This window comes from Halomonas chromatireducens (genome assembly GCF_001545155.1).
GTDB classification, from domain to species: domain Bacteria; phylum Pseudomonadota; class Gammaproteobacteria; order Pseudomonadales; family Halomonadaceae; genus Halomonas; species Halomonas chromatireducens.
The window spans coordinates 1-57025 of the sequence record NZ_CP014226.1 but is presented as its reverse complement, the minus strand read 5'-3'; the positions used below and the strand labels follow the sequence as shown (position 1 = coordinate 57025).

Annotated in this window: 52 protein-coding genes, 3 rRNA genes and 1 pseudogene (1 of these 56 cut by a window edge); 31 read left to right on the top strand and 25 right to left on the bottom strand. The window is 62.8% G+C overall.

Annotation, left to right across the window (positions count from 1 at the left end; genetic code table 11):
* From LOKO_RS00270 to LOKO_RS00255, 4 genes are all read left to right on the top strand, one after another.
* Window positions 1-762, top strand: partial view of a Na/Pi cotransporter family protein gene (locus LOKO_RS00270; protein WP_083517350.1) — the 3' portion only. The gene continues 927 nt to the left of window position 1, outside the view; only the last 762 of its 1689 coding nucleotides appear in the window; the start codon falls outside the window, past its left edge; its stop codon occupies window positions 760-762.
* Between the two features lie 239 nt (window positions 763-1001).
* Window positions 1002-1985 (top strand): TAXI family TRAP transporter solute-binding subunit, encoded by a 984-nt coding sequence (locus tag LOKO_RS00265; protein ID WP_066443490.1) that lies wholly within the window; start codon window positions 1002-1004, stop codon window positions 1983-1985.
* A gap of 91 nt (window positions 1986-2076) precedes the next feature.
* On the top strand, window positions 2077-4236 hold the full coding sequence (locus LOKO_RS00260; protein WP_066443486.1) for a TRAP transporter permease: 2160 nt from the start codon (window positions 2077-2079) through the stop codon (window positions 4234-4236).
* A 111-nt stretch (window positions 4237-4347) separates the two neighbouring features.
* Window positions 4348-5427 (top strand): TAXI family TRAP transporter solute-binding subunit, encoded by a 1080-nt coding sequence (locus LOKO_RS00255; protein WP_066443483.1) that lies wholly within the window; start codon window positions 4348-4350, stop codon window positions 5425-5427.
* Between the two features lie 66 nt (window positions 5428-5493).
* Here LOKO_RS00255 and sodC read toward each other — a convergent pair whose 3' ends face one another.
* Complete coding sequence (sodC, locus tag LOKO_RS00250; protein WP_066443481.1) at window positions 5494-6030, bottom strand: superoxide dismutase family protein; 537 nt, start codon at window positions 6028-6030, stop codon at window positions 5494-5496.
* 75 nt (window positions 6031-6105) lie between these two features.
* Entirely contained in the window at window positions 6106-6945 is an 840-nt protein-coding gene (gene metF, locus LOKO_RS00245; RefSeq protein ID WP_066443473.1) for a methylenetetrahydrofolate reductase [NAD(P)H], read from the bottom strand.
* Window positions 6946-7151: 206 nt separating this feature from the next.
* Between metF and LOKO_RS00240 the strand changes: the two genes are divergently transcribed.
* The 3 genes from LOKO_RS00240 (at window position 7152) to LOKO_RS00230 (ending at window position 9035) form a co-directional block, all read left to right on the top strand.
* Entirely contained in the window at window positions 7152-8117 is a 966-nt protein-coding gene (locus LOKO_RS00240) for an AEC family transporter (protein ID WP_235588904.1), read from the top strand.
* 88 nt (window positions 8118-8205) lie between these two features.
* A complete protein-coding gene (locus tag LOKO_RS00235; RefSeq protein ID WP_066443465.1) occupies window positions 8206-8565 on the top strand; it encodes a DUF6152 family protein in 360 nt (119 codons plus the stop codon).
* Window positions 8566-8570: 5 nt separating this feature from the next.
* Window positions 8571-9035, top strand: a complete 465-nt coding sequence (locus LOKO_RS00230; protein WP_066443460.1) for a hypothetical protein — start codon at window positions 8571-8573, stop codon at window positions 9033-9035.
* A gap of 139 nt (window positions 9036-9174) precedes the next feature.
* Here the strand turns inward: LOKO_RS00230 and ahcY are convergent, their stop codons facing one another.
* Window positions 9175-10584: an adenosylhomocysteinase gene (gene ahcY, locus LOKO_RS00225; RefSeq protein WP_066443458.1), complete on the bottom strand. Its 1410-nt coding sequence runs from the start codon at window positions 10582-10584 to the stop codon at window positions 9175-9177.
* A 169-nt stretch (window positions 10585-10753) separates the two neighbouring features.
* Window positions 10754-11974 (bottom strand): methionine adenosyltransferase, encoded by a 1221-nt coding sequence (gene metK, locus LOKO_RS00220; RefSeq protein ID WP_066443455.1) that lies wholly within the window; start codon window positions 11972-11974, stop codon window positions 10754-10756.
* A gap of 313 nt (window positions 11975-12287) precedes the next feature.
* Between metK and tkt the strand changes: the two genes are divergently transcribed.
* A complete protein-coding gene (tkt, locus tag LOKO_RS00215; RefSeq protein ID WP_066443452.1) occupies window positions 12288-14279 on the top strand; it encodes a transketolase in 1992 nt (663 codons plus the stop codon).
* A 93-nt stretch (window positions 14280-14372) separates the two neighbouring features.
* Here the strand turns inward: tkt and LOKO_RS00210 are convergent, their stop codons facing one another.
* The 3 genes from LOKO_RS00210 to LOKO_RS00200 form a co-directional block, all read right to left on the bottom strand.
* Window positions 14373-15425: a class I fructose-bisphosphate aldolase gene (locus tag LOKO_RS00210; RefSeq protein ID WP_066443449.1), complete on the bottom strand. Its 1053-nt coding sequence runs from the start codon at window positions 15423-15425 to the stop codon at window positions 14373-14375.
* A 126-nt stretch (window positions 15426-15551) separates the two neighbouring features.
* Entirely contained in the window at window positions 15552-15953 is a 402-nt protein-coding gene (locus LOKO_RS00205) for an Hsp20/alpha crystallin family protein (protein WP_066443446.1), read from the bottom strand.
* 22 nt (window positions 15954-15975) lie between these two features.
* Window positions 15976-16443, bottom strand: a complete 468-nt coding sequence (locus LOKO_RS00200; protein WP_066443437.1) for an Hsp20/alpha crystallin family protein — start codon at window positions 16441-16443, stop codon at window positions 15976-15978.
* A 163-nt stretch (window positions 16444-16606) separates the two neighbouring features.
* Between LOKO_RS00200 and LOKO_RS00195 the strand changes: the two genes are divergently transcribed.
* The 7 genes from LOKO_RS00195 to LOKO_RS00165 all read left to right on the top strand — a co-directional run bounded on the left by LOKO_RS00195 (window position 16607) and on the right by LOKO_RS00165 (window position 23261).
* Window positions 16607-16963 carry a CidA/LrgA family protein gene (locus LOKO_RS00195; protein ID WP_066443435.1) on the top strand — a complete coding sequence of 119 codons (357 nt, stop codon included), beginning with the start codon at window positions 16607-16609 and terminating at the stop codon, window positions 16961-16963.
* Window positions 16956-17678: an LrgB family protein gene (locus LOKO_RS00190; RefSeq protein ID WP_066443432.1), complete on the top strand. Its 723-nt coding sequence runs from the start codon at window positions 16956-16958 to the stop codon at window positions 17676-17678. Before LOKO_RS00195 ends, LOKO_RS00190 begins: the two co-directional genes overlap by 8 nt.
* Window positions 17679-17752: 74 nt before the next feature.
* Window positions 17753-18778, top strand: a complete 1026-nt coding sequence (locus LOKO_RS00185; RefSeq protein ID WP_066443428.1) for a type I glyceraldehyde-3-phosphate dehydrogenase — start codon at window positions 17753-17755, stop codon at window positions 18776-18778.
* 63 nt (window positions 18779-18841) lie between these two features.
* The gene (locus LOKO_RS00180; RefSeq protein WP_066443425.1) at window positions 18842-20008 is read left to right on the top strand and encodes a phosphoglycerate kinase; all 1167 of its coding nucleotides are present in this window, start codon (window positions 18842-18844) and stop codon (window positions 20006-20008) included.
* Window positions 20009-20120: 112 nt separating this feature from the next.
* Complete coding sequence (fba, locus tag LOKO_RS00175) at window positions 20121-21185, top strand: class II fructose-bisphosphate aldolase (RefSeq protein WP_066443422.1); 1065 nt, start codon at window positions 20121-20123, stop codon at window positions 21183-21185.
* Window positions 21186-21342: 157 nt separating this feature from the next.
* Complete coding sequence (locus LOKO_RS00170) at window positions 21343-21696, top strand: hypothetical protein (protein WP_066443420.1); 354 nt, start codon at window positions 21343-21345, stop codon at window positions 21694-21696.
* 176 nt (window positions 21697-21872) lie between these two features.
* Window positions 21873-23261, top strand: a complete 1389-nt coding sequence (locus LOKO_RS00165; protein WP_066443416.1) for an SLC13 family permease — start codon at window positions 21873-21875, stop codon at window positions 23259-23261.
* A gap of 47 nt (window positions 23262-23308) precedes the next feature.
* Here LOKO_RS00165 and LOKO_RS00160 read toward each other — a convergent pair whose 3' ends face one another.
* Window positions 23309-23644 (bottom strand): hypothetical protein, encoded by a 336-nt coding sequence (locus tag LOKO_RS00160; RefSeq protein ID WP_066443413.1) that lies wholly within the window; start codon window positions 23642-23644, stop codon window positions 23309-23311.
* A gap of 138 nt (window positions 23645-23782) precedes the next feature.
* A complete protein-coding gene (locus tag LOKO_RS00155) occupies window positions 23783-24178 on the bottom strand; it encodes a hypothetical protein (RefSeq protein WP_066443404.1) in 396 nt (131 codons plus the stop codon).
* A gap of 523 nt (window positions 24179-24701) precedes the next feature.
* Between LOKO_RS00155 and LOKO_RS00150 the strand changes: the two genes are divergently transcribed.
* The 3 genes from LOKO_RS00150 (at window position 24702) to LOKO_RS00140 (ending at window position 26330) form a co-directional block, all read left to right on the top strand.
* Window positions 24702-25400 (top strand): HAD family hydrolase, encoded by a 699-nt coding sequence (locus tag LOKO_RS00150; protein ID WP_066443401.1) that lies wholly within the window; start codon window positions 24702-24704, stop codon window positions 25398-25400.
* Between the two features lie 134 nt (window positions 25401-25534).
* Window positions 25535-25909: a translation initiation factor Sui1 gene (locus tag LOKO_RS00145; protein ID WP_066443399.1), complete on the top strand. Its 375-nt coding sequence runs from the start codon at window positions 25535-25537 to the stop codon at window positions 25907-25909.
* A gap of 13 nt (window positions 25910-25922) precedes the next feature.
* Window positions 25923-26330, top strand: coding sequence for a YbaY family lipoprotein (locus LOKO_RS00140; RefSeq protein ID WP_066443396.1), 408 nt, complete (start codon window positions 25923-25925; stop codon window positions 26328-26330).
* Here the strand turns inward: LOKO_RS00140 and LOKO_RS00135 are convergent.
* On the bottom strand, window positions 26302-27165 hold the full coding sequence (locus LOKO_RS00135; RefSeq protein ID WP_066443393.1) for an NAD-dependent protein deacetylase: 864 nt from the start codon (window positions 27163-27165) through the stop codon (window positions 26302-26304). The genes LOKO_RS00140 and LOKO_RS00135 overlap by 29 nt on opposite strands.
* Before the next feature lie 112 nt (window positions 27166-27277).
* On the opposite strand from LOKO_RS00135, the gene LOKO_RS00130 reads away from it, so the two are divergent.
* Entirely contained in the window at window positions 27278-28192 is a 915-nt protein-coding gene (locus LOKO_RS00130) for a nuclease-related domain-containing protein (RefSeq protein WP_066443390.1), read from the top strand.
* 75 nt (window positions 28193-28267) lie between these two features.
* Here the strand turns inward: LOKO_RS00130 and LOKO_RS00125 are convergent, their stop codons facing one another.
* From LOKO_RS00125 to glnA, 5 genes are all read right to left on the bottom strand, one after another.
* Window positions 28268-29602 (bottom strand): deoxyguanosinetriphosphate triphosphohydrolase, encoded by a 1335-nt coding sequence (locus tag LOKO_RS00125; protein WP_066443387.1) that lies wholly within the window; start codon window positions 29600-29602, stop codon window positions 28268-28270.
* Between the two features lie 72 nt (window positions 29603-29674).
* On the bottom strand, window positions 29675-31087 hold the full coding sequence (ntrC, locus tag LOKO_RS00120; protein ID WP_066443383.1) for a nitrogen regulation protein NR(I): 1413 nt from the start codon (window positions 31085-31087) through the stop codon (window positions 29675-29677).
* Window positions 31080-32153, bottom strand: coding sequence for a nitrogen regulation protein NR(II) (gene glnL / locus LOKO_RS00115; RefSeq protein WP_417935387.1), 1074 nt, complete (start codon window positions 32151-32153; stop codon window positions 31080-31082). The genes ntrC and glnL overlap by 8 nt, the downstream gene beginning before the upstream one ends.
* 251 nt (window positions 32154-32404) lie before the next feature.
* Window positions 32405-32950 (bottom strand): DUF4124 domain-containing protein, encoded by a 546-nt coding sequence (locus LOKO_RS00110; protein WP_066443377.1) that lies wholly within the window; start codon window positions 32948-32950, stop codon window positions 32405-32407.
* A 191-nt stretch (window positions 32951-33141) separates the two neighbouring features.
* Entirely contained in the window at window positions 33142-34548 is a 1407-nt protein-coding gene (glnA, locus tag LOKO_RS00105) for a glutamate--ammonia ligase (RefSeq protein ID WP_066443376.1), read from the bottom strand.
* Window positions 34549-35124: 576 nt separating this feature from the next.
* Here glnA and LOKO_RS00100 point away from each other — a divergent pair.
* Both LOKO_RS00100 and LOKO_RS00095 read left to right on the top strand, forming a co-directional pair.
* Window positions 35125-35583 (top strand): hypothetical protein, encoded by a 459-nt coding sequence (locus tag LOKO_RS00100; RefSeq protein ID WP_066443374.1) that lies wholly within the window; start codon window positions 35125-35127, stop codon window positions 35581-35583.
* Between the two features lies 1 nt (window position 35584).
* Window positions 35585-36937: a tripartite tricarboxylate transporter permease gene (locus LOKO_RS00095; protein ID WP_083517349.1), complete on the top strand. Its 1353-nt coding sequence runs from the start codon at window positions 35585-35587 to the stop codon at window positions 36935-36937.
* A gap of 238 nt (window positions 36938-37175) precedes the next feature.
* On the opposite strand, the gene LOKO_RS00090 is transcribed toward LOKO_RS00095, so the two are convergent.
* The gene (locus LOKO_RS00090) at window positions 37176-38027 is read right to left on the bottom strand and encodes a MurR/RpiR family transcriptional regulator (protein WP_066443373.1); all 852 of its coding nucleotides are present in this window, start codon (window positions 38025-38027) and stop codon (window positions 37176-37178) included.
* A gap of 250 nt (window positions 38028-38277) precedes the next feature.
* Between LOKO_RS00090 and LOKO_RS00085 the strand changes: the two genes are divergently transcribed.
* From LOKO_RS00085 to LOKO_RS00060, 6 genes are all read left to right on the top strand, one after another.
* The gene (locus LOKO_RS00085; protein ID WP_335339193.1) at window positions 38278-38607 is read left to right on the top strand and encodes a hypothetical protein; all 330 of its coding nucleotides are present in this window, start codon (window positions 38278-38280) and stop codon (window positions 38605-38607) included.
* A gap of 175 nt (window positions 38608-38782) precedes the next feature.
* Complete coding sequence (locus LOKO_RS00080) at window positions 38783-40228, top strand: sodium-dependent transporter (RefSeq protein ID WP_066443367.1); 1446 nt, start codon at window positions 38783-38785, stop codon at window positions 40226-40228.
* 138 nt (window positions 40229-40366) lie between these two features.
* On the top strand, window positions 40367-41137 hold the full coding sequence (locus LOKO_RS00075) for an ABC transporter ATP-binding protein (RefSeq protein WP_066443365.1): 771 nt from the start codon (window positions 40367-40369) through the stop codon (window positions 41135-41137).
* A gap of 135 nt (window positions 41138-41272) precedes the next feature.
* A complete protein-coding gene (locus LOKO_RS00070) occupies window positions 41273-41977 on the top strand; it encodes an ABC transporter ATP-binding protein (RefSeq protein WP_066443363.1) in 705 nt (234 codons plus the stop codon).
* A gap of 25 nt (window positions 41978-42002) precedes the next feature.
* Window positions 42003-43007, top strand: coding sequence for a branched-chain amino acid ABC transporter permease (locus LOKO_RS00065; protein WP_066443361.1), 1005 nt, complete (start codon window positions 42003-42005; stop codon window positions 43005-43007).
* Entirely contained in the window at window positions 43007-44314 is a 1308-nt protein-coding gene (locus LOKO_RS00060) for a branched-chain amino acid ABC transporter permease (RefSeq protein ID WP_066443359.1), read from the top strand. The genes LOKO_RS00065 and LOKO_RS00060 overlap by 1 nt, the downstream gene beginning before the upstream one ends.
* 71 nt (window positions 44315-44385) lie before the next feature.
* On the opposite strand, the gene LOKO_RS00055 is transcribed toward LOKO_RS00060, so the two are convergent.
* Window positions 44386-45591 carry an ABC transporter substrate-binding protein gene (locus LOKO_RS00055; protein ID WP_066443356.1) on the bottom strand — a complete coding sequence of 402 codons (1206 nt, stop codon included), beginning with the start codon at window positions 45589-45591 and terminating at the stop codon, window positions 44386-44388.
* A 319-nt stretch (window positions 45592-45910) separates the two neighbouring features.
* On the opposite strand from LOKO_RS00055, the gene LOKO_RS00050 reads away from it, so the two are divergent.
* Window positions 45911-46975 (top strand): C45 family autoproteolytic acyltransferase/hydolase, encoded by a 1065-nt coding sequence (locus LOKO_RS00050; RefSeq protein WP_066443348.1) that lies wholly within the window; start codon window positions 45911-45913, stop codon window positions 46973-46975.
* 21 nt (window positions 46976-46996) lie between these two features.
* On the opposite strand, the gene LOKO_RS00045 is transcribed toward LOKO_RS00050, so the two are convergent.
* Window positions 46997-47254: a hypothetical protein gene (locus LOKO_RS00045; protein ID WP_066443346.1), complete on the bottom strand. Its 258-nt coding sequence runs from the start codon at window positions 47252-47254 to the stop codon at window positions 46997-46999.
* Window positions 47255-47456: 202 nt separating this feature from the next.
* Window positions 47457-48047: a DUF4202 domain-containing protein gene (locus tag LOKO_RS00040; protein ID WP_066443344.1), complete on the bottom strand. Its 591-nt coding sequence runs from the start codon at window positions 48045-48047 to the stop codon at window positions 47457-47459.
* Window positions 48048-48905: 858 nt separating this feature from the next.
* Here LOKO_RS00040 and LOKO_RS00035 point away from each other — a divergent pair.
* Window positions 48906-49919, top strand: coding sequence for an aldo/keto reductase (locus LOKO_RS00035; protein ID WP_066443342.1), 1014 nt, complete (start codon window positions 48906-48908; stop codon window positions 49917-49919).
* A gap of 79 nt (window positions 49920-49998) precedes the next feature.
* On the opposite strand, the gene LOKO_RS00030 is transcribed toward LOKO_RS00035, so the two are convergent.
* From LOKO_RS00030 to LOKO_RS00020, 5 genes and pseudogenes are all read right to left on the bottom strand, one after another.
* Window positions 49999-52858 (bottom strand): 23S ribosomal RNA (locus tag LOKO_RS00030).
* Between the two features lie 106 nt (window positions 52859-52964).
* Window positions 52965-53132, bottom strand: coding sequence for a transposase (locus LOKO_RS18460; protein WP_083517348.1), 168 nt, complete (start codon window positions 53130-53132; stop codon window positions 52965-52967).
* A gap of 157 nt (window positions 53133-53289) precedes the next feature.
* Window positions 53290-53405: ribosomal RNA gene (rrf, locus tag LOKO_RS00025) — 5S ribosomal RNA — on the bottom strand.
* A 1-nt stretch (window position 53406) separates the two neighbouring features.
* Window positions 53407-53985 (bottom strand): annotated as a pseudogene (gene rlmM / locus LOKO_RS18455) (23S rRNA (cytidine(2498)-2'-O)-methyltransferase RlmM); the annotation flags it as partial.
* A gap of 44 nt (window positions 53986-54029) precedes the next feature.
* Complete coding sequence (locus LOKO_RS00020; protein ID WP_066443339.1) at window positions 54030-54473, bottom strand: DUF2721 domain-containing protein; 444 nt, start codon at window positions 54471-54473, stop codon at window positions 54030-54032.
* A 252-nt stretch (window positions 54474-54725) separates the two neighbouring features.
* Between LOKO_RS00020 and gdhA the strand changes: the two genes are divergently transcribed.
* Entirely contained in the window at window positions 54726-56078 is a 1353-nt protein-coding gene (gdhA, locus tag LOKO_RS00015) for an NADP-specific glutamate dehydrogenase (RefSeq protein ID WP_066443337.1), read from the top strand.
* A gap of 377 nt (window positions 56079-56455) precedes the next feature.
* Window positions 56456-56737, top strand: a complete 282-nt coding sequence (locus LOKO_RS00010) for a hypothetical protein (protein ID WP_066443334.1) — start codon at window positions 56456-56458, stop codon at window positions 56735-56737.
* Between the two features lie 184 nt (window positions 56738-56921).
* Here the strand turns inward: LOKO_RS00010 and rrf (LOKO_RS00005) are convergent.
* Window positions 56922-57025: ribosomal RNA gene (gene rrf, locus LOKO_RS00005) — 5S ribosomal RNA — on the bottom strand.

Sequence of the window (57025 nt, the reverse complement as noted above, 5' to 3'; positions counted from 1 at the left end):
ACGCTTTTCAATCTGCTGGGTATCGCGGTGATGCTGCCGCTGATTCCCCGCCTGGCGAGTACGCTGGAGCGTAGCTTTCCGGAGCCGACTCGCCTGCCCCCCGCCCAGGCCCGCTATCTCGACAAGGCCGCACTGGAGCACGCCGATACCGCCACAGCCGCCATGGAGCAGGAGTGTCAGCGCCTCAATCGTCGCGCCTATCATCTCCTCTGCACCGCCATCCTGATGCCCAGCGCCGATGTCATCGGCCACCCACCGCAGCGTGAAGCCGTCGAGGCACGTATCGACCCCGACACCTGGCCTGCAGTCAATGCCCGCTACCAGGAGCGGATCAAGCCGCTTCTGGCCGAAATACTCGCCTTTCATTCACAAATCGATACGCCCCTTACCGACAAGCAGCAGACACATCTGGACAACCTTCGGGACCAGGCACTGCGTATGGTGGAGGCAGTACGCTTCGGCGAAGTGTTGCAGAGAAGTCTGCTGCGCCATTCGGCGAGTACCAGTCCCCTTCGAGAAGCCCATGACGAGCTCCGCCTCGCCCTTGCCCTTGGCCTGAACAGGCTGGCCGAAGCGCCCGAGGCTTCAGATATCGGCGACCCGGTACAGGCCGTTCGCTACCGCTGGCAGCATGAGCTGGCCGAGCGACTCCGCCAGCAACGGCTGGATCCATGGCTTGCCTCGACGCTGATGAACGACCTGCACCAAGCAAGCCGGCTGATTGCCGCACTGATCCACTCGCCCCCCGATCCGGCAAGGTAGTGTGTGCGAATATCCGCACACCTCCCTGCCCTACTCGTGCGGTTTTCCAGCCAAAGCGACTGGCACCACTTTCGACCTTAGTCGACAAGACTTTTCACAAGCTCTTGAGCGAATGGCATTTTCCTTCTCAAGGCATGCCGATTGCCTATACTGGGTGTTGTACGCCAGATTTCTCGAGCGTTCGTTCTCTTCACGAATGCGTAACGCTCTCATAACGACAACTCGATTGGAGTGACACCATGCGAAACGCAGCATCCAAGCTGATCGTAACCTCCTGCTTGAGCGCCGCTCTGGTAGCAACCGGCGTCCAGGCCGATGACCGCGAAGACTGGCCCCGCAGCCTGACCGTGGGTACCGCCAGCCAGGGCGGCACCTACTACATTTACGGGTCAGGCTGGGCCAACATGGTTGGTGACGCCATCGGCGTCTCCTTCGGCGCGGAAGTGACCGGCGGCCCGGTGCAGAATGCCACTCTGGTCCAGATGGGTGAGCACGACTTCGGCATGGTCACCATGGGCCCGGCCTACCAGGCCTGGATCGGTGAGAGCGAGCTGGCGCCGGGCGTCGATCACACCGACATCCGTGCCGTCTTCCCGATGTACCAGACCACCCTGCAGATCATCACCCTGCAAGGCTCCGACATCACTTCCGTCTCAGACCTGGACGGCAAGACCGTGGGCGTAGGCCCGGCCGGCGGCACGTCGGACATGTACTACCCGCAGCTGTTCGACAAGCTCGGCCTCGACGTCGACACCCGTAACGGTGGCGCCTCCGACCAGGCAGGCCAGCTTCAGGATGGCCTGATCGATGCCTTTGCCTTCGCTGCCGGCGTGCCGATCTCCGCCTTCAGCCAGCTCGAAGCCCAGGCCAACGTCAACATCTTCTCCTTCTCCGAAGACGAGATGGGACAGTTCCTGGACGACTATCCCGAGCTGTCGCCTGCGGCGATTCCAGCATCCGTCTACAACAGCCTGGAAGAGGACCTGCCGGCCGTCTCGATCTGGAACTTCGCCATCACTCATAAGGACATGCCGGAGTCGCTGGTCTATGAAGTGACCAAGACCGTGATGGAGAACCAGGAGCGCATGCAGCAGATCCACGGTGCCGCGCGTGAGACCGTGCCCGAGAACTTCGAGCACAACACCTTCCTGCCCTGGCATCCGGGTGCTGTGCGCTGGTTCGAAGAGAACGGCTACGACATCCCGGAAGACCTGCGCGGCTGAGTTCACTCAACGCACCAACGACGCCGGCCTTAGGGCCGGCGTCAACGCCTCGCCCCTAGGCAGGCCTCCGTAACCTTCTAGGCACTCCGGCATGACTCACGAAACCCAACCCAACGAAGCCGCCACCAAGATTGGCACAGATGGGGTCGCTGACATTCCCATCGCACATAATGAGCGGGTACTCTCCGGCCTCGTCGGCCAGACGGTCTTCGCTGCCTGTGTGCTGTTCACGGCCATGCACCTCTATGCGCTCAATGTCTCTCCCATCGAGACCTGGACATTTCGCATCATTCACGTGGCAGGCGGCCTCGCCGTCGGCTTCGCCATCACCGCGGCCATGACCCTGGATCGCAGCCCCGAACAGGTACGCATCAATCGCCTCGAGTGGTTTGCCCTGATTCCCGCGGCGGCTGCCATTACTTATGCCACCTTCACGATTCTCTATGCCTGGTATATGCGTGAAACCGGCACACCGCCCGCCAACTGGCTGGTCGTACACCTGAGCTGGTCGCTGGTATTCGCCACCACCATTGCCCTGGTCAGCAGTTGGGTCTGGAGGAGCTCCAGCCGCTCCATCCACTGGGCCGATGCCATTTTGATCGTCGCTTCGATCCTCGTTGCCGCCTATCTGGTTCTCGTGCTCAATCGCTGGCGCATGGCCGCTGGCACCCCGTTTGCCGGCCAGACCGAATTCATGATCGCCGCTGTGGGCGTGGCCCTGATCATGGAACTGACCCGTCGCGTGGCAGGCCTCGCTCTGATCATCATAACCGGTGTCTTCCTGATCTATGCCTTTGCCGGACCCTACCTGCCGGGCCTTCTCGAGCATCGCGGCTACTCGGCGTCACGCTTCTTCACCTATCTCTACACCGACAACGGCATCCTCGGCCCAACCACGGCCGTATCGTCGACGTACATTATTCTCTTCATCACCTTTGCCGCCTTTTTGCAGGCCTCCAAGGTGGGTGACTATTTCATCAACTTTGCCTTCGCCGCTGCCGGCCGCGCCCGGGGTGGCCCGGCCAAGGTGGCAGTCTTCGCTTCCGGCCTGATGGGCATGATCAACGGCACCTCCGCCGGTAACGTCGTAGCCACCGGTTCGCTGACAATCCCGCTGATGAAGAAGGTGGGCTACCATCCGCGCAGTGCCGGCGGTATCGAGGCGGCCGCCTCCACCGGTGGGCAGATCGTGCCGCCGATCATGGGCGCCGGCGCCTTCATCATGGCCGAGATCACCGGCATCCCCTATACCGAGATTGCCGTTGCCGCGCTGATTCCCGCCGCGCTCTACTTCCTCTCCATCTACCTGATGGTCGACCTGGAAGCACGCCGCGACGGCATGGAGGGCATGAGCAAGGACGAGATCCCGCAGTTCCGCAAACTGGTCAAGCAGGTCTATCTCTTCCTGCCCATCATCATCCTGATCGGTACCCTGTTCATGGGCTACTCGGTGATTCGCGCCGGTACCCTGGCCATGGTCAGCGCCGCCGTCGTCTCCTGGTTCACCCCGCACTGGATGGGGCCCAAGGCACTGCTCAACGCCCTGTCGCTGGGCGCCCGCATGGCCATACCGCTGATCGCCGTCTGTGCCTGTGCCGGCATCATCGTCGGTGTCATCTCGCTGACCGGGGTCGGCGCCCGCTTCGCCTCCATGCTGCTTGGCATCGCCGATGCCAGCCACCTGCTGGCGCTGTTCTTCGCCATGTGTATCTCGATCCTGCTGGGCATGGGCATGCCCACCACCGCGGCCTACGCCGTCGCGGCCTCGGTGGTCGCCCCCGGCCTGCAGCAGATCGGCATTCCACCGCTGGTCGCCCACTTCTTCGTGTTCTACTACGCGGTGCTATCGGCGATAACGCCACCCGTGGCACTGGCGGGCTATGCCGCCGCGGCCATCGCCAACACGGATCCGCTGAAAACGGCCATGACCTCCTTCAAGTTCGGCCTGGCCGCCTTCATCGTGCCCTTCATGTTCTTCTACAGCCCGGCGCTGCTGATGGACGGAACCTGGATGCAGATCCTGCGCGTTGCCATCACTGCCGCAATCGGCATCTACCTGCTGGCCGCCGCCGTTCAGGGCTGGTTCCTCAACGGCGTGGCCAACCTCGTTCAGCGCGTCCTGCTGCTCGCGGCGGCGCTGTCGATGATTGCCGGCGGCTGGATGACCGACCTGGTCGGCCTGGGCATCGGGGGGCTGGTCTTCCTGTGGCAAGCCGCCGCCCTCAAGGCCAAGCCCGGCGTCTCGAACTGAGTCCTCGACTCGACTGAGCCCTCAGCTCGAACGCCAGCAAGCCCGGCGGGGGCGGCATCCGCCGCTCCGGCCGTTTTGTCAGCAAGACCGCACAAACACAGGAGGCAAGCCATGGCTAGCTTACGGTGTAAGATCCTCCCCCTCCTTGCCGCTGGCAGCCTGTTGGCCAGCACTCTGCTGGCCGGCAACGCCCTCTCCGACGAGCACGGCGACTGGCCCGAGCGAGTCCACCTGGGTACCGCCTCCCTCGGCGGCACCTATCAGGTCGTTGGCGACGGCCTGGTGACCCACATCAGCGACAAGCTGGACGTACTTGCCTTGTCCCAGGCCACCGGCGGGCCCTACCACAACATGACACTGGTCCATACGGGAGAAGCGGAGCTGGGCCTGGTTACCCTGGGTCCGGCCCGGGAGCTGTGGGACGGAGAGGGCGTCGCCGCTCCCGGCGAAGAGATGCGCAACGTTCGCGCCCTCTTTCCCATGTACCAGACACCCTTCCATGTGGTGACGATGGCCGACTCGGGGATCGAGAGCATCGAGGACCTGAGCGGCAAGCGGGTCGGCGTGGGTCCCATGGGCGGCACCTGTGCCGCCTACTGGCCACAGTTTCTGGACGCACTGGGCATCGAGGACGTCCACCTGCAGTACGCCGGGGCCAATCACCTGGCGGACTACCTGCCGTCGCGGCTCAGCGATGCCTTTGCCTTCTGTGCCGGCCTGCCGATCCACGCCTTCCAGCGCCTCGAGCGCAACCATGATGTGCACATGTTCGGGCTGACCGAGGACGAGCAGGCCACGCTGATGGAGACCTTCCCGGTCGCCTCGTTCGAGATCCCCGCCGATACCTACGCGTCCATGGATGCTCCCCATGCGTCAGTGGCCTTCTGGAACTTCGCCATCGGCCACAAGGACCTCCCCGAGAGCTTTGTCTATGCGTTGATGAAGCTGGTACTGGATGACAGCGAAACCATGGAGGCGATCCACCCTGCGATGGCTGAAGCCAGGGCGGAACACCTAGACAAGAACGACGTGCTCTGGTTCCACCCCGGAGCGGTGCGCTATTACGAGGAGCAAGGCCTCGAGGTACCGACTGCCATGCTGCCGCCGGAGATGCGCCCGGAGGAGGAATCGGCAGACATCGCCGACGCTGACGCCATCGACGAAGCAATACCAACGGACACCACCGACTGACCCCCGGCACCACAGCAGACGGCCCCGCCTTGGCGGGGCCGTCTGCTGTGGTCATGCTGCCGGCCGTCAGAACTCGACCGTGCCGCAGGCCATGCGATCACCACCACCGCCAAGGTGAGGCTCGTCCGAGTAGGTGTCGCCACCTACATGGATCATCAGGCTGCGCCCGTCCATGTGGTCCAGGCTGAGTCGCGGCGCCAGCACCGGCAGGGTGGCTTCACCCTCCTCATTGACGACCAGTACCGGCAGATCACCCAGGTGGCCGTCGCCATAGGGGCCCTGATGGGTATCGGTATCGTCGGGATCATAGTGCCCGCCCGCCTCGCCGGCCGCGGTCATCTCGCCATCATCGTTCTCGCTTGGCTCGCAGCTGGCATGCTCATGCACGTGAAAGCCGAGGACACCCGGGGGCAGCCCCCTCAAGTCGGGCGTAAGCAGCAGGCCATCGTGGCTCTCTTCCAGCGTGATGGTACCGATGGCCTCCTCGATACCATCGGTGCTGACCAGATGCATCTCGACGTCATGTCGATCGTCGGCGTGGCTGGCACTGGCGGCCAGCAGAAGGGAGGCGGCAGCGACTCCCGGTAGAATGGCATTGCGCATCTAGCGTCTCCTGTTCCTGATTCCATGGACATGCATGGATCAAGCTAGACGCTGCAATGACAGCCAGCCAGTACCTCAGCTCAAATTGTCGAGGATACGCAGACAGGGCGCCGCCTGGTTGAGCGTATAGAAGTGCAGGCCCGGTGCCCCGCCGTCCAGCAGGCGCTGGCACAGCCGTGAAACCACTTCCTCGCCGAAGGCCGCGATGGATGCGCTGTCATCGCCATAGGCCTCGAGCTGCTTGCGAATCCAGCGCGGGATCTCTGCGCCGCAGGCGTCGGAAAAGCGTGCCAGCTTGGTGTAGTTCGTGATCGGCATGATGCCCGGGATAATGGGCGCCTCGACGCCCAGCGAACGCGCCCGATCCACGAAGTGGAAATAGGCATCGGCGGTGAAAAAATACTGGGTGACGGCGAGGTTGGCGCCCGCCTGCATCTTGCGCACGAAGTTCTCCAGATCCTTCTCGAAACTGGGCGCCTGGGGGTGTGACTCCGGATAGGCCGCCACTGCGATCTCGAAGTGATCGCCGGTCTCCTCACGGATGAACTCGACGAGCTCGTTGGCGTAGCGCAGCTCGCCGATGCCGCCCATGCCTGAGGGAAGATCCCCCCTCAGCGCCACCAGGCTGTCGATGCCCTGCTCACGATAGCGATGCAGCAAGTCACGCAGCTGGGCTTTCTCGCTGCCGATACAGGAGAGATGCGGGGCGGTGGTGATGCCCGACTCGCGCACGGTCTGCACGGTATTGAGGGTGCGAGCCTGAGTGGAACCGCCGGCGCCGTAGGTCACCGAGAAGAAGCGCGGGTTGCGTTCGGCAAGGGCATCGCGCACGCCCATCAGCTTCTCCCGCCCAAGGTCGGTATTGGGCGGAAAGAATTCGTAGCTGATACCCAGCGGGTGTGCCTGCGTGCTCATCGGTCACTCTCTCTTCGTTAGCCGGCGAGGCCAGAATGGGCCGCGCCACGATGTATTGTTCACTCTGGTGCGAGTCCAGGCTCACCATTTTGCCGACACGCCCCCGGGGTGACCAATGAAAGTTTCCGCACCTATGCATTAGCAACGGTCATGTTGAGCGCTGCGGTAGAGACTCCACGCTGACAACAGTGAAGATGGCAGGCATCATGGCTGCTTTCGACAAGGGATTGGCAAGGACGATGATCGACCCCGGCGCCCTGATGGGCCCTCTCTGGACACTGCTGGCCTTCGTCGGCCTGGGCTGGCTGGCGGCTCGACACCTGGCCGTGGACCCACGCCCCATCGCCACGCTGCTGATCTACCTCATCGCCCCGCTGACCTTCTTTCGCGGGCTCACACTCGGCGGCCCGACACCGGGGTACCTGCTTCTGACCCTGGCACTGTTCGCGCTGGCCAGTCTGATGGCTATCCTCGTCAATCAGGTGGGCAAGCGCTTCCTCCCCGCCCAGGAGAGCGCCCTGCTGGCCTTTTCGGCCGGCACCGGCAACACCGGCTACTTTGGCCTGCCGGTCGCCATGGTCCTGCTGCCCCCCGAAGGCGTGACCCTCTACCTGTTCTGCGTTCTCGGGGTCACCCTCTACGAGTTCACGGTGGGCTTCTACCTCAGCGCCCGTGGGCAGTTTACGGTCCGCCAGAGCCTGATCAAGATTACTAGGCTGCCGCTGATCTACGCCTTCCTCGCCGCGCTGCTGTTCAGCGGCCTGGGGCTGACGGTACCTGTCGCGATGATGGACGGGCTCGCCGTGTTCCCGGCTACTTATACTCTGCTGGGCATGATGATCATCGGCATGACCCTGAGCCGCGTATCGGTAAGGGAATTCGACGGCCGCTTCATCAGCGCCTGCGTGGCGGTGCGTTTCGGCCTCTGGCCCCTGGTCGCACTGCTGGCCGTGCTCGGTTTGCAGGCGTTCTTTTCACTGCCGATCGAGCTGGCCATGGCCCTGCTGCTGGTGGGGGTAGTGCCCATGGCCGCCAATGTGGTGGTGGTCGCCATGGAGCTAGGCATCCGGCCGGAGAAGGGTGCCATTGCGGTGCTGCTGACCACCCTGGCGGCACCGTTGCTGATCCCCTTCTATCTGGAGGGCCTGATACGCCTGACCGGGCTGGGGTGAAATAGGGCAGCCCACCCATCAGCCGTCTTGCAACCCATGCCGGCATGGCTAGCCTGTAAGGAAACCCCTGCACAGGAAGGAGAGGAACATGTCACGGCTATCAGGAGTCGGTTGGGGCGCCCTGTTGTGCGCCCTGCTGCTGTTCGTAAGCCCTGTCCAGGCACACCATGGCTGGATCGGTGGCGAGACCATCGAACTCAGCGGCACCATCACCTGGGTACGCCTGGGCAATCCCCACGGCGAGCTGACCCTGGACGTCGACGGGGAGGAGTGGACGGTAGAGGTGGGGCAGCCCTGGCGCAACGAGCGCGCCGGCCTGGAAGAGGGCGACCTGGCCGAAGGGGTGACCCTGCGCGTGTCTGGCGAACATGCCGCTGAACGGCTGCTCAAGGCCGAGCAGCTGTGGATCGGCGAAGAGCACTACGTCCTCTACCCCGGGCGCATCTAAGCACGATGGAAGAGCTGCTGACTCGGCTTGCGGCGACTCCGCTGGCCGAGTGGATGCGCCTGTCGCGGTGGGGCTATGCTGCGGTCAACACTCTGCATGTGCTGGGGATTGGCCTGATGATCGGCGCCATCGCTGCCCTCGACCTGCGCCTGATGGGGTGGCGCCGCGACCTCCCGCTTTCCGCACTGGCCCGGTTGCTGCAGCCGGTGGCTATCGGCGGGCTGCTGCTGGCCATCGCCATGGGTGGCATGCTGTTTCTCGCCGACCCCACCGGCTATGCCGGCATGCCGCTCTTCCAGCTCAAGCTGGGACTGATCGGCCTGGCGATCGCCAATGCCCTGCTGCTCAACCTGGGGCCGGGGCTGGCCAAGGCAACGGCGCTACGGCTGCGTATCAGCGGCGCACTGTCACTTGGCCTGTGGCTCTCCGCCCTGGTTGCCGGACGCTTCCTCGCCTTCGTCGATGGCTAGGCTTTGTCTGAAAAGTCGGCGAGCGAAGGCCAGACAAGGCAAAAAACGGCGAAAAGACGGAGTTTACGGGGTGTAAATGAGTACTTTGAGCCGATTTTTAACGCCGTATGGTCGAGCGCAGCCAGTTTTCGGACAGAGCCTAGTAGCGATAGGTGTCGGGCTTGAATGGCCCCTCCACCGGCACCCCGGTGTACTCGGCCTGGTCCTCGGACTGGCGCGTGAGCACCCCGCCGAAGCCCTCGACCATGTAGCGGGCCACCTCTTCGTCGAGATGACGCGGCAGCACGGTGACTTCCAGGCCGTCGCGCCGCTCCGCCTCGGGCAGGTCGGCGAAGCGCCGCTCGAAGAGATGGATCTGCGCCAGTACCTGATTGGCGAAGGAGCCGTCCATGATCCGCGAGGGGTGGCCCGTGGCGTTGCCCAGGTTGACCAGGCGGCCTTCGGAGAGCAGCAGCAGGTAGTCGCTGCTTGCCGGGTCGAAGCTGCCCGGCTTGCTGTCGCGGTAGACCTTATGCACCTGAGGCTTGATCTCCTCCCAGTGCCAGTGGCGACGCATGTAGCCGGTATCGATCTCGTTGTCGAAGTGGCCGATATTGCAGACCACGGCGCCGGCCTTGAGCGCCTCGAGCATGTCGGCATCGCAGGCCCGGATATTGCCGGTGCAGGTCACTACCAGGTCGATTCGACCCAGCAGTGCTCGATCGATGCTGTCACGCCCACGATTGACGCCATCCACATAGGGCGACACCACTTCAAAGCCGTCCATGCACGCCTGCATGGCACAGATCGGGTCGATCTCGGAGACCTTGACGATCATCCCCTCCTGGCGCAGCGACGCCGCCGAGCCCTTGCCCACGTCGCCGTAGCCCACTACCAGCGCCTGCTTGCCGGCCAGCAGGTGGTCCAGGCCGCGCTTGATCGCATCGTTGAGCGAATGGCGGCAGCCATACTTGTTGTCGTTCTTCGACTTGGTCACGGCATCGTTGACATTGATCGCCGGCACCTTGAGCAAGCCGTCGCGCAACATCTCCTGAAGCCGATGGACGCCGGTGGTGGTCTCCTCCGAGATACCATGAACCTCGGCCAGCAGCTCAGGTCGCTTCTCGTGCATCAGTGCCGTGAGGTCACCGCCGTCGTCCAGCACCATGTTGGGTCGCCAGTCGTCGGGGCCTTCCACGGTCTGCTCGATGCACCACCAGAACTCCTCCTCCGTCTCGCCCTTCCAGGCGAACACCGGTATGCCGGCGGCGGCAATGGCGGCCGCAGCATGATCCTGTGTAGAGAAGATATTGCACGAGGACCAGCGAACCGAAGCCCCCAGGTCGATCAGGGTTTCGATCAGCACCGCCGTCTGGATGGTCATGTGGATGCATCCGGCGATACGGGCTCCCGCCAGCGGCTGCTCTGCATGGTATTTCCTGCGGATCGCCATCAGTGCAGGCATCTCGGTCTCGGCGATGCGAATCTCACGGCGCCCCCAGTCGGCCAGCGTGATATCGGCGACCTTGAAGTCCTGCGTGGTCGGGGCGGATGCAGCAGCCTGGTTCATGCGTCACCTCGTCGATTGAAATCGGTGACACTCACTATAGGCCCAGCGGGGTCGTCCGCGCCAAGTCATCCCTTTCACGCTAGCACCAGGAATCCTGCGGCACACGACGCAAACGCCCGGCTCGAAGCCGGGCGTCAGTCATCAGCGCAAGTATGGCTGCAGGCAGTGATTACAGGCCGGCGGCCTGCCGCAGCGCCTGGGCACGATCGACCCGCTCCCAGGGAAAGGCCGTGAAGGTCTCCGTCTGCTCCTGCCCCGTGTCGTCCTTCCAGCTGTAGGAGGTCTCGAAGGGCTCACGGCCGAAATGACCGTAGGCCGCGGTGAGCTGATACATGGGGTGGAGCAGGTCGAGCATACGGGTGATGGCAAAGGGACGCAGGTCGAAGTGCTCGCGCACCAGTTCGATGATACGCGCCTCATCCACCTTGCCGGTACCAAAGGTGTTGATGGACACCGAGGTAGGCTGGGCCACGCCGATGGCGTAGGAAACCTGGATTTCGCACTTGTCGGCCAGGCCGGCAGCGACGATGTTCTTGGCCACGTAGCGGCCTGCATAGGCGGCGCTGCGATCGACCTTGGAGGGGTCCTTGCCGGAAAACGCGCCGCCACCGTGGCGCGCCATGCCGCCATAGGTGTCGACGATGATCTTGCGCCCGGTCAGGCCGCAGTCGCCAACCGGCCCACCGATGACGAACTTGCCGGTGGGGTTGATGTGGTACTGGGTGGACTCGGTCAACCACTCCGCGGGGATCACCTGCTCGATGATCTCGTGCTTGACCATCTTGCGCAGCTCTTCCGGGTCGATGTCCGGGTCATGCTGGGTCGAAAGCACCACCGCTTCGACGCCGCTGGGCATGCCGGCTTCGTCATAGCGGAAAGTAATCTGGCTCTTGGCATCCGGGCGCAGCCAGGGCAGGAGACCATGCTTGCGCAGCTCGGCCTGACGCTCCACCAGTCGATGGGCGTAATGGATCGGCGCCGGCATGAAGGAGGCGGTCTCGTTGGTGGCATAGCCGAACATCAAGCCCTGGTCGCCGGCACCCTGATCCTCGGGCTTGATACGATCGACGCCCTGGGCGATGTCCACGCTCTGCTTGCCGATCAGATTGAGCACCCCGCAGGTTTCGCCATCGAAGCCCACCTCGGAGGAGGTGTAGCCGATACCGGTGATGACCTCGCGCACCAGCGCCTCGAGATCGACCCAGGCCGATGTGGTGATCTCGCCGGCGACGATCGCCACGCCGGTCTTGACCAGTGTCTCGCAGGCCACGCGAGCGTGCTTGTCCCGGGCGATGATCGCATCCAGCACCGCATCGGAAATCTGGTCGGCGATCTTGTCCGGATGTCCTTCGGACACGGACTCGGAAGTGAACAGGGAGTATTCGCTCATGGGCATCCTCGACCATCTGGGTAACGGCAAAACGCAGTAGCGCAATTCTCGACAGGATAACAGCCCCTGCCGATACAGGTGGACTCGATGCGGCAGGAGAGAAAATTCAGGCTTTTCGGGGCAAAGAGTTTACACGCTGGTACCTTTTGAGACACCCGCCATTTGATGACCGGCGGCAAGTCGGCGACAATAGGCGGCCGAAATTCGACCGCGCCGCCGCCATCCTGCGGCGCCCCAGCCAGAATGCAACCCCGGCGGGCATTTAGGTGCCGTAGCGGGCTACCCATTCTGCCGCAGGTGAGGAGCCAACCCAATGCCGTCCCGTTTCGAACTGGCCAATGCCATTCGCGCCCTGTCCATGGACGCCGTACAGAAGGCCAAGTCCGGTCACCCCGGCGCCCCAATGGGCATGGCCGATATCGCCGAAGTGCTGTGGAACGACTACCTGAAGCACAACCCCAACGACCCGAAATGGCCCGACCGCGATCGCTTCGTGCTCTCCAACGGCCACGGCTCGATGCTGCTCTACTCGCTGCTGCACCTGACCGGCTACGACCTCAGCCTCGAGGAGCTGCAGAATTTCCGTCAGCTCCATGCCAAGACCGCGGGACATCCGGAATTCGGCTATGCCCCCGGCATCGAGACCACCACCGGCCCGCTGGGCCAGGGCTTGGCCAATGCCGTGGGCATGGCAATCGCCGAGAAGACCCTGGCGGCCCAGTTCAACCGCCCGGGGCACAACGTCGTCGACCATAACACCTGGTGCTTCGTGGGTGACGGCTGCCTGATGGAGGGCATCTCCCATGAGGTCGGCTCACTGGCCGGCACCCTGGGGCTGGGCAAGCTGATCACCTTCTACGACGACAACGGCATCTCCATCGACGGCGAGGTGGAAGGCTGGTTCACCGACGATACCGCCAAGCGCTTCGAGTCCTACGGCTGGCATGTGGTCCCCAATGTCGATGGCCACAAGCCTGAGGAGGTCAAGGCGGCCATCGAGCTGGCCAAGAGCCACGAGGACCGGCCCAGCCTGATCATCTGCAAGACCGTGATTGGCTTCGGCGCCCCCAACAAGCAGGGCAAGGAGGAATGCCACGGCGCACCGCTGGGCGACGACGAGGTCGCCGCAGCCCGCGAGCAGCTCGGCTGGCCCCATGCCCCCTTCCACGTGCCTGAGCCGGTTTACCAGGGATGGGACGCCCGTGCAGCTGGCAAGAGTGCCCAGGAAGCCTGGCAGGCCAGGTTCGAGCGCTATCGCGAGGCCCATCCGGCGCTCGCCAAGGAATTCCTGCGCCGCATCCAGTGCAAGCTGCCGACGGAGATCACCAGCGAGGCCCTGATCGAGAAGGCCCAGCAGAAGGGCGAGAGCATCGCCTCGCGCAAGGCGTCGCTGGCCTGCCTGAACGAGCTCGGCCCTCAGCTGCCCGAACTGCTTGGCGGCAGCGCCGACCTGGCGCCCTCCAACCTGACCTTCTGGAGCGGCGCCAAGGCGATCTCCAAAGAGGATGCCAGCGGCAACTACCTGCACTACGGCGTGCGCGAGTTCGGCATGGGCGCGATCATGAACGGCATCGTGCTCCACGGTGGGTTCATTCCCTACGGCGCCACCTTCCTGATCTTCATGGAGTACATGCGCAACTCGGTGCGCATGGCGGCACTGATGGGCAAGCGTGCCGTCTACGTCTTCACCCACGACTCCATCGGCCTGGGCGAGGACGGCCCCACCCACCAGCCCATCGAGCAGCTGACCAACCTGCGCACCACGCCGAACCTTTCCACCTGGCGCCCCTGCGACGCGGTGGAGACCGCCGCCGCCTGGGATGCCGCCATCAAGCGCAATTCCGGACCCACGGCGCTGGTGCTGTCGCGCCAGAACCTGCCGCACCAGGCGCGCACCAAGCAGCAGCTGGCCGAGATCCAACGCGGCGGGTACATCCTGCGCGACTGCGCGGGCACACCGGCGCTGATCCTGATCGCCACCGGCTCCGAGGTCGGCCTGGCCATGGAGGCCGCCGCCGAACTGGAAGGGCAGGGTCATGCGGTTCGCGTGGTCTCGATGCCTTCGGCCTATCGCTTCGACGGTCAGGACGCCGAGTACCGCGATAGCGTGCTGCCGAAAGCGGTGACCAAGCGTATTGCCATCGAGGCCGGCCACGCCGACTACTGGTACAAGTACGTGGGCCTCGACGGCCGGGTGATCGGCATGCATACCTACGGTGAATCCGCCCCGGCGGGCGACCTGTTCAAGCACTTCGGCTTCACCGTCGATAACGTCGTCAAGCAGGCCCAGGAGCTGCTGGGCTGATTAGCAGCGGCATTGAGCGGTATGCACGGTAATAGTAAGGGCGCGACCTGACTGGTCGCGCCCTTTTTCCTTCCCTTTGGCCTGGATGCAGGCTCAGGCGACAGTCACGCCACTGTCCAGATAGACGTCCTGGATGGCCTGGAGCAGCTCCACGCCTTCGGTAACCGGCTTCTGGAAGGCCTTGCGGCCGGAGATCAGCCCCATGCCGCCGGCACGCTTGTTGATCACCGCGGTACGCACCGCCTCGCCCAGGTCCGTATTGCCCTTGGAGCCGCCCCCGGAGTTGATCAGCCCGGCGCGCCCCATATAGCAGCAGGCTACCTGGTATCGAGCCAGGTCGATGGGATGATCGGAGGTCAGTTCCTCGTAGACCCTGACGTGGGTATGGCCAAAGCCGATATCGCTGTAGCCGCCGTTGGTTTCCGGCAGCTTCTGCTTGACGATATCCGCCTTCAGCGTCGAGGCGAGGTGGTTGGCCTGGCCGGTGAGATCGGCGGCCACGTGGTAATCCTTGCCGTCCTGCTTGAAGCCCGGGTTGCGCAGGTAGGCCCAGAGCACCGTCGCCATACCCAGCTGATGGGCCCGCTCGAAGGCCTCGCTGATCTCCATGATCTGTCGCCGGCTTTCCGGCGAACCGAAATAGATGGTCGCACCCACCGCGGCACAGCCCATGTCGTGGGCCTGCTCCACCTCGGCGAACAGCGTCTGGTCATAGAGCGCCGGATAGGTCAGGGTCTCGTTGTGGTTGAGCTTGAGAATCATGGGAATGCGATGGGCATAGCGGCGCGCCACCGAGGACAGCACGCCGAGCGTCGAGGCAACGCCATTGCAGCCCCCCTCCAGCGCCAGCTCGACGATGTTGGCCGGGTCGAAGTAGCGCGGGTTGGGTGCGAAGGAGGCGCCGGCGGAGTGCTCGATGCCCTGATCGACCGGCAGCAGGCTCAGGTAGCCGGTACCCGCCAGGCGGCCATGATTGAACAGCGCCTGCAGGTTGCGCAGCACGGCGGGGCTGCGGTCGCTGTCGCTCATTACCCGGTCGATGAAATCGGGGCCGGGCAGGTGCAGCTGCTCACGAGGAAAGCCGCGGCAGCGGTGATCAAGCAGGTAGTCGGCGTCGTCACCCAGTAGTTGGGGAATATCAGTCATATTGCTCCTCTCCTTGGTTTTGGCCTTCACTTTCCCCAGCGTAGTGGAAACCGTACCGAGCGCGCGCCTCGCTTGCAAATGCAGGCGCCCTCCCGATGGGAGGGCGCCTCGAAGAGCGACAGTCGCTCAGGCTGCCCTGATCTCGATGCGACGCCGATGGTGGGTCTGCTTCTTCGGCAGCAGCAGGTGCAGGACGCCGTTGTCGAGTCGAGCCTCGATCGCACCGGCATCGATCTCGTGGCTGAGGGTGAAGCGACGAGCGAAGCGCTGTGCCTGCACCTCGGCATAGATCGCCGACATCCCCTCCGGCATGTCGAGGCGGATCTCTCCCTCGATGCTCAGCACGCTATTGTCCACCTCGATGCTCAGCGAATCGGACGTGACGCCGGGCATATCGGCAATCAGGTGCAGAGCGTTGCCCTCTTCACGGATATCCACCGCTGGCTGCAGCGCCCTGCCGAGATCCCGCTCGGAGGCCTGAGTCTCGGCAGGCTCGCGGGGCGTATCACGACGTGTGACATCGTTCATGGCGGTTCACCTCCCTCAGTCGTCAAGCATCATGGGATTGAATTTCGATACGACGCGGCTTGAGCTCTTCACGCTTGGGCAGGTGGATCACGAAGACACCGTTCTTCGAGCGTGCCTCGGCGCGATCGGAATCCAGCCCTTCCGGCAGCGCGATGGAGCGGGAGAACTCGCCCCTGCTGCGCTCACGCCGGAAATAGGGGCGCTGGCCACTCTCCTGCGTCGCCGTATCGTCATCGGCACGCCGCCCCTGCAGCGTCAAGACATTGTCCTGGATACTGATCTCCATCTCATCGGCTGACAGCCCGGCCGCAAAGACATAGACTCGCACCGCATCGTCGGTACGGCCGATGTTGATCATGGGAAAACTGCCCGTGGGCACCGAACGGATGTTGGCGAGGCCGGGGTCGGGAAACAGCTCGTCCAGCAGCTCCCGGAACCGGTCCGCTCCCCGCAGCGGCCCACTGTCGAAACGCCTGAGATCTCCGAACATGGCGAACACCTCCTACGTAGTCGGGTTGGGGTCAGAAGGCGGCCGGGTTGACCCCGAGCCTCCCTATACAGGCAAATAGGAGCGCTTGCGCGGTTTTCAAGCCCCTGGTCTATCGTTTTTCGCACGGGTTTTCGAGCCGCTTATTTTCGTGCCAAGGAATGTCATGTCGTCGCTCTACGGATTTCTCTGGCTGGTGGGGTTTCTGCTGTTGGGAGAGGCCCTGGTATGGCTACTGCACCTGCCGGTTTCCCCCGGGGTGGTGGGCATGCTCGCCTTGACCCTGTGGCTGATGATGAGGGGCCGCGTCAGCCAGGAAATACAGTCCGCCAGCCAACCCCTGATCGCGATACTGGCCATGCTGATCATGCCCGGTGTGGTGGGGGTGTTCTTCATCGTCGAGGCGTTTGCCGGCCAGTGGCTCATCGTCGGTGTGGCGCTGGTGCTCGGCACCCTGCTCAGCGTCGCCACCACGCTCTGGCTGATGCTGCGCTTCATGCCGAAGGCGGGTTCCGATGAATGAGGGCCTGGCAGGGTTGCAATCGGTGTTGCTCGAGACACCCATGCTGGCCATTTTCCTGACCCTGGCCGCCTACCTCACCGGCGCACGTCTATTCCTGCGCCTGGGCAAGCCGAGCTGGTGCCCCGCGGTACTGATCGCCGCGATGCTGCTGGCCGCGACCCTGGCGCTGACCGGTATCGACTACGATGACTATCGCGCCGGCGCCGGCTGGCTGATGCTGTTGCTCGGCCCCGCCACCGTGGCACTGGCCGTGCCGCTATACCAACAGCTGCCGCGCATTCGCGAGCTCTGGCTTCCGGTCCTCTGCACCCTGCCCCCGGCGGCCATGCTGGCCGCGCTCTACTCGGTGGGGCTCGCCTGGCTGCTCGGCGCCACGCCCGAGGTACTCGCCTCCCTGGCGCCAAAGTCGGTGACCGCACCGATCGCCATGGGCATCACCGAGCAGCTCGGCGGGGTCATTCCCCTGATGATGGGCGGCCTGTTGATCACCGGCGTGATGGCCACCGCCTTCGTCGGACTACTGTCTCGCTGGCTGGGTATCCGCGACGAGCGGGTACTGGGCTTCGTCCTGGGCGTCAACGGCCATGTGATCGGTACGGTACGCGCTTTCGAATACGGGACCACCGCCGGCGCCTTCGCCTCGCTGGGCATGAGCCTGACCGGCATCTTCAGCGCTCTCTTCCTGCCCCTCGCCTGGCGACTGGTGGGGCTCTAGAGCAGACGCTAGGCCCGCAAATGCGCTAGAATCGCCGGCTTGTGTCCCCCGCTTCAGGAGTGCCAGGCAGCCACATGGCCCATCGCATCGCCATCAACGGTTACGGTCGTATCGGCCAGTGCGTGCTGCGCGCCCTGGAAGAACGCCATGCTCCCGAACTGGAAGTCGTGGCGATCAACGAACTGTCCGACCTGGACACCATCGCCTACCTGACCCGCTACGACACCACCCACGGCCGCTTCCCCGGCAGCGTCACGGCAGAAAAAGGCCGGCTCGTGGTCAACGGACGCCCGATACGAATTCTCTCGGAAGCCGATCCGTCACGGCTGCCCTGGGGCGCGCTGGGCATCGACCTGGTGCTGGAATGCTCGGGCAGCTTCAAGGATCGCGCCACGGCAGAGCGCCACCTTGCCGCCGGCGCCGGCCGCCTGCTCTTCTCCCAGCCGGCGGAGAGCGACGTGGATGCCACCATCGTCTGCGGCATCAACGACGACGCCCTGGCACCGCACCAACGCATCGTCTCGGCGGCCTCCTGTACCACCAATTGCCTGATACCGGTACTCACCGTGCTCGATGAGGCGCTGGGCATCGAGCACGGCGTGACCACCACCGTACACTCGGCCATGAACGACCAGCCGGTGATCGACGCCTACCACCAGACCGACCTGCGCCTGACCCGCTCGGCGATGCACTCCATCGTCCCGGTGGACACCAGCCTGGCGCGCGGCATCAACCGCCTGATGCCGCACCTGGCCGGCCGCTTCGAGTGCCTGCACATGCGGGTGCCGACCATCAACGTCTCGGCCATGGACCTGTCGATCTGCGTCCGCCGCGATACTTCGGCCGCCCAGGTCAACGCCCTGCTGCGCCACGCCTGCCAGGGCCACCTGGCCGGGCTGCTGGGCTATACCGAGGAGCCCATGGCCTCCAGCGACTTCAACCACGACCCCCGCTCGGGTATCGTGGACGCCACTCAGACCCGGGTGGCGGGCGGCCGCCTGATCAAGCTGCTGTGCTGGTTCGACAATGAATGGGGCTTTGCCAACCGCATGCTCGACGTGAGCCAGCGGCTCGCGGCCATGCCCACGGACAGCCCATGAGCCAGTTACCATGCCCTGCTCCAATGACCCCGCTTCGGTTTCTCAAATGAGGAAGACGCCCCGATGAACGTGCTCAAGATGACCGACCTCGACCTCTCCGGACAGCGCGTGCTGATCCGCGAGGACCTGAACGTACCCGTCAAGCACGGCAAGGTGAGCAGCGATGCCCGTCTGCGGGCCTGCCTGCCGACGATCAAGGCCGCCCGTGACGCCGGTGCCAAGGTGATGCTCATGAGCCACCTGGGCCGCCCCACCGAAGGCGAGCCGGCCGAGGAGTTCTCGCTGGCCCCGGTGGCCGAGCACCTGGGCCAGCTGCTCGGCCGCCCGGTCACCCTGATCAAGGAGTATCTGGACGCCTCGCTGGACCTGGCCGACGGCGAAGTCGTGCTGCTCGAGAACGTACGCTTCAATGTCGGTGAGAAGGGCGACGACGAGACGCTTTCCCGGCAGTATGCCGAGCTGTGCGATATCTTCGTCATGGACGCCTTCGGCACCGCCCACCGCGCCCAGGCCTCCACCCATGGCGTGGCACGCTTCGCCCCCCAGGCCTGCGCCGGCCCGCTGCTGGCCGCCGAGCTCGACGCCCTGAAGAAGGCGCTGGCCACGCCGAAGCGCCCCATGGTTGCCATCGTCGGTGGCTCCAAGGTCTCCACCAAGCTCGACGTGCTCAACGCCCTCTCCGAGAAGTGCGACCAGCTGATCGTCGGCGGCGGTATCGCCAACACCTTCATTGCGGCAGCCGGGTACAATGTCGGCAAGTCACTGCATGAAGCCGATCTGGTCGGCCAGGCCAAGGAACTGATGACACGGGTCGAGATCCCCCTGCCCACCGACGTGGTCGTCGCGACGGAGTTCTCCGAGCAGGCCTCCGCCGTGGTCAAGCCGGTGGATCAGGTGGGCGACGACGAAATGATTCTCGACATCGGCCCCGATACCGCCGGCCGCCTGGCCGGGCTGCTCAAGGACGCCGGCACCATCCTGTGGAACGGCCCCGTCGGCGTGTTCGAGATCGACCAGTTCGGCCACGGCACCGAGGCGCTGTCACGGGCCATCGCCGAGAGCAACGGCTTCTCCATCGCCGGTGGCGGCGATACCCTGGCCGCCATCGACAAGTACGGCATCAGCGATCGCGTCTCCTATATCTCCACCGGTGGCGGGGCCTTCCTCGAATACGTGGAAGGCAAGACACTGCCGGCGGTGAAGGCCCTGGAAGACGCCGCCGCACGCTGAGACGACTCACAGCGGCACCTTAATCGGCGCGGCCACGGCCGCGCCGTCATTGCACAGACCGATTGCACAGACCGGTTGCATAGACAGATTGCACACAGAGGCAGGTAATTTCATGGCACTGATCAGCATGCGCCAGATGCTGGACCACGCCGCCGAATACGGCTACGGCGTTCCGGCTTTCAACGTCAACAACCTCGAGCAGATGCGGGCCATCATGGAAGCCGCCGACAAGACCGACTCCCCGGTCATCGTCCAGGCCTCCGCCGGCGCCCGCAAGTACGCCGGCGCACCCTTCCTTCGCCACCTGATTCTCGCCGCCGTGGAGGAATTCCCGCACATTCCGGTGGTCATGCATCAGGACCATGGCACCAGCCCCGCAGTGTGCCAGCGCTCCATCCAGCTGGGCTTCTCTTCGGTGATGATGGACGGTTCACTGGGTGAAGACGGCAAGACGCCGATGGATTACGACTACAACGTCGACGTCACCCGCCGTACCGTGGAGATGGCCCACGCCTGCGGCGTCTCGGTGGAGGGCGAGCTGGGTTGCCTGGGCAGCCTGGAGACCGGCATGGCCGGCGAGGAGGACGGCATCGGCGCCGAGGGCAAGCTGGACATGGACCAGCTGCTCACCGACCCCGAGGAGGCCGCCGATTTCGTCAAGGCGACCCAGGTCGACGCCCTGGCCATCGCCATCGGCACCAGCCATGGCGCCTACAAGTTCACCAAGCCGCCCACCGGCGATACGCTGTCGATCCAGCGCATCAAGGAGATCCACGCCCGCATCCCCGACACCCACCTGGTGATGCACGGCTCCTCTTCGGTGCCCCAGGAGTGGCTGGCGATCATCAACGAGTTCGGCGGCGAGATCCCCGAGACCTACGGCGTGCCGGTCGAGGAGATCGTCGAGGGCATCAAGCACGGCGTGCGCAAGGTCAACATCGACAGCGACCTGCGCCTGGCCTCCACCGGCGCGGTGCGTCGCTTCCTGGCCCAGAACCCGTCCGAGTTCGACCCGCGCAAGTTTCTCAAGGAGACCGTCAGCGCCATGCGCGACGTCTGCATCGCCCGCTACGAGGCCTTCGGCTGTGCCGGCAACGCCAGCCGCATCAAGCCGATCAACCTCGAGGAGATGTTCCTGCGCTACGAACGGGGCGAGCTGGACCCGAAGGTGAAGTAACGCATTGCCTTGATACGCCGAGGCGGCCTGGATGGCCGCCTTTTTTGTCTTCTTTTGCCAGGCACCCAGGCGAAGGCAACCCAGGTTATTGTTATCCGGCCAGCGAGGCACTCAGACTGCCGATAGTGTATTTCACTCCCTGCACAAGGACGCACCCATGAAGACGTTCACCCCCTATTCGCTGGTCCCGCTCAACCCCGCAGCCATGATGGACGTCTGGAAGCTCGGCGTCATGGCATTCGAACTCTGGTCGACCTCGATCTCTACCATCACCCTGCGCAATGGCCTCTGGCAAACCCAGGCGCCCAACAGCGCCAGGATGATCAAGGAGAACCGGAAAATGGTGAGCGAGAAGCTCGAGGCCAGCCTGGAAACCGGATTTGAAATTCAGAAAGCTATGCTGGGCATGGCGTTCGGCCAGAATACCCCCTGGTGGGTCACTAGCCGCCGCACCCTGACTCCCTATCATCGCCGCAGCAGCGCCAACTCTCGCCGCCTTTCCAAAGGCTGAGGGCAACCGGAGCACCTCCCAGCAAGCCGCTTGCCATAGCGGATACCGGCTTCGCACCCAATAGCGACATCATGAAGAGGCGAGCCCCAGGAGGCCCCATCGGTCGAGCCTTAGGGGTCAACGGCAGGTGTTTCGCCTGCTAAACTCTGCGGCTCTCCTTTTCGCCCGGAGCCGCCATGCCTGCCGCAGCCGCCAAGCCGATACCCACACCTCGCCACTGGATATCGCTTGTGGCCGTGGTGGGCGTCACGCTTTTCCTGCTGGGGATGCCCGCTGCACCGGTCATGGTTCGGGCGGGAGCGGTCATCGGGCTCTGCATCGGACTCTGGGCCACCGGCTGGCTGCCGCAGTGGCTGACGGCGCTGATATTCTTCACGCTCTGCACCCTGGCCGGGGTGGCACCGGCGGAGACGGTTTTCGCTGGCTTCGGCTCGGCGGCAACCTGGCTGGTCTTCGCCGGCCTTATCATCGGCGCAGCGATCCAGTACACCGGGCTTGGCGCCACGCTGGCCCAAGGCGTTGGCCCCTGGCTGGAGGGCTCCTATCGCCGGGCTCTGATCGGCGTGATCCTGCTGGGCCTGGCCATGGCCTTCTTCATGCCCTCGGGCATGGGCCGGATTCTGCTGATGGTCCCCATCCTGACCACCCTGGCCGATCACCTGGGCTATGGCCAGGGGGAGCGGGCCCGGACCGGGCTGATCCTCGGCGGCATCATGGGCACGTTCCTGCCCACCTACGCCATCCTCCCCGCCAACGTACCCAACAACGTCCTGATGGGGGCGGCGGAGGCGGTGCTGGGCACGCCACCCACCTACAGCGACTACCTGCTGCTGCACTTCCCGGTGCTGGGCCTGCTCAAGACACTGCTGCTGATCGGGGTCATGCTGTGGCTCTTCCCGGGCCAGGCACCTGCGCCGGCCCGTGAGCAGATGCCTTCGCTTTCGCTCGCCACACCCGAGCGCTGGCTGGCTGCCCTGCTGTCCGTGGCAGTACTGCTATGGATGACCGATGCCTGGCACGGGATCTCGCCCGCCTGGATCGGCATGGGCGTGGCCCTGGTCTGCCTCTTTCCCGGCAGCCGCCTGATGGCCGAGAAGCCACTTCAGTCGATCAGCTTCGACTCCTTCATCTATGTCGCCGGTATTGTCAGTCTCGGCGCCCTGGCCTACCAAAGCGGGCTGGGCACCCTGGTGGCCGGCGAGCTGCTATCGGTGCTTCCCCTGCGCGACGCCAGCGATGCAGCAGCCTTTGGCATGCTTTCGGCGCTCGCCATGCTACTGGGCACCCTGGTCACACTGCCAGGCATTCCCGCCATCCTCACCCCCATGGCACCAGGTCTCGCCGAGATGACTGGCTGGTCGCCAGAGGCGGTTTACATGACCCAGGTAGTGGGATTCTCCACCGTGCTGCTTCCCTATCAGGCGCCACCGTTGATCGTCGGTATCCTGGCAGCACGCATCTCGCTACGGGAAACTGCCCGACTCTGCCTGGTCACGGCCCTTCTCAGCGTAGTGCTGCTGTGGCCACTGGACTACCTCTGGTGGCAGTGGCTGGGTTGGCTGTAGCACGCCTGGCCGATAGGCGGGCGCGATGAATAACGCCAGCAGGCCGATCAATCACTCAACTGATCGGCCTCATCCGGATCAGCCTGCTGCTTGCTCGCTGCTTGCCAGTCATCTTCAGAGCCGGTATTGAAGTCGGCCTCGGCATCTGGCTCCGCTTCGCCCCCAGTATCCGAATCGATTTCGACACTGGCCTCCGTTCCGGTCTCTATATCCGCATCGGCACCTGTTCTGCCCGCCCCCATGGCCTCGTCGGGGTCCGATGGCTGCGCTGTCTCGGCTGGCGATTGCTGTTGTGGTGAATCGGCCACCACCAAGGGGCTTGCACAAAGGCCGAGTGCGATACCGGCAACGCCGATTTTCCTGAGAAATTCCATGGATAACATGTCGATTACCTCCGTCACATAGAACCGCCCCCGACATAGTCGGGGGCGGGTGAGGTGGATGACGCTATATCGTCAACCTTGAGGAGACGTCACCGCCCGTCCCTGGGCAGTGACCGCCTTCCCTGGCAGCATCAGGTCTTACCAGTCCTGATCGTCTTCCTCATCCTCGTCCCACTCTTCATCTTCATATTCGTCTTCCCACTCGTCGGTGGTCTCATCTTCCCACTCATCATCCGAGTCGAAATCAGCACCGGCACCAGCGCCAGCGCCAGCTTCCGCACCGGTCTCGCCGGCACCCACGCCAACACCCGTGTCAGCGCCTGCGCCTGCTTCAGCACCGGTGTCGTCATCAAATCCGGTGTCAGCACCTGCACCCACGTCTGCATCACCACCCGCTTGGGGAGCGGTTTGCTCCGGCACGGCACCTTGCTCGTCCTCTTCGTCATGGTAGTCGGCAAACGCCAGCGGGCTGGCGGTCAGGCCAAATGTGATACCGACAATGCCGAGTTTCTTGAGAAATTCCTTGGACATCATGTTCGTACCTCCAATGGGTCAGAACTTGAGTTTCCTGGTGAAGCCGCTAGGCTTCGCTCGTCGTACCGGAAAGCCATTTACCAGACTGCTGGTAGTGGGTTCACCGGCTTGTCTTGCTCACCCTGACTGCTGCAGAGAGCGGGCCAACCTATGCCAATAAAATGAATAGTCTTTGAGTTTCATTAACTTCACGCCAGCTCAGCTCACACACTCACTCCCCTGGGAGCCTGGCAAGGGTGGCGTGTTTTGGCACATGCGCCTGGTAGGCCCTGTAATTCGCCCGGACAGCGTATAGGGAGGAGGGCAGGAAACAATGCAAGCATTTTGCGATGCCAGCACGGCCAGAAGTCCGCACTGCCGATGCCTGCGCAGACTTGAAGTATGGCCAGGGACGAGCAATACTGTTTGGAAACAGCGTTCGTAAAGGTTCGTCGTTTTACATTCAACTTTCTGCAGAGCATGCCGATAACGGGTATATGGTTACATTTCGACAAGCCTCTGTCCTAGTGAGGGATGTTCGGCCATGACAAGTCCCCTCTGCCTGCTGTTCGATTGTGATGGAACCCTGGTGGACAGCGAGCCTCTGCTGGCTGCCGAGATGGCCGTCAGCCTGACGCGACTGGGCTTGCCATTTCAGGCCAGTGACTACATCGGCGAATTCCGCGGTAGCCGCTTTCGCAATATCGTGACGGTACTGGAAAGTCGCTACGGCAGCGTGGACCCGCTTCATCTGGCCGAAACCGAGAGCGAAATGCGCAGCAATCTCAACCGCCGTCTCGAAACCGAGCTGGTGGCGATCGCGGGCGCGACCGAGGCCTTGATGGCACTGGCCGACTTCCCCAGTGGCGTGGTGTCCAACGGGCCCGAGAACAAGATTCAAACCTCCCTCAAGGCCATCGGCCTGGCCAATCACTTCGGCAATAACCTCTTCAGCGGCTATACCGCCAACTGCTGGAAACCCGACCCCCAGCTCTACCTCCACGCGGCCAATCGGATGGGGTTCCAAGCCGAGGATTGCGTCGCCATCGACGACGCCATGGTCGGGGTCAAGGCCGCCCTGGACGCGGGGATGACAGTGATCCATCTCAACCGCTTCCCCGATGTGGAAGAAACCCCTGAAGGGGCCATCATGATCAGCAGCATGTATCAGTTGCCAACCGTGATCGGTCATCTCCTGCATCATCGCGCCATGGACTACCGTATGGCCGCCTATAGCCGCTGATGCTTGCCGGGGAAAACCCTATACCCTTTCCACTCGCCCTGCCTTGCACTGCCCTTGTCGATCGCATGCGGCAATGCAGACCGCACCCTCCGGCGGTATCATCTGACTATCGTTTTAGCGTTCAAGGAGTTCCCATGGCCTCTCTGCGGGACCAGTTGCATGGCCTTGTCTATTCCACCGAGCACGGCGATATCTGCCCGGAGTGCCGCCAGCCGCAGGCCGACTGCTGCTGCGCCGAAGTCGCCGAGCAGAGCCGCATCGCGGCACTTGATGGCGTCGTGCGCATTCGCCGGGAAACAAGCGGACGCAAGGGCAAGGGCGTGACCACGGTTTCCGGCATCCCTCTGCCCGATGCCGAACTGAAGGCCCTGGCCAAGCGTCTCAAGAAGCGCTGTGGAACCGGTGGCGCCGTCAAGGATGGCATCATCGAGATCCAGGGCGATCATCGCGAGGTACTCAAGGCCGAGCTGGAGCGTAGCGGCTATTCCGTGAAGCTGGCCGGTGGCTGACAAGGAGAATGACATGCAAGATATGACGACTGTTGCGACTCGCCCGTCGGGCAAGCTGGCTCTAGGGCTGCTCATGCTGCTGGTCTTGGCCGGCTGCGCCGGCACCCCGCAGTTCACCGAGCTGCAGGCTCGCGTGATACCACCCGATCCGCTGACGCTGACCGACGATGCCGAGCTGAACGTACGCCTCAGCGATGCCGACGGCACCCTGGCCGAAACCACGCTCACCCACCTGGGAACGCCCCCCTGGCCCGTGGCACTGCGTCACGACAGTCAGGCCCTCGATGAGGCCAGCTCCCCTCAGTTGAGCGCTGAGCTGCGCCAGGGGGGCGAGCTGACCCACGCTACCAGCGAGCCAGTGCTGCTGGAAGAGCGCACTCGGGATGAGCCCGTCACCCTGCCGCTTGCCCCGCGCCAATAAGCATCGCCGAAACGGCATTCAGTGTCTCCCCGACTGGCGCTTCGACCTTCAGCGTATAGAGCGCATCCGCCCGGGTGTGCCCCAGGTTGAGGCAGGCGATGGGCTTGCTGGCACTGGCTGCCTGGCGAGCGAAGCGGTACCCCGAATAGACCATCAGCGACGAACCGATGACCAATAGTGCGCCGGCCTCATCGATCATGGCCCTGGCTCGCGCCACACGCTCGCCGGGCACGCTGTCTCCGAAGAAGACCACGTCGGGCTTCCAGACCCCCTGGCCACAGCGACGACATCCGGGCACCTGGAAGTTGGAAAAGTCCGATTCCAGGTCCGCATCGCCGTCGGGCATTGCCACCGCCTCCCTGTCCAACCAGTGCGGATTGCACTCGGCCAGTTCGGCATGCAGGTCATGGCGCATGCGTAGCGCCCCGCACTGCATGCAACGGACCTGCTCGGCACGGCCATGCAGGTCGATGACCCGTCGCGAGCCGGCCTTCTGGTGCAGCCCATCCACATTCTGGGTGATAACCCCCGCCACCAAACCCTCGGCTTCGAGATCGGCCAGCGCCGTATGGGCGACACACGGGCGAGCCCGGTGCAGGGTACGAAAGCCGACCAGCGCCCGCGCCCAGTAGCGCTGCCGTGCTGCATGGCTGCTCATGAACTGCTGGTGCTGCATCGGCGGTGAACACTTCCAGGCACCGCTGGCATCGCGATAGTCGGGGATGCCGCTTTCGGTACTCACCCCGGCCCCGGTCAACACCGCCAGCCTCGGATGGCGGGTCAGGAAGTCCGCAAGGCGTCCGTAAGCCTCCACCGCCATTGGCACATCGCTCATCGTCTCTCCGGCGTCTTTCCACCGCCTTGATGCAATCAACATGGCTCTTCTGGTGGAAGGTTGTCTAGAATGTCATGCTTACGTGACTATAACAGGCAAGGAAGAACCCCCGATGGCCTGGCTGGAATACCTGCTCCCCTTGATCTTCCTGTTTCCCCTCGGGGCAATGGCAGTGATCGTGATCGCCCTGCGCAACCTGCACGATGCACGGGTGCGCTCGCCGTTCAACGCTCGCCCCCTGCGGGAACCCGGCCAGGCCCTCCGCGACAGGCTCGACCGCGCCTTCGCCGCCCTGTTCCTGGATGGCGCCCTGGGGCCGATCGTGTCACTGGCGCCACTCGTCTACGGCATGGGCCGCATGCTCTTTGCCAGCCGGCAGAACTGGCTGGAATGGGCTCTCTACGGCGCACTCAGCACCGTGCTGGTGCTGATCTACTGCTTCCTGCTGATCCGCGACTTCCAGCTGATCCGTCGCATCAAGCTGGGCCTGGCCTGTGAACTCGCCGTGGGCCAGGAGCTGGAGCGCATGATTCACCCCGAAGCGCACCCCTACTACGTCTTTCACGATGTGCCCACCGACACCGATACCATCGACCACGTGGCTGTCACCCCCCACGGGGTCTTCGTGGTCGAGACCCGCGCTCGTACCCGTCCTTTCACGGCTGACGGTCGAGAGATCAATGTGGTGACCGTGGAGCCGAAGCGCCTTCGCTTTCCCGGCTGGAGCGAGCAGCGCCCCCTGGCGAAGACGCTGGCCACCACCCGCTGGCTGGGCGAGTGGCTGGAGAACCGCTGCGGCGCACCGGTACCCATCATGGGGGTGCTGACCCTGCCCGGCTGGGACATCATCTGCGCCGGCACACCGGAAGGCCTGATGGTAGTCAGCGGCGAGTCACTTGCCCAGCAGCTGGAAGAGAAGCAGCTGGGGCCAATCGATGACGACATGCACGACAAGGTGATCGCGGCGCTCATCGAGCGCGCCGCCGAACTGGAGAAGAATACGCCGCTGAACGCCCCCTCCATCTGAGGGGCGGCTCAATCAAAGCCGGCGATGCTTGGCCATTGGCCAAGCGGCCGCGGTCCTGGCCGGCCTTCACAGCGTTCAGTCTCCTCGCAGCCGACCGCCCATTTCCTGGGCCAGGTCCACCGCATAGTGGTCGGTCATCCCGCCGATGAAGTCGAGCATGCGTCGATAGCTGTCATACAGCGTCCAGGAGGGGCGCGGCGTGTTCTCGCCGACCAGCGCCAGCACCCGCTGGTGCTTGAAGCTCGACTCACCGGTGTGGTGCAGCTCGTGGGCCGCACCGATAAAGGCCTCCAGCAGGATGCCAAGCGTGGTGTAGGCGCCGATCTCCAGCTTGGCCTTGCGTTCGTTCTGGAAGATGCGCTCACGCGCCAGCTGCTTGGCCGCCGCCACCCCCCAGCCCAGGTCGGGATGGCAGAGCTCCAGCAGGTCGCTGGTCAGGGTACCGTTGAGCAGCGCCGTCTCATGGTCGACGAAGACCGCCCCCACATCGTTGACCGCCCGCTCCATGGCCGCACCGCGCAGGGCGGCGATACGCCGACGCTGGGAGACACCGCTGCGCTCCATGGCGGCATAGTCCGGCGGGGCGTCGCCGGCGATCTGCAGCAGCACGTCGGCCACCTCGTCGAAGCGCAGGATGCCCATTTCCAGGCCGTCCTCCAGGTCGAGCAGGGCGTAGCAGATGTCGTCGGCCGCCTCGACCAGCCACGCCAGCGGATGGCGACACCAGCGCCCCTCGCCCCGGGGCACCAGCCCCAGGCGGTCGGCCACCTCGGCCAGCAGCGCCTTCTCGCTCTGATAGCAGCCGAACTTCCCGGCACTGCCGCCGTGCTCCACCGTCCAGGGGTACTTCAAGAGTGTCCCCAGCGTCGCCGTGGTCAGCCGCATGCCGCCACGGAACTGGTTGTACTCGATCTGGGTGACCACCCGGAACCCCTGGGCGTTGCCCTCGTAGGTGAGCAGGTCGGCGCGTTCGCGCTCCGACAGTCCCTTGAGCAGCCCACTGCCGTCGGCCTCGGCGCACTTGAACCAGTCGCGAATGGCATATTCACCGGCGTGGCCGAAGGGCGGGTTGCCGATATCGTGCCCCAGGCAAGCCGCCTGGACGATGACACCCATGTCGGCCGGAGTGATCCACTCCGGCAACCGCTCGCGCAGCAGCTCGCCGACGATCATGCCCAGCGAGCGCCCCACGCAGCCCACCTCCAGGGAATGGGTCAGCCGGGTGTGGATATGGTCGTTGTCGGTGAGGGGATGCACCTGGGTCTTGCGCCCCAGGCGGCGAAAGGAGCCGGAAAAGACGATCCGGTCATGATCCTTGTGGAAGGGGCTGCGACCGATCTCATCACGGCCGGCGCGGCCACCGTAGAGTCGCGAGGGGTCGAGCAAGCGCTGCCAGTGCATCTGCGTCATGGGCTATCTCTCCTTGAAGCCCCCATTCTGGCACCACATTGGCGGTAAAGGCCACGCCCCGGTACCGCCTTCTCACTCCCCGTCGGCCAATGCCGGCAGCAGTGTCTTGAGCTTGCGGGTCAGTGTGTTGCGCCCCCAGCCGAGCAGCTCGGCAGCCTCGCCCTTGCGCCCACCGGTATGTTTCAGCGCAGTCTCGATCAGGATCTTCTCGAAGTCGGGAACCGCTTCTTCCAGCAGATGGGTGTGCCCGGCGGCCAGCGCCCGGTCGGCCCAGTCGCGAAAGGCCGCGCGCCAATCGCCATTGCCCCTTTCCGCTGCCTCCGGCTCACGCAGCTCCGGCGGCAGGTCCTCGATCAGGACCTCGCGTCCGGATGCCATCACCGTCAGCCAGCGGCAGGTATTCTCCAGCTGGCGCACGTTGCCGGGCCATGGTAGCCGGGTCAGGTGGGTCTCGGCATCCTTGGTGAGCACCTTGACGTCGGTCGACAGCTCCTTGGACGCCTCGGCCAGGAAGTGCCGCGCCAGCCTCGGGATATCCTCGCGCCGCTCGGCCAGCTTCGGCAGATGCACGCGGATCACGTTGAGGCGATGGAAGAGGTCCTCACGAAAGCGTCCGTCCTCGACCAGGGTCTCGAGGTTCTGATGGGTCGCGGCAATGATGCGCACGTCCACCTTCACCGGCGTGTGACCGCCGACCCGGTAGAATTCGCCGTCGGCCAGTACCCGCAGCAGCCGGGTCTGGGTCTCGGCAGGCATGTCACCGATCTCGTCGAGAAACAGCGTACCGCCATCAGCCTGCTCGAAACGCCCCTGGCGCTGGGCGGTGGCACCGGTAAAGGCCCCCTTCTCATGGCCGAACAGCTCCGACTCGATCAGGTCACGTGGTATCGCCGCCATGTTCAGCGCGATGAACGGCTTGCCCGTTCTCGGGCTGTGCTGATGCAGGGCACGGGCCACGCGCTCCTTGCCGGTACCCGATTCGCCGTTGATCAGCACCGTGATGTGGGAGTGCGACAGCCGGCCAATGGCGCGAAACACCTCCTGCATGGCCGGGGCCTCGCCGATGATCTCGGCATCCAGCCCCTCGGGCACGCTGACCGGCCGCTTGCGCTCCCGTGCATGGGCGACGGCACGACGCACCAGCGCCAACGCCTCGTCGACGTCGAAGGGCTTGGGCAGGTACTCGAAGGCACCGCCCTGATAAGAGGCAACCGCACTATCCAGGTCGGAGTGTGCGGTCATCACGATGACCGGCAGGTCGGGATGCACATCCCGCACCCTTGACATCAGGTCCAGGCCGTCGATGCCCGGCATGCGAATATCGGTAACCAGTACATCCGGCGGGTCGTCCAGCAGCCGGCTGAGCGCCAGGTCGGCCCGCTCAATGCATTCGACATCAAGGTCGGGCTGGGCCAGGGCGCGCTCCAGCACCCAGCGAATGGCACGATCATCATCGACGACAGCGACACGTGCGACATCAGTCATGGCGCCTCTCCAGGGGTATAAGCAAGCGAAATTCGGTATGACCAGGGCTGGATTCGCATTCGATCAAGCCCTGATGTTGATGCAGGATGCCCTGCGCGATGGACAGCCCGAGCCCGCTGCCTTCGGCACGGCCCGACACCATGGGGTAGAAGAGCGTCTCCTGCAGGCTCTCGGGAACGCCAGGGCCGTTGTCGATCAGCGCCACCTCGCAGACCAGGCGATGTCTCTCCGCACCCAGCGTGAACTGACGCCGTGCCCGGGTTCTCATCAGCAGGTGCGGCTGTTCCGTGCCGGCCTCTGCCATGGCTTCCACGGCGTTACGTGCCACGTTCAGCACGGCCTGGATCATCTGCGCCTCGTCACCCGGGAAGTCGGGCAGACTGGGGTCGTAGTCACGCTCCACCTGAACAATCGGAGTCTCGGCCATCAGTAGAGTACGCACCCGCTCGAGCACTTTATGGATGTTGAGCGGCTCATGGCGCACCAGTTGGTTCGGGCCCAGCATGCAGTCCACCAGATCCCGCAGGCGGTCCACCTCCTCGACAATGATACGGGTGAATTCGGCAAGCGCGGGATCATCGAGGTCACGCTCCAGCAGCTGCGCGGCGCCGCGGATCCCCCCCAGCGGGTTCTTTACCTCATGGGCCAGGCCACGGGAGAGCACCTTGATCGCCTCCTGCCGGTTGAGCAGCGCCTCCTCCCGGGAGATCCGCAGCAAGCGATCGCGAGGCTCCATCTCGACCAGGAGTTCCTCCTCCGACAGAGGCGTCACGGTATAGTCGATGGTGATCACCGCACCGGTTACAAGCGCCAGCCTCACCTCCCGCTGAGTGAAGGGATGGCCATCATCGCGTGACTTGGCCAGCACCGCGCTCATGCCATCGTCCTCGGTGACCAGCGTCGACAGCCGCATCCCCTTCACGCGCCCAAGACTTACCGCCAGCAGTGCTTCAGCGGCGGGGTTCATCCCGCTCAGGCGCAGGCTGCCATCCAGTAGCAGCACCGCAGTGGTGAGGTGTTCCATCAGACGTCGATGCATTGGTCTTCTCTTGGTGTGAACATGCACCCGTTTCGCGCAGCCGGCGAAACCCCTGTGCAAGCCAGGATTCCTGTAACTACCCTAGCCACTCCTAGCTAAAGCAAGAACCGCGCCAATCTTGAAACCCACGGCTTGGCGCCGTTTCAGGGCATCGTGGCGGCCATGACCTGCACTATCATGGTGCAATAAAGAAGTGTCCACCAGCGTGGGGCGGGGAATCGCTCACCCTTGGGGCACGGGTGGGTGAAAGAAGGGCGAGCCGGGGAACCGAGCCCACCTCAACCGGCAGGAGATCGCCGAACATGGAGCGTCACCGGCTGGGTGCGATGGCGAATCTCACCGCTCCCATCCAGCAGCTCAGCCTGGATCACGTACTGGCCACGATCGAGATCGGTGAGCATGAAGACAGCGGTGTGCATCGCGGTCTGGCTCACCCTGCCGTTCACCAGCAACCGGGCCTGATGGTCGGGCCGCAGCTCAGGTTCGATGGTAAGCTCCACCTGCACGTTGCCTGCATGGCTGGCGGCCAGCTCAGCGCCATTCGCTGGCGAAGCGATACGAAAGACATCGTAGGGCATGAAGGGCTGGCCCGGGGATGCGCTGGCACGCGGCGCAACGCCCTCCACCCGCGGCGGCTCTGCACTTCCGGGTAGCTCCCGGGAGGGCACCACCGTGAGCGGCGCGAGCTCCACCGGCTCGCCACCTCCGCCCGGACTGTCGGTGAAGATCACGTTGCCCTGAGAGTCGACGGTGCGATAGATGGTTGTCGCCAGGGCAGAGGAGGCGACCAGCAGCCCAATGATTACCAAAAGCGCCTTCTTCATGAGGATCGGTCTCCTTCGTCAGCGCCCCGTATCGGTTGGACGTCACGGTCGGCTGCCTGTCGTATCAAGCCATGGAGTCCAGTGTACGACAAAAAGGGGCTCCGCCTAGATGAACGGAGCCCCTTTGATTATCAGACACCGAAGCGTCCGAGCGCCCGATCCGCCTTGCCGGACCGGGCGCGCAGCATGCCTCAGCAGCTGTAGTACATGTCGAATTCGACCGGATGCGTACTCATGCGGATACGCTCCACGTCTTCCATCTTGAGCTCGATATAGGCATCGATCATGTCATCCGTGAAGACGCCACCCTCGGTGAGGAAGGCACGATCGGCATCCAGCGCCTCCAGAGCCTGATCCAGGCTACTGGCCACGGTCGGAACCTTCTTGCCCTCTTCCGGCGGCAGGTCGTACAGGTTCTTGTCCATGGCATCGCCGGGGTGGATCTTGTTCTTGATACCGTCGATACCCGCCATCAGCATCGCCGCGAAGCACAGGTAAGGGTTGGCGGTCGGATCCGGGAAACGGCACTCGACGCGCTTGCCCTTGGGGCTGGCGGTGTAAGGAATGCGAATGGAAGCGGAGCGGTTGCGAGCACTGTAGGCCAGCATGACCGGCGCCTCGAAGCCAGGAACCAGACGCTTGTAGGAGTTGGTGGAGGCATTGGTGAAGGCGTTCAGGGCAGGGGCGTGCTTGATGATACCGCCGATGTAGTAAAGCGCCATTTCAGACAGTCCGGCGTACTGGTCACCGGCGAACTGGTTGACGCCATCCTTCCAGAAGGACTGATGCACGTGCATGCCTGAACCGTTGTCACCAACCAGCGGCTTGGGCATGAAGGTCGCAGTCTTGCCATAGGCGTGAGCCACGTTATGCACGACGTACTTCATCTCCTGAAGCTCGTCGGCCTTCTTCACCAGGGTGTTGAACTTGACGCCGATCTCGTTCTGGCCGGCGTTGGCCACCTCGTGGTGATGCACTTCGACGGTCTGGCCGATGGCCTCCAGGGTGTTGCACATGGCGCCGCGAATATCGTGGAAGCTGTCCACCGGCGGCACCGGGAAGTAGCCTCCCTTGACCCGCGGACGGTGGGCCAGGTTGCCACCCTCGACCTGACGGTCGGTGGACCAGGCGCCCTCTTCAGAGGAGATCTTGAACATCGCCCCTTCGATATCGGTCTTCCAGTGCACCTCATCGAAGATGAAGAATTCCGGCTCCGGGCCGAAGAAGGCGGTGTCGCCCAGGCCGCTGGACTGCAGGTAGGCTTCCGCCCGCTTGGCGATTGAGCGCGGGTCGCGCTCGTAGCCCTGCATGGTGGCGGGCTCGATGATGTCGCAGCGCAGCACGATGGTGGCGTCTTCGGTGAACGGATCGAGGAAGGCGGTACCGTCTTCCGGGCGCAGGATCATGTCCGACTCGTTGATGCCCTTCCAGCCGGAGATGGAGGAGCCATCGAACATCTGCCCGTTCTCGAAAAATTCGTCGTCCACGTCACGCGCGGGGATGGTGACGTGCTGCTCCTTGCCTTTGGTGTCGGTGAAGCGCAGGTCAACCCACTTCACGTCGTTTTCTTCGATCAGGGCGAGAGTCTTGGCAGACATAATGTCCTCCATTTGAGCGAGTTTGGCTCGATTCGTTGGCTGATGGTCCACTGGCACTGGCATCGACCCAGCGCATGTTGTAGCACGCTGTGAGCTTGGTGCCCACGATCACCATGCGCAGGCATGGGAGCTGGCCAACCTAATGCAGGCAGCGTGCCAACACTGCACCATCACAACCCATAATTTTTTTATCCATATGTTTTAAAATGTTTTTTTGATTCTTGCGAATACCCTTCCTTGCACCAGAAACGCTACCCGAGCCATATGGCAGGAAGGAGAAGGATGTTTTTGCACCACAATTGACCATGATCAGCGCCTTCTGCACCGCATTGATGCACTATTCTCACCCAACCCCTGCTGTATAGTGGCTGTATGGTCAAGAACCATCCGCTCCATTAACGTTTAATTTCCGTCGCAGCCAGTGTTTGAGGGGGTGCCCCGCAGCAGATAGTGTCGTCGGCTAGCCATTTTGTCAGCAAAACAATACGTGGAAGGCAGTGAATTCAAGCAAACTTTCTGTTCAAGACATTTGCTGCCCGCCTCGAACCGTCACCCACACCACAAGACCTACACCACATGACCGATATGCCACGCAAGAATTTCTGGTCTGGAATCGGTGTTGCCGCCATCGCGGTGCTGCTCCTCGCCTGGGTCATTCCCACCTATGGCGGCCGCGGCTTCGCCATCGGCATGCCGCCCAAGGCGCTGGCCACCCTCGGCGCCTGGCTGATGCTCGGCTGCGCCGGCCTGCTGACCCTGGTCAGCGCCATAGCGCTCAAGCGCGCCGGAAAGCCCTTCTTCTCCATTCCGCCGGCCGGCCACCTCTGGCATCAGGTATGGCCGTTCCTGTATGTGCTGGGCTTCATCGTGCTGATCGATCGCTTCCCGTTGACCTGGGTCGCACCGCTGCTGATCGGCGGCCTGCTGCTGCTGCTCGGTGAACGACGCTGGTATGTGGTGGTGCTCACCGCCACGATCCCGGCGGCCGGCCTCTATGGCCTGACCGCCCATCTGATGCGCATTGGAGTGGTGTGACATGATCGGTTTCGACGCCATTCTCGCCTCCTTCGCGGCGGCCCTGCACTACGAATCCATCGCCATCATCCTTGGCGGCGTGCTGCTCGGCTATATCGTCGGTGTCATTCCCGGCCTCAACCGGGCCGTGGCCATCGCCATCGCCATTCCGCTGACCTTCTACATGTCGGCCTATGCCGCCATCGCCTTCCTGATCGGCCTGTCCAAGGGCACCGCCGCCGGCAGTGCCGTCTCGGCCATCCTGCTCAATACGCCCGGCGAGCCCTCATCGGCGGCCACCTGCCTCGATGGTTATCCCATGGCCCGCGACGGCAAGCCGCGCAAGGCACTCAAGGTAGGCCTGCTGGCCTCGGTGATCGGCGATCTGCTGGCCACCCTGCTGTTGATTGCGGTGGCCATTCCGTTCGCGTCGGTGGCGCTGAAGTTCGGCCCCTACGAGCTGGCCGCCATCCTGATCTTTGCGCTGGTCTTCATTGCCGCCATGGCCGGGGGGTCGTTCCTCAAGGGACTGGCGGCCGGCGGCATGGGGATCATTCTCGGCACCGTAGGACTCGACCCGGAAACCGGGGCGGCGCGCTTGACCTTCGGCTACGCCGAGCTGATGGAGGGCGTGCCGATCCTGCCGCTGGTGATCGGGACTCTGGCACTCGCCGAGATGTTCGTGCAGCTCGACGAGTATCGCCGCAACAAGGGCGCCAGCGTGATCAAGCTGAGCGACGACAAGGCGGACGATCTCTCCTACCGAGAGTTCAAGGGCACCCTGCCGACCATCCTGAAGAGTACCGGGGTGGGGGCCTTCGTCGGGGCGCTGCCGGGCCTGGGGCCGTCGGTAGGGGCCTTCATGGCCTATGGCCTGGCCAAGCGCAGCGCCAAGGATCCCGACAGCTTCGGCAAGGGCAACCCCAACGGCATCGCCGCCGCCGAGGCGTCGGACAACGCAGTGATCCCGGCCAGCTATATCCCCCTGTTCGGCCTGGGCATCCCCGGGAGCGTCTCGGCCGCCCTGCTGGTGGGTGCCTTCATGATCCACGGCATCCAGGTGGGGCCGCTGATGTTGCGCGACCACCCGGAAATGCTCTTCACGCTGTTCTCGGGGATGATCGTGGCGAGCCTGTTGATGCTGGCAGTGGGCTGGTATGGCCTGCGTATCTTCGCCCGGGTCACCAGCGTGCCGCCGCATATCGTCATTGCGGTGGTGATCTTCCTCTGCCTGGCCGGCATCCAGGTGCAGGGCTATGGCACCTTCGGCCTGGTTACGGTATTCGTCTTCGCGATCTTCGGCTACTTCCTGAAAAAGTTCGATTACTCCTTCNCGCCGCCAGTGAGGTGGCAGCAACCAGCAGCTTCAAGTTGAAGCGGGGAGTGCGTGGGTCAGGGTGCATGATAAAGACCTCTATGGGTGTCAAATGGAACAGACGGACACCAAAAGAAATCCAATTTTCATGCCATTTACGAAAGAAAATATTTTTTCAGGTTGGTCGGCAATGACATAGCGAAGAAAAATCACCTGCGCTATGCCAGAGTGTCGATCGACAAGGGGAAAAAATTGCACACCTCGCGAGCACTATCTACCCACCTTGCACCACAAGCGATCACTGCAACTCATCAAGCGCTTCGTGAATCGCCTCAATGCCGGTCAGTCGGCGACGCCCCTCGGCGCCGGAGAGCTCGATCACCCGCGTGGCCAGAAAATGGCACAGCGATAGTACCGCCACATGGTTGAATAACGGACCCGGCGCCGCTGTGCGGCACACCGCATGCCAGCGGACCCGCTCGTTGCTGGGGGCGCTCTCGTCGGTGATGTATAGCACCTTGGCGCCACTGCGCTCGACCTGCCCAAGCACCGCCTCCAGATCCGCCGTGCGACGCTTGAGACCGAACAGGATCACGCAGTCGTCGGCAGCAATACTGATCAGGTTCTCGGCCAGTGTTTCCCCCGCCCGTGGCAGCAGCGAGGTACTCTCGATCACCTGCAGGATCTGCCAATTGAGATACTCAGCGAATGGATGGCTGCTGCGGAAGCCGATCACCCACACCCTTCGGGCCGTGAGCATGGCTTCTGCCACCTCATCAAGCACCGCCTGAGAGAGGTGCTGGCTGGCGTGGTCGAGGTTCTTGACCGCCTGGTGAATATGCCGATGCAGCAGATTATCGCCCTCAGCCTCTTCACGCCCTTCCACACGCAGCAGCGCCGCGCCCTCCTCGCGATTATCGCGCACGTGCTGACGCGCCTCTTCATAAGAGCGGTAGCCCAGCTTCTTGATGAAACGTGTCACGGTAGCGTTAGAGACGCCGGCAAGGCCTGCCAGTTCTGTGGCGGTGTAGCTGGCCAGCTCCCCCGGGAAATTCAGAATGAACTCGGCAAGTCTTCGCTCGGTGGGATGAAGTAACGGCAGCGCCGCCTTGACACGGGTTACAAAGGAAGGCTTTTGCACCGAACTCATGTTCTCACCAGGCAAGCGGCTTTGATTACAGTCGTCATGTCTGTATCTCCCTGGTACAAGGCACTTTGAAACGAGTGTTATGGCATCATAGCGACTCTCGGCGAGCAGGTGGAGAACCAAGCGAAACACGTCCGCCAGCCATTGGTGGAACACAATGCTGTCTTCCCCCCTCTGCAGGCGTCTACCCTTCTGCTAGAGCAATAGCCTTCTGCCAGGGCAATCGGTTAAACGGACGGTACAAGAGGAGCTAATGATGCACAGACACGTGGAATGGGACGACCCCGGTGCCGCCAGCGTCATGCGCCACTACGAAAAGAACCCCATCGGTTACTCCGACCCCGGGCCGGGCGACATCCTCTCGGCCCGCTATCAGGGGCTGGTAGTGCGTATCCGGGTCGACGCCTATGTCGACGGTACCAGCATCGGCGAGGTGGTGGCACTGATCAACCCCGCCAGCGGCGAACGGCGTAAGCTGGCCGGCAAGCTGGCCCAGGGCGATATCGTGCGGCTACCGGATGCCAGCCGAGCCTTCGAGCCCACCGGGGGCGACGAGGATGAAGGTGACGAGGACCACACATGAACGCTGGCCCCCGTCATCAGCCGCCCCCAACGCAACCTTAACGCTTTGCCACTGGCCAAGGCGCCGGTTTCTGTCGCAAAGTGTACGCGCCGCCAGGCTCCCACCTACCGGTGCGATGACCGACGGCAACCCATAGACGGCCCACAAGGCCTTGACCCGACCCTGCGGAACCACAATGAGCACGCATAACGTCTGGACACACAAGGGCACCTTCCTGCTTGCCGCAGTCGGCTCGGCAGTAGGGCTCGGCAATCTATGGCGCTTCCCCTACCTTACCGGCGAAAACGGGGGCGGTGCTTTCATCCTCGTTTATGCACTGACCATTTTCGCCGTTGGCATTCCTATCCTGATCGGCGAGACCATGCTCGGCAGGGCCAGCCGACGCAGCCCCATCATGGGCATGCGTCACCTGACCAGAACGCACAATACCTCCCGCGCCTGGGAGTCCATCGGCTGGCTGGGGGCGGCCTCGGCCTTCCTGATACTGAGCTTCTATTCGGTCATCGCCGGCTGGGCGATCCACTATACCGGGCTGATGCTCACCGGCAGCCTGGCCGGCGCCGACGCCGCCACCATCGGAGCGAGCTTCGACAGCCTGCTGGCCGCCCCGGCACTGCTCACCCTCTACCACACCCTGTTCATCATCGCCTCGGGGCTGATCGTCGGCCTGGGTATCCACAAGGGGCTCGAGAACAGCCTGCGCATCCTGATGCCCTCGCTGTTCGTCATCCTGCTGGTGGTACTTGGCTACGGCATCGCCAATGGCGACTTCGGTGCAGCACTCGGCTTCCTGTTCACCTTCGATATCGGCGCCTTGAGCCTCGAAGGCTGGCTACAGGCGATGGGCCAGTCGTTCTTCACCTTGAGCCTCGGCATGGGGGCGATCATGGCCTATGGCGCCTACATGTCCAGCGAGGTCTCGCTGACCCGTACCGCCTTCGCCATCGCCTTCGTCGATACCGCCGTGGCCATGATCGCAGGCCTTGCCATATTCTCGCTGGTGTTCGGCGCCGGCCTCGATGCCGCCGCCGGACCCGGCCTGATGTTCGTGTCCCTGCCGCTGGCCTTCGCCGAGATGCCCTTCGGCGCCCTGGTGGGCGGGGTCTTCTTCATCCTGGTGCTGGGTGCGGCCATCAGCTCCTCGATCTCGCTGATCGAGCCGGTGGCCGCCTTCCTGGTGGAACGCTTCGACCTGACCCGCCCCCAGGCTGTCTTCGGCATGGTGACGGCAAGCTGGGCCATGGGTCTGCTGACGGTGGTGAGTTTCAACATCTGGGCCGAAGGCACTATCTTCCATGCCCTGTTCGGCCGCAACGCCTTCGACTTCATCGAACTGCTGACCAATATCTTCATGCCGCTGGGCGGGCTGCTGATCGCGCTGTTCGCCGGCTGGGCGCTGACCCACTCCGAGGTCATGAAGGAGATGCGTACCAGCGAGACCTGGTTCACCATCTGGCGCTTCCTGGTGCGCTTCGTGGCACCGGCAGCGGTGGCCTTCGTCTTCCTGCGGAGCATTCCGCAAATCGAGGGTTACCTGATACCCACCGTGGGTGCGCTGGTGATCGTCGGCGCCTTTGCTGCCGGCCGTACCTTCCTGGTGGACAACAGCCAGGAGCTGTAACGCAGGCAGCCGCCGCCCAGGTGCGGCGGCCTCACAATCCAGAGTGTCACCGCGAAAAGGTGCCGTCGGGCACTGCGGGGCGCCATAACAAGACTCCGGGAGCCATCGGACTCCGGAAAGACACTGGGCGGAACCAACATGCCAGCCATTATCGACGTCAGACACGTCAACAAGGCCTTTGGAGGCCTGAAGGTCATCAACGACTGCTCCATCCAGGTGGAGGCAGGCTCCATCACCGGACTGATCGGCCCCAACGGCGCCGGCAAGTCCACCCTGTTCAATATCATTGCCGGCGCCCTGCCGCTGGACAGTGGCCAGGTCATGCTCGACGGCGAGGACATCACCAATCGTCCCGCCAACGAGCTGTTCCACAAGGGGCTGCTGCGCACCTTCCAGATCGCCCATGAGTTCTCCCAGATGACCGCGCTGGAGAACCTGATGATGGTGCCACCGAAGCAGGCAGGCGAGAGCCTCTTCAGCGCCTGGCTGAAACCGGGCATGGTACGCAGCCAGGAGAACGAGGTACGCCGCCGCGCCCTGGAAGTGATCGACTTCGTCGGCCTGCACCACGTGCGCAACGAGCTGGCCGGCAACCTCTCCGGCGGCCAGAAGAAACTCCTCGAGCTTGGCCGCACCATGATGACCGACGCCCGTGTGGTGCTGCTCGATGAGATCGCCGCCGGGGTAAACCGCACCCTGCTGGGCGATCTGGTCAGCAACATCGAGCGGCTCAACCGCGAGATGGGCTACACCTTCCTGGTCATCGAGCATGACATGGACATGATCGCCCGGCTGTGCGATCCGGTGATCGTGCTGGCCCAGGGCAGCGTCATGGTCGAAGGCACGATCCAGGAAATCCAGAACAACCCGCAGGTGATCGAGGCCTACTTTGGTTCCAACGTAGCCTGAGGGGTTCAAACGTGGCCTGAGGGTTTCCAACGTCGCCTGAGAGGCGTCGCGGCGCCTGAGCCACGGTCGACCCGCTTGGTTTACAAGAATCTGGGTTGCAAGAAGAACAGTTACGACTAGCGCAGAGAATCCATGATGCCACTACTCGAAGCACGCGACGTGCATGGCGGCTACGGCGGCATGAACATCCTCAACGGGGTGAACATGACCATCGAAGCCGACGAGATCGGTGTAATCGTCGGCCCCAACGGCGCCGGCAAATCGACCATGCTCAAGGCCATATTCGGCCTGCTCACCGTCAACCAGGGCGAGATCCTGCTGCGCGGCGAGCCGATCCATAACCTGCCGCCCAACAAGCTGGTCCAGAAGGGCATGGGATTCATTCCCCAGGAGAAGAATGTCTTCCCTAGTCTCACGGTGAAGGAAAACCTGGAGATGGGGGCCTTCCTGAAGCCGAATAACGTCAAGCGCATGCTCGACAAGGTCTATGGCTTCTTCCCGCCTCTTCACGAGAAACGCCACCAGCCCGCGGGCGAACTCTCCGGCGGCCAGCGCCAGATGGTGGCCATGGGCCGGGCGCTGATGGCAGAACCCGACGTCCTGCTGCTCGACGAACCCACCGCCGGCCTCTCCCCGCTCTACATGAACGAAATCTTCGAGCGGGTGAAGGAGATCAACGCCGCAGGCGTCGGCATTCTGATGGTGGAGCAGAACGCCAAGCAGGCGCTTGCCATCGCCGACAAGGGTTTCGTTCTGGCCGCCGGCCAGAACCGTTTCACCGATACCGGCGCAGCGCTGCTGGCCGACCCGGATGTCGCCAAGAGCTTCCTCGGCGGCTAGAAGCCAGTACCTGGAGAACAATGACGTGAATGAACTGGTTTTCTTCATCAACAACGTGGTGATCGCCGGCAGCGTGACCGGCTCGATCTACGCCATCGGGGCCATCGGCGTGACGCTGGTGTTCAGCATCATGCGCTTCGCCCACTTCGCCCACGCCGACATGATGACCTTCGGTGCCTTCATGGTGTTGCTGCTGACCATGGCTTTCCCGGGGGCCGGCGCCGTGGTCGGCCTGCCCACCGCGGTGGTCATGCTGCCGCTGGCCATGGCGCTCACCGCACTGCTGGCCGTAGGCATCGACAAGGCGTTCTACAAGCCGCTGCGTGCCCACGGTGTCAAGCCCATCGTGCTGGTCATCGGCTCGCTGGGCGTGACCCTGATGCTGCAGGGGCTGATCCGCCTGTTCGCCGGCACCAGCGCCCAGAGCCTCTATATCGCCGAACGCAAGGAGATCTACCGGCTGGAGCTGCCCTTCGAACTGGCGACGCGGCCGATCATCGTCACCGAGCCGCAGATCATCCTCTTTATCCTCACCATCGCCTCAGTCGTGGGACTGCACATATTCCTCAACCGCTCACGGCTGGGCAAGGCCATGCGAGCCATGTCCGACAACCCGGACCTGGCCCGGGCATCGGGGATCAACACCAACACCATCGTCGCAGTCACCTGGGTGATCGCCGGGGGCCTGGCGGCCATAGCCGGCACCCTGCTGTCGCTGGACGTGACCTTCAAGCCCGACCTCAGCTTCTTCCTGCTGCTGCCGATCTTCGCCGCAGCCATCGTCGGCGGCGTGGGGCACCCCTACGGGGCCATCGCCGGCGGCTTCGTGGTCGGCTTCGCCGAGACCCTGGCCGTGTTCAACTGGTCGGTCATGCTGCGCCCCATCGCCCACCTTTTCCCCGAATGGATCGAGATTCCCCGCAACCTCGCCTTCGTCGGCACCGAATACAAGATCGTGGTGCCCTTCTTCATCCTGGTGGCCATTCTGGTATGGCGCCCCACCGGCATCTTCAAGGGTAAGGTGATCTGATGAACAACCCCACTCCCACCCCTACCGAGACGACACCACAGAGCCGCTTTCCGGTTCGCGAAGTCGTTCTGTTCGGCGCCCTGCTGGTGGCGGTACTGGGCGTCTACATGGCCATGGGCACCGCCTACAGCACCCGCATGCTGGTGGAGGCCGCCTGCTACGCCATTCTGGCCCTGGGCCTCACCATCCAGTGGGGCTACGCGGGCCAGTTCAATGCCGGCGTCATGGGCTTCGTCGCCATCGGCGGCTTCAGCGCCATGTTCTTCAGCGTGCCGGTCAACGATGCCTTCTGGGGCACCGAGCTTCCCGGTGAGCTGGGCCGCGTGCTGCTCTACGCAGTGGCCTCGATTGCGCTGGTGGTCGGTGCCACCCGGCTCGATCGCCTCGGCGTGCCGAAGAAGCTGCGCACGGTGATCGCCGTGATCCTGGGGGTAGTCCTCTATCTGGTCGTCATCAGCATGCTGCGCGCGGTCACCAGCGAGATCCAGTCCCGTGCCGGCTTCGTCGGCGGGCTGGGCCTGCCGGCCTGGACCGGCTGGATTGTCGGCGGCGCCCTGGCCGGCGGCATCGGCTATTACATCGGACGTATCTGCCTGGGCCTGCGCAGCGACTACCTGGCCATCGCCACCCTGGGCATCGCCGAAATAATCAAGGCCTTCCTCAAGAACTCCGACTGGCTGACCCGTGGCACCGCCACCGTTTCCCCGCTGCCCTGGCCCACACCGGGACCCAGCGAGCTGGGCTTCACGCTGGCCCGAGCAGTCTACCTGTCGGTGACGGCGGCGATGATCGCGGTGATCTTTTTCCTGCTGCACCGTGCCTACCATGCCCCCTGGGGCCGCATGATCCGCGCCATCCGCGACAATGAGGTCTCGGCCGCGGCCATGGGCAAGGACATCAACAAGCGTCGCCTGGAGATCTTCGTGCTGGGCTGCATCCTGATGGGTGTCGGCGGCGGCGCGCTGGCCTCGTTCAACAGCCTGTTCGACCCCCAGGGCTACCTGCCGCTCAACCACACCTTCCTGGTGCTGGTGATGGTGATCCTCGGCGGCCCCGGCAACAACCTGGGCACCATCTTCGGCGCCGTGGCGGTCTATATCATCTGGCTGATGTCCGAACCGCTGGCACTGTTCCTGATGAACCTGGCGGTGATGTTCGGCGAAGGCGTCTTCGGCTGGGATCCCCCCGGCAACCTCTCCAGCCGGGCACTGCAGGCCCGGGTACTGGTGATCGGCCTGTTGATCACCCTGGTGCTGCGCTTCGCCCCGCAGGGGCTATTGCCAGAGAAGGTCAAGCACCACGGATAGCAGTCACGGGTAGAAGTAAAAAGCCCCGGGGGAGAAATCCCCCGGGGCTTTTCGCTGTGCCTTGCTAGCGTTTAGAGGTCGACCTGCCCCTTGCTGACGAAGGCGCCGTCTTCCACTACCATCTCGACCACGACGCCGGGCACGTCACCTGTCTCGTCGAACTCGTGACGGCCGGAAGCACCCTCGTAGTTGATCTCGGTACCGGCGGCGATCAGCTCCACGGCCTTCTCCCACTCGCCGGGCAGGATCACTTCGCCGGGTTCGCTGGAAACGCTGCGCAGCGCCTCGGACAGCCCTTCACGCTCGGCGCTGCCGTTCTGCTCGATGGCCAGCGCCAGCAGGAAGGCGGCATCGTAGGCCTGGGCGGCGAAGACCGCGCTGGGGTCGAAGCCCGCTTCCTCGGCGGCCTGGTTGAAAAGCTCGGTACCCGGCAGGTCCGGGCTGCCAGGGCGCGTGGCGATCATGCCCTCGAGGACATCGGCACCCACTGCCTCGATCAACGAGGAGCCCACCATGCCGTCGGCGCCGGCGTACTGGGTGAACATGCCGCTCTCGTAGGCCTGGCGCAGCACGGTCTGGCCGGAGCCATCGGCGTAGGCCAGCACCACCAGCGTCTCGGCACCGCTACCGGAGAGCGAACCCAGCTCGGAGCGGTAGTCGGCGCGCCCATCCTCGTGGGCCAGGTTCTCGGCGACGATACCGCCGCCGGCCTCGAAGGCCTCGACGAAGGCATCGGCCAGGCCGCGGCCGTAGTCGTTGTTGACGAAGGTCACCGCGACCTCATCGAAGCCCTTGTCGAGCATCAGCTTGGCCAGGATTTCGCCCTGGAAGGCATCGGACGGCACGGTACGGAATACCAGGTCGTTGTCGTCCAGCTCGGAGACCGCCGGTGCGGTGGAGGCCGGTGACACCATCACCACGCCGCCGGGAATACCGGCATTGTTGGCTGCCGCGATGGTTGCACCGGTACACAGCGCCCCCACGATGGCGGTGACCTCTTCTGTATTGACCATGCGGTCCGCCGCATTGGAGGCCGCCGACGCATCGCTGCAGGTGGTATCCGCACTGGGCATGACCAGCGTCTGTCCACCCAAAATACCGCCCTGCTCGTTGATCTGCTGGACCGCCAACTGGGCACCATCGAAGATCGGAGGTGTCAGGCTCTCGATCGGCCCCGTGAAGCCACCAAGAAAACCGATTTTCACTTCCGCCTGCGCCGCACCGACGAATGCCAGGCTGGATGCTGCAACGGCCATCGCCAAAACGCGTTTTTTCATGGTTGTTCTTCTCACTCTGGTTGCTAAAAAAATGCACCCCCTAAATCTGGAAGGATTGGCGCCAAAACACAAGCCCCGCTGCCAACGTTAGCGGAACATAATTCAGCCCCAACTCGCTGATCAGAAGGGCGAATCATCCCCTGATCGGTGATGCACAATTCAACGCTGGCGACAGAACCTCTCCCAGCGTGCCTATACTGATGGGTCCGATGCCACCATCCGACAGGAGCCAAGCCATGCGGCCTGCAATCCCATCAACTCTGGCAACCGGCCGGCAATGCCAAGTCCACCTTTGGCGGAGCCTGTTCGAGGCCGTCTCATGACACTACCTACCCAACCCCTTTCCGTAACCCGGCTCGCCGGCAGTCGACATGACATCGGCACGGCTCATGGCCGCATTCATGCCCGGCTCATTCAGCACAGCCTGGGAGTCTACGCCCAGCTGTTCCACGACTTTGTGGGCATCCGCTGGGAAGAGGCCCGCCAGGAAGCCGAGCGCTTCCAGGCCATGATCGAGCGGGGGTTTCCCGCCATCCTCGAGGAGATGGCAGGCATCGCCGAAGGCGCCGGGGTCGACGTCACCGACATCCTCACCCTGAACTGCCGTAGTGAGATCGCGCTGACCCGCGCCAGCGGCGGCTGCTCGGCCTTCTCGCTGCAGCGCCAGGGCCGCCAGTGGCTGGCCCAGAACTGGGACTGGCGCACCGACCAGCTGCACAACGTGGTGGTCCTGCATATCGAAGGTACCGACACCGTGCCGCTGGTCAGCGTCGGCGAAGCGGGCATGGTGGGCAAGGTGGGCATGAACGCCAACGGTATCGGCGTATGCCTCAACGCCATCCGCTCACAGACCTGCGGCGACGGGCTGCCGATCCACGTGGCGCTGCGCAAGATACTGGAAAGCCCCGACTGGGAGAGCGCCCTGGACGTGGCCCGTAACGACCGGGTCTGCTCACCGGCCCACTTCCTGCTCGCCGCTGGCGACGGCCGGGCCATGGGCCTGGAGGTGCAGCCCGGCGAGCCCGGCCGGCTCACGCCGCAGGACGGCATCGTCACCCACACCAACCACCTCTACGCCGCCGGCTGCCAGGTCCAGGACTTCCCCCGCATCGACTCGCAGCCCCGGCTGCAGCGGCTCGATACCCTGTTGCACGACGAACTGGCCACCGACAGCGACGTGGACGAAGCCACCCTGTTCGACATCCTCAGCGACCACCACAATGCACCGCTGTCGATCTGTCGCCACTTCAACCCCGACCAGCCCCCCGACGAACGCATGGAAACCCTATTCGCCGTGGTCATGGAATTGAGCGAACGCCGCCTCACCCTGCGCCACGGCAAGCCGTGCGAAACCGCTGATAGCCTGACCCTCTCCCTGGCCTGAGCCAACCGCCAGAACGCGAATTCAGCGCCGCGTGCGGGGAATGGCCACGTCATCCAGCTCACCCTTCAGGTACTGTTCCGTGGTACGCAGAAAACGGCGACGGAGCAACTCCTGAATGGTCACTTCGTGACGCAGGGACCGCAGCGCCTCCTCCTCGTCGGAAACGGGCGAAGCCTGTCGCGGGGATTCCCGGCCCAGCCGCACCGCAACCGACGTGGCATCCATGATATGCAGGTTGGTGTTTATGCCCTCGAGCGGGGAAGGGATAGGGTACGGCATGGCAATCTCCGATTACTTTTATTAATGATAACCATTATCATTAACTACCGAAAATCTAGTCGCCCACCTGCCCCCTGTCAATTCCCACAAAGAAAAATCATTCTCACCACCACCCACTTCAAGGGCGAGCCCGCCGACACCCTACCTCGACGCCGCGCAGACGCTCATACCGTAAAGCCACCGCTGAATGGCGCCGCCGCCTTCAGCCGGCGAGCGCCTCCTCCACCAGCCCTCTCGCCTCATCGCTCATTGGCAGCGCGAGCGCCAGCTCATGGGCCTTCGGCGACATCTTCTTCCAGGTCATCTGCACGATGCGAATCAGGTGATCGTGGTCGATCTGCTTGGAGAAATCACCGAAGTAGTTCTCCAGGAACACCAGGCACGCGCAGTCCTCCACCGCCTGGGTACCCGGGTCACGCCCCAACCCCTGCTTGCGGATCATCTGCGACACCCGCGCCGCCTCCTCCGGCGAATAACCGCACGCCTCCATCACCCGCGCCGTCGTCTCACCGGCCCGCTTGCCCTGGTCACGCCGCCAGGTTAGATACCCCACCCGGCCCTCCGGGTACTCGTTGCGCGGCACCTGCCAGCGCTGCATATGCTGCGAACGCACCGCCAGCTGCGTCAACTCATCCGCCCCCGGCACCACCCGCTCCAGCCAGGCGCTCATGCGCCCCGCATGCCAAAGCTCCATCGGCAGCGACTCCCCCTCAACCTCCACCCGGCGAGGATCCTCCGCATGCAAGGCATCGAGAGCCGCCATCGCCTGCTGAAAAGCGGTTTGATCGGTCATAACAAAACCCTCCCAAGCTATTGTCACACCAGCATACCGCAACACAACGCCACACAAACGACTCAACGACACAAGAAAAAGACACTGCAGGAGGCAGCTTCAGCTCGCCACCGCAGCCCAGCCACCACATAAGAGAAAAACGCTGTTGGAGCGCTGCTCCGCATCGCGACTGGCGCCGCAGGCGCCTCGGCGGAAACCACCAACGCCAGCAACGACCACAACGCCCCACCACGCCACCACATAAGAGAAAAACGCTGTTGGAGGCAGCTTTAGCTCGCGACCACGGTGTCGCCAACCTTGGCGATGAACACCAACGGCCACGCTCCTCACTGAAGTTTCTTCATGAGCACGCTTCCACTGAGTAACCTTGAACCCACGCTGGCGAGGTCGGATTGTCACCTCCTGTCCCTACGGTAGGGACATCCGTTGAGCCCGCCCCGATATTTCTTAGCTGCCTGGGTGGCTGACTCAGTCGTCCCCACCCCTTCACTCAACCCTAAGCATGCGGCCGCTCCCACCGGGCCACGGCAACCTCCGCCTGTCGCGAGCTGAAGCTACCTCCAACAAGCGTCGATGCACTCGATGGTGGATGTCTTGGCTCGTCTCCTGCCCTTCCATCAACCCTAAGCAAGCGGCCGATCCCAAGCCGCTGGCAACCTCCGCCCGTCGCGAGCTGAAGCTACCTCCAACAAGCGTCGATGCAATCGATGGTGAGCTACCTCCAGCAGTCGTTGATGCCACCGATGGTGACTGTTTCGGTTCACCACCTTGCGATGCCCCACCCGCCCTCGGCATGATGAGGCATTACCGCCGCCGGCCCTGCTGTGCGCCTTGCCCCTGCCACCCACAAGGATCACCATGTCGACTCTCTTTGATCGCCTCAAGGACGTTGCCTCGCCCCCCATTGGCCTGGGCTGCATGAACCTCTCCCATGGCTACGGCAGCCCCGTACCCGAGCCCGAGGCAATTCGTGCTCTGGAAGAGGCCTTCGACATGGGCTATCGACACTTCGATACCGCGACGCTTTACGGGGCAACGGCCAACGAGAAGGTGGTGGGCCAGGCCCTGGCGGGCAAGCGCGACCAGGTGATGCTGTCCAGCAAATGCGGCATGGCCATCGACCCGGAACTGGGCAAGCGGGTGATCGACGGGCGTCCCGAGACGCTCAAGCGGCAGTGCGAGGCGAGCCTTAAGCGCCTGCGTACCGAACACCTGGACCTCTATTACCTTCACCGGCTGGACCCTCAGGTGCCCATCGAAGAGAGCGTCGGTGCGTTGGGTCGGCTGGTGGACGAGGGCAAGATAGGCGCCATCGGGCTCTCCGAGATATCTGCGGCCACCTTGCGCCGCGCGGTAGCCGAGCGCCCCATTGCGGCGGTGCAGTCGGAGTATTCCCTGTGGACCCGCAACCCCGAGATCGCGCTGATCGCGGCCTGCCGGGAGGCAGGCACGGCGCTGGTGGCCTTCAGCCCCCTGGGCAGGGGCTTTCTGGCAGGCGCCGTGACAGACCCCGCGCAGCTGCAGGAAAACGACGTTCGCCAAACCATGCCGCGCTTCAGCGCCGAGAACCTGCCACACAACCTGCGCCAGCTGGAACAGCTCCAGGCCGTCGCCAAGGCGCTGGACGTGACCTCCGGCCAGTTGGCTCTGGCCTGGCTCAGGGCAAAAGGAGAGGACGTGATTCCGATTCCCGGCTCCCGCTCGATAGCCCACATCCACGAGAACCTGGCGGCGGGCACGCTCGACCTGGATGCGGCCACCGTCACCCGGCTGAACGCCATGCTGACCCCGGATCAGGTAGCCGGCGGCCGCTACGGCGCGGAGCAGCAGGCGGATATCGATACCGAGGAATTCGAACTCGAGAAGCCCTGAGTAGCGAGCGTGCATAGCCATACCTTGCTGCCAGCCGGACTGCCACCTAGCCTGATAGTTGCCACTGTCGTTTTTCAAGGAGGTAAAACGCCATGAAGCAACTGTTGATATCCGGTTTTCTCGTCGCCCTTATGGCAACGGCTGCCCACGCCGGGATGTCTCATCTTGAAGGGGGCTTCCCGCTTAGATGCTTTCAGCGGTTATCCTGTCCGCACATAGCTACCCGGCAATGCCACTGGCGTGACAACCGGAACACCAGAGGTGCGTCCACTCCGGTCCTCTCGTACTAGGAGCAGCTCTTCTCAAACATCCAACGCCCACGGCAGATAGGGACCGAACTGTCTCACGACGTTCTAAACCCAGCTCGCGTACCACTTTAAATGGCGAACAGCCATACCCTTGGGACCGACTTCAGCCCCAGGATGTGATGAGCCGACATCGAGGTGCCAAACACCGCCGTCGATGTGAACTCTTGGGCGGTATCAGCCTGTTATCCCCGGAGTACCTTTTATCCGTTGAGCGATGGCCCTTCCATACAGAACCACCGGATCACTAGAACCTACTTTCGTACCTGCTCGACGTGTCTGTCTCGCAGTCAAGCACCCTTATGCTCTTGCACTCACTGCACGATTTCCGACCGTGCTGAGGGTACCTTCGTGCTCCTCCGTTACTCTTTAGGAGGAGACCGCCCCAGTCAAACTACCCACCACACACTGTCCTCGATCCGGATAACGGACCTGAGTTAGAACGCCAATGATGCCAGGCTGGTATTTCAAGGTTGGCTCCACCTGAACTGGCGTCCAGGGTTCAAAGCCTCCCAGCTATCCTACACAGGCAACATCAGCGTCCAGTGTGAAGCTATAGTAAAGGTTCACGGGGTCTTTCCGTCTAGCCGCGGGTACACAGCATCTTCACTGCGATTTCAATTTCACTGAGTCTCGGGTGGAGACAGCGTGGCCATCATTACGCCATTCGTGCAGGTCGGAACTTACCCGACAAGGAATTTCGCTACCTTAGGACCGTTATAGTTACGGCCGCCGTTTACCGGGGCTTCGATCAGGAGCTTCGCCCGAGGGCTAACACCATCAATTAACCTTCCGGCACCGGGCAGGCGTCACACCCTATACGTCCGCTTACGCGTTTGCAGAGTGCTGTGTTTTTAATAAACAGTTGCAGCCACCTGGTATCTTCGACCGGTTCATGCTCCAGGCGCGAGGCCCTTCACACTACGCCGGCGTGCCTTCTCCCGAAGTTACGGCACCATTTTGCCTAGTTCCTTCACCCGAGTTCTCTCAAGCGCCTTGGTATTCTCTACCTGACCACCTGTGTCGGTTTGGGGTACGGTCCCACATGATCTGAAGCTTAGAGGCTTTTCCTGGAAGCGTGGCATCGATGACTTCCTGACCGTAGTCAGTTCGTCTCGCTTCTCGGCCTTCTCACTGAAGAGAGCGATCCGGATTTACCTGAATCGCTGGCCTACAAGCTTTCACCAGGACTACCAACGCCTGGCTCACCTAGCCTTCTTCGTCCCCCCATCGCAACCATGTGAGGTACGGGAATATTGACCCGTTTCCCATCGACTACGCCTTTCGGCCTCGCCTTAGGGGCCGACTCACTCTGCTCCGATTAGCGTCGAACAGAAACCCTTGGTCTTCCGGCGGGGGAGTTTTTCACTCCCCTTGTCGTTACTCATGTCAGCATTCGCACTCGTGATACCTCCAGCAGACTTCTCAATCCACCTTCATCGGCTTACACGACGCTCCTCTACCGCTTGCCATTCGGCAAGCCCGTAGCTTCGGTACCTGGTTTAGCCCCGTTACATCTTCCGCGCAGGCCGACTCGACTAGTGAGCTATTACGCTTTCTTTAAAGGATGGCTGCTTCTAAGCCAACCTCCTAGCTGTCTGAGCCTTCCCACATCGTTTCCCACTTAACCAGGATTTCGGGACCTTAGCTGACGGTCTGGGTTGTTTCCCTTTTCACGACGGACGTTAGCACCCGCCGTGTGTCTCCCACGCTTGCACTCACCGGTATTCGGAGTTTGCCTCGGGTTGGTAAGTCGGGATGACCCCCTAGCCGAAACAGTGCTCTACCCCCGGCGGTGATACGTGAGGCGCTACCTAAATAGCTTTCGAGGAGAACCAGCTATCTCCGGGCTTGATTAGCCTTTCACTCCGATCCACAAGTCATCCAAATCTTTTTCAACAGATCCTGGTTCGGTCCTCCAGTTGATGTTACTCAACCTTCAACCTGCTCATGGATAGATCGCCCGGTTTCGGGTCTATATCCAGCGACTGGTCGCCCAGTTAAGACTCGCTTTCGCTACGCCTCCCCTATTCGGTTAAGCTCGCCACTGAATATAAGTCGCTGACCCATTATACAAAAGGTACGCGGTCACAGAACAAGTCTGCTCCCACTGCTTGTACGCATACGGTTTCAGGATCTATTTCACTCCCCTCTCCGGGGTTCTTTTCGCCTTTCCCTCACGGTACTGGTTCACTATCGGTCAGCCAGGAGTATTTAGCCTTGGAGGATGGTCCCCCCATATTCAGTCAAGGTTTCTCGTGCCCCGACCTACTCGATTTCACGTGATCAGATTTTCGACTACGGGGCTATCACCCACTATGGCCGAGCTTCCCAGCTCGTTCGTCTAATCAGTCACACGCTTAAGGGCTGGTCCCCGTTCGCTCGCCGCTACTGGGGGAATCTCGGTTGATTTCTTTTCCTCAGGGTACTTAGATGTTTCAGTTCCCCTGGTTCGCCTCCCAACACCTATGTATTCAGTGTGGGATACCCAGCTTGTGCTGGGTGGGTTTCCCCATTCAGAAATGCCCGGGTCACAGGTCGTTTGCCACCTCGCCGAGCCTTATCGCAGGCTACCACGTCTTTCATCGCCTCTGGCTGCCTAGGCATCCACCGTATGCGCTTAATCGCTTGACCATATAACCCGAAAGGGTCTGGTCCGCGATTACTCACGACAATTGCCGGATACGCTTGAGACGTATCACGTTGTCCTTCCTTTTCAGGAAGAACTTGTCAGCATGATTCACATTGTTAAAGAGCAGANGACAAGGTTGGTGTTGAGCCCGTGCTGCAGCGCGACTTGGGCGATCGAGGCATCGCCCTGCAGGCAAGCGGCGACGATCTTGGCCTTGAACGACGGGGCATAGCGACGGCGACGACGGATCTCACGTTCGGTGCTTGGGGATGTCATGAATAGGTGCCCATCTATTAATAAGTGGGCACCTAACGTCACAGAAGGCGAGCCTCTGCGAAAGATGGGTTCACCAGCCGGTTACCATTAATGCACCCTTTTTCAGGGCCCATGAAAAAACCCCAGCCTCTTTCGAGACTGGGGTTTTGGTATAGGTGCCTGACGATGACCTACTCTCGCATGGGGAGACCCCACACTACCATCGGCGCTGAGCGGTTTCACTGCTGAGTTCGGCATGGGATCAGGTGGTTCCCGAACGCTATGGTCGTCAGGCAAAACGGGTCCAGGCCTCCTCCAGCTTGAGGGTCGAGCGACTTGGCGCAGCATGTGGAAAACGCAGCCGACGAATACCACCCGGGAGTTCGCTGCGATTGCCAGGGAAGCTCATCCCCAACTGCACCCGATCGCCATCGCTCCACAACAGGTGAAGCCTCCGACCGGCAGCCTTGCGGCGCAGCGCCCCGCGCTTCTTCAGCATCGACTCGAGGGGACGTGTCAGCGCCTTGATCAGCCCCGAGAGTGCCTTGCCGTCATTGGTATCGGGCGTTTCATGCCAGATGGAATCGAAGTTCCAGCCTCTCGCCACCACCTGCTCGATGATCGGCGACAGACGGTTTTCCCGTGATAGCGTCAGCCCCGGAAGCGCAACCAGGCTCTGCCGCGCAAATATCAACCCTTCCAATGGCAGTTCACGCTGGAGCAGGTTGACGGGGCGTGTGTCCAACACATGAAAGCAGACGTACCCGGCCTGAGGGTCGTATTCCGCCTGCCCGGACCACCCAAGTCCCCTGGCGCGGGAATCGATTTCAGCCGCCAGGTCAGCTTCGAAACCGGGGCGACAATAGAACAGCATCCGATCGGGTAGCGGGGACTTTTCTACCGCTTGAACTTGCTGCGTCAAGGGACCTCCTTCGGCTTGTCTTGCGAGGTGCGCCCGCTACGGCTCTGCCTGCCACCCAGCGCCTCGATATCCTGTAGCTGTACGTTCAGCGCATTCGTTGAAATTGTAACTTCCCAGAGTGAGTAGACCAGGGACACGGACAGCGTGACCAGGCTCGCCCCGAACAGAATCATGCCCAGCAGTTCTAGCGAGAGGAAAAGGGCAAACATCGACAGGGTGCAAAGCAGAAAACTCAGCACACCAGCAACCTGCATGCGCTTGGTCAGTGAGATTCTTCTGCGCAGCAGCAGAATCTGTCGTGTCGTTGCGTCCTGGTGAAGGCTGCGCTCTTCCTCCGCCAACTTGCGGATCAGCTGCGCCAGTACCAGAAATCGATTGGTATAGGCCAGCAGCAGCAGCGAAATGGCAGGAAACAGCAGGGCCGGTGTGGTCAGGGTCACGGTTCCGGAACTCCGCTTTATTCAAGGAAATACATGATACCAGCCAACTGTCGGGCAGGGTTGCGAACAGGCGTATCGTTTATTTGCCGTTTATGAACCATTCTTAGTGATCGATATTAGTGCATAAGATAGGCCCTTTTTAAAGGCTTTTCGACTCATATCTATGTCTAATCTCAGCATGACCCATACAGTTGCTGCATAATGGTGCATTGGATTATAGTGGCCACAATCCACTTTCAATCAGGAAGCCTCATGACCTACGTTCACGATACCCTTGAGGGTCTCAGGAAAAGCAGCCCGGCCCAGGGTGAGTTCTATCAGGCCGCCGAAGAAGTTCTCGAATGCCTGCGCCCACTGCTTGATGCGGTGCCTCGTTACCATCAGCACAGCATCATCGAGCGCATCGTCGAGCCGGAGCGCCAGATCATGTTTCGGGTCAGCTGGGTCGACGATGGCGGCAAGGTACAGGTCAACAAGGGCTATCGGATCCAGTTCAATTCTGCCCTGGGGCCCTACAAGGGTGGCCTGCGATTCCATCCCAGCGTCAATGCCAGCATCATCAAGTTCCTGGGCTTTGAGCAGATCTTCAAGAACGCCCTGACCGGCCTGCCGATTGGTGGAGGCAAAGGTGGCTCCAACTTCGACCCTAAGGGCAAGTCCGATGGCGAAATCATGCGCTTCTGCCAGGCCTTCATGACCGAACTATATCGCCACATCGGGCCCACCACAGACGTACCGGCTGGCGACATCGGCGTTGGCGCTCGAGAGATTGGCTACCTATACGGTCAATACAAGCGCCTTACTGGACGCTACGAAGGCATTCTCACCGGCAAGGGGCTGAACTGGGGCGGCTCCCTGGGTCGCAAGGAAGCTACCGGCTATGGTGCGGTCTACTTTGCTCAGAACATGCTCGAAGCACAGGGCGACAGCATCATGGGCAAGACCTGCCTGGTATCGGGTGCCGGCAACGTGGCCACCTACACCATCGAGAAGCTCTATCAGCTCGGCGCCCGGCCAGTCACCTGCTCCGATTCCCGGGGCACCATCCACCATCCGGAAGGCATTAACCTGGATACCCTCAAGCTGCTCAAGGAAGTCAAGCGCGCCTCATTGCGTGAATATGTCGAGCATCATCCGGAGGCGCACTATATCGACGCCCAGGACTATCCCTCCGACGGACATGCGGTATGGCGCCTCAAGGGCGATGTCGCCTTCCCGAGCGCTACTCAGAACGAGGTCACGGAAGCAGATGCCCGAGCCTTGCTCGAGAACGGCATCCATTGCATCAGCGAAGGCTCCAACATGGCCTCAACCGCCTCAGCCGTCGATCGCTTTCTCGAAGCAAGAATCGCTTACGGACCCGGCAAGGCTGCCAATGCCGGCGGCGTGGCCACCAGCCAGTTGGAGATGGCTCAAAACAGCAGCATGCAGCAGTGGACACTGGAGAAGGTCGACACCAAGCTCCAGGCCATCATGGCCGATATCCACAAGCAGTGTGCCGATACTGCCGCGGAGTTTGATGAGCCAACCAACCTGGTACTTGGTGCCAACATTGCAGGCTTCCGCAAGGTAGCCGATGCCATGATCGAACAGGGCGTAGTCTAGACTCAGCTACCAACACCCCCTCTATATAACCCGGCGCCATTGGCGCCGGTTTTTTTGCACCCCTCACAGCCGACGGCCAAGCGAAGAAAGTGAGAACAACTCGCACGTGTTACATGGGCGCATGTGTCAGATAACACCACTTTTTCAACCCTGTGTCCGACTCCAGCCGATCCGCAAGTAAATCCATAAGAACCTGATATCTAGTGTTTTTTTATATTATTGGCAGAACTGGCCCGCAGTCTGCATTCCTCAGAGTGAGCAAGACGAGCGGGTTGAGCTTTCGATCAAGGCTATTTAGGTCACTCTTCACCGCCATGACGAACGAAGCCCCAGGCTTCACCAGGCACTTCAAGTCAGACTCCAATGGAGGTATGCACATGATGTCCAAGGAATTCCTCAAGAAGCTCGGTATTGTTGGTATCACTTTTGGTCTTGCAACCAGCCCGCTGGCATTTGCCGACTTCCATGATGAGGAAGAAGGTCAAGAGCCTGTACCACAGGAAACTGCTCCTGAGGGCGAAGCCGATGACGGCTTTGGCGCCGGCGCTGACACCGAGTATGAGAACGAAGAGGAAGAGTGGGACGCCGAGGAGTGGGAAGAAGAGAATGAAGAGGAAGAGTGGGAAGTCGAAGACGAGGATGACGATCAGGAATGGTAATACCTGATAGCCCTCACGGACGCTCTACTCTACCCAAGGACGGGTAACCAATCACCACCAGGTTGGTTTACGAAGATCACCTCCGGCATTGCCGGAGGTGATTTCGTTTGATGTAGAGGTCTATCATTTTGAACCAACAAAGAAAAACCCCAGCCTCTTTCGAGACTGGGGTTTTGGTATAGGTGCCTGACGATGACCTACTCTCGCATGGGGAGACCCCACACTACCATCGGCGCTGAGCGGTTTCACTGCTGAGTTCGGCATGGGATCAGGTGGTTCCCGAACGCT

Excerpts from the sequence above, each read along its gene's own strand:
- LOKO_RS00265 (WP_066443490.1), top strand. The coding sequence starts at position 1,002 with ATGCGAAACGCAGCATCCAAGCTGATCGTAACCTCCTGCTTGAGCGCC.
- LOKO_RS00260 (WP_066443486.1), top strand. The coding sequence starts at position 2,077 with ATGACTCACGAAACCCAACCCAACGAAGCCGCCACCAAGATTGGCACA.
- LOKO_RS00255 (WP_066443483.1), top strand. The coding sequence starts at position 4,348 with ATGGCTAGCTTACGGTGTAAGATCCTCCCCCTCCTTGCCGCTGGCAGC.
- sodC (WP_066443481.1), bottom strand. The coding sequence starts at position 6,030 with ATGCGCAATGCCATTCTACCGGGAGTCGCTGCCGCCTCCCTTCTGCTG.
- metF (WP_066443473.1), bottom strand. The coding sequence starts at position 6,945 with ATGAGCACGCAGGCACACCCGCTGGGTATCAGCTACGAATTCTTTCCG.
- LOKO_RS00240 (WP_235588904.1), top strand. The coding sequence starts at position 7,152 with ATGGCTGCTTTCGACAAGGGATTGGCAAGGACGATGATCGACCCCGGC.
- LOKO_RS00235 (WP_066443465.1), top strand. The coding sequence starts at position 8,206 with ATGTCACGGCTATCAGGAGTCGGTTGGGGCGCCCTGTTGTGCGCCCTG.
- LOKO_RS00230 (WP_066443460.1), top strand. The coding sequence starts at position 8,571 with ATGGAAGAGCTGCTGACTCGGCTTGCGGCGACTCCGCTGGCCGAGTGG.
- ahcY (WP_066443458.1), bottom strand. The coding sequence starts at position 10,584 with ATGAACCAGGCTGCTGCATCCGCCCCGACCACGCAGGACTTCAAGGTC.
- metK (WP_066443455.1), bottom strand. The coding sequence starts at position 11,974 with ATGAGCGAATACTCCCTGTTCACTTCCGAGTCCGTGTCCGAAGGACAT.
- tkt (WP_066443452.1), top strand. The coding sequence starts at position 12,288 with ATGCCGTCCCGTTTCGAACTGGCCAATGCCATTCGCGCCCTGTCCATG.
- LOKO_RS00210 (WP_066443449.1), bottom strand. The coding sequence starts at position 15,425 with ATGACTGATATTCCCCAACTACTGGGTGACGACGCCGACTACCTGCTT.
- LOKO_RS00205 (WP_066443446.1), bottom strand. The coding sequence starts at position 15,953 with ATGAACGATGTCACACGTCGTGATACGCCCCGCGAGCCTGCCGAGACT.
- LOKO_RS00200 (WP_066443437.1), bottom strand. The coding sequence starts at position 16,443 with ATGTTCGGAGATCTCAGGCGTTTCGACAGTGGGCCGCTGCGGGGAGCG.
- LOKO_RS00195 (WP_066443435.1), top strand. The coding sequence starts at position 16,607 with ATGTCGTCGCTCTACGGATTTCTCTGGCTGGTGGGGTTTCTGCTGTTG.
- LOKO_RS00190 (WP_066443432.1), top strand. The coding sequence starts at position 16,956 with ATGAATGAGGGCCTGGCAGGGTTGCAATCGGTGTTGCTCGAGACACCC.
- LOKO_RS00185 (WP_066443428.1), top strand. The coding sequence starts at position 17,753 with ATGGCCCATCGCATCGCCATCAACGGTTACGGTCGTATCGGCCAGTGC.
- LOKO_RS00180 (WP_066443425.1), top strand. The coding sequence starts at position 18,842 with ATGAACGTGCTCAAGATGACCGACCTCGACCTCTCCGGACAGCGCGTG.
- fba (WP_066443422.1), top strand. The coding sequence starts at position 20,121 with ATGGCACTGATCAGCATGCGCCAGATGCTGGACCACGCCGCCGAATAC.
- LOKO_RS00170 (WP_066443420.1), top strand. The coding sequence starts at position 21,343 with ATGAAGACGTTCACCCCCTATTCGCTGGTCCCGCTCAACCCCGCAGCC.
- LOKO_RS00165 (WP_066443416.1), top strand. The coding sequence starts at position 21,873 with ATGCCTGCCGCAGCCGCCAAGCCGATACCCACACCTCGCCACTGGATA.
- LOKO_RS00160 (WP_066443413.1), bottom strand. The coding sequence starts at position 23,644 with ATGTTATCCATGGAATTTCTCAGGAAAATCGGCGTTGCCGGTATCGCA.
- LOKO_RS00155 (WP_066443404.1), bottom strand. The coding sequence starts at position 24,178 with ATGATGTCCAAGGAATTTCTCAAGAAACTCGGCATTGTCGGTATCACA.
- LOKO_RS00150 (WP_066443401.1), top strand. The coding sequence starts at position 24,702 with ATGACAAGTCCCCTCTGCCTGCTGTTCGATTGTGATGGAACCCTGGTG.
- LOKO_RS00145 (WP_066443399.1), top strand. The coding sequence starts at position 25,535 with ATGGCCTCTCTGCGGGACCAGTTGCATGGCCTTGTCTATTCCACCGAG.
- LOKO_RS00140 (WP_066443396.1), top strand. The coding sequence starts at position 25,923 with ATGCAAGATATGACGACTGTTGCGACTCGCCCGTCGGGCAAGCTGGCT.
- LOKO_RS00135 (WP_066443393.1), bottom strand. The coding sequence starts at position 27,165 with ATGAGCGATGTGCCAATGGCGGTGGAGGCTTACGGACGCCTTGCGGAC.
- LOKO_RS00130 (WP_066443390.1), top strand. The coding sequence starts at position 27,278 with ATGGCCTGGCTGGAATACCTGCTCCCCTTGATCTTCCTGTTTCCCCTC.
- LOKO_RS00125 (WP_066443387.1), bottom strand. The coding sequence starts at position 29,602 with ATGACGCAGATGCACTGGCAGCGCTTGCTCGACCCCTCGCGACTCTAC.
- ntrC (WP_066443383.1), bottom strand. The coding sequence starts at position 31,087 with ATGACTGATGTCGCACGTGTCGCTGTCGTCGATGATGATCGTGCCATT.
- LOKO_RS00110 (WP_066443377.1), bottom strand. The coding sequence starts at position 32,950 with ATGAAGAAGGCGCTTTTGGTAATCATTGGGCTGCTGGTCGCCTCCTCT.
- glnA (WP_066443376.1), bottom strand. The coding sequence starts at position 34,548 with ATGTCTGCCAAGACTCTCGCCCTGATCGAAGAAAACGACGTGAAGTGG.
- LOKO_RS00100 (WP_066443374.1), top strand. The coding sequence starts at position 35,125 with ATGACCGATATGCCACGCAAGAATTTCTGGTCTGGAATCGGTGTTGCC.
- LOKO_RS00090 (WP_066443373.1), bottom strand. The coding sequence starts at position 38,027 with ATGAGTTCGGTGCAAAAGCCTTCCTTTGTAACCCGTGTCAAGGCGGCG.
- LOKO_RS00085 (WP_335339193.1), top strand. The coding sequence starts at position 38,278 with ATGATGCACAGACACGTGGAATGGGACGACCCCGGTGCCGCCAGCGTC.
- LOKO_RS00080 (WP_066443367.1), top strand. The coding sequence starts at position 38,783 with ATGAGCACGCATAACGTCTGGACACACAAGGGCACCTTCCTGCTTGCC.
- LOKO_RS00075 (WP_066443365.1), top strand. The coding sequence starts at position 40,367 with ATGCCAGCCATTATCGACGTCAGACACGTCAACAAGGCCTTTGGAGGC.
- LOKO_RS00070 (WP_066443363.1), top strand. The coding sequence starts at position 41,273 with ATGCCACTACTCGAAGCACGCGACGTGCATGGCGGCTACGGCGGCATG.
- LOKO_RS00060 (WP_066443359.1), top strand. The coding sequence starts at position 43,007 with ATGAACAACCCCACTCCCACCCCTACCGAGACGACACCACAGAGCCGC.
- LOKO_RS00055 (WP_066443356.1), bottom strand. The coding sequence starts at position 45,591 with ATGAAAAAACGCGTTTTGGCGATGGCCGTTGCAGCATCCAGCCTGGCA.
- LOKO_RS00050 (WP_066443348.1), top strand. The coding sequence starts at position 45,911 with ATGACACTACCTACCCAACCCCTTTCCGTAACCCGGCTCGCCGGCAGT.
- LOKO_RS00045 (WP_066443346.1), bottom strand. The coding sequence starts at position 47,254 with ATGCCGTACCCTATCCCTTCCCCGCTCGAGGGCATAAACACCAACCTG.
- LOKO_RS00040 (WP_066443344.1), bottom strand. The coding sequence starts at position 48,047 with ATGACCGATCAAACCGCTTTTCAGCAGGCGATGGCGGCTCTCGATGCC.
- LOKO_RS00035 (WP_066443342.1), top strand. The coding sequence starts at position 48,906 with ATGTCGACTCTCTTTGATCGCCTCAAGGACGTTGCCTCGCCCCCCATT.
- gdhA (WP_066443337.1), top strand. The coding sequence starts at position 54,726 with ATGACCTACGTTCACGATACCCTTGAGGGTCTCAGGAAAAGCAGCCCG.
- LOKO_RS00010 (WP_066443334.1), top strand. The coding sequence starts at position 56,456 with ATGATGTCCAAGGAATTCCTCAAGAAGCTCGGTATTGTTGGTATCACT.